The organism is Ruegeria sp. BHSB064, from assembly GCF_059613205.1.
The window spans coordinates 1-55,536 of record NZ_JBXWSB010000016.1; the positions used below are offsets into that span (position 1 = coordinate 1).

Here is a 55,536-nt window from a genome sequence, read left to right on the forward strand (position 1 = left end):
ACTGCCGCGCCAATGGTACTTGGGCTTAAGCCCCGGGAGAGTAGGTCACCGCCAAACCTAGAAAAAGCCCAACAATCTCTCTAATACGATATCACACTTTCCGACCCTGACGCGGGATGGAGCAGCCCGGTAGCTCGTCAGGCTCATAACCTGAAGGTCGTAGGTTCAAATCCTACTCCCGCAACCACTTGGGTCGAACAAAGTACCGAACAAGCCGCCTCAGGGCGGCTTTGTTCATTCTGGCCCAGCCCAATTATTGCTGCTAGGGAACCCTCCAGTTCGATCTGCACGCCATCCCGGTTATGTTGGACCGTGACACGTTCAATCAGACTCCGAATGATCTCCAATGCTCTGGTGCGGATCGACGGGTCCGATAGTGCCTGTGCCAGATCGGCGACCTTGGAGCGATAGTGTTCCGACAGGTTAGGGTGAAGGCGCACCGGAGGCGGTGCGGGTTCGGAGAGTTTTGCGTCCAGATCGGCGATCTGCGCTTCGAGATCTTCAAGCCTGGCCTGAAGACCTGGGGTGCGAATGCCTTCTGCAATCGCGTCATAAAACCCATTCAGTTTGCGCGCAGCTTTTTCCCGCTCGGATTGCAGACGAGTCCGGGCTACCTCCGCTGTGCCAGCTTCCGCGTTGGCGGCTTCGCTGAAGGACTTGATAAAAGCGGCCACTGCGTCGGGCTGCATCAGACGCTGACGAAGCAAATCCAGAACAGCGTCTTCCAGGACATTGCGGCGAATGGATTGCTTATGGGAACAAGTGCCGAGTTTGCGGGCGGCAGAGCAGGCGAGGTAGTCGCGTCCGACAGTAGCGAGTGGCCCTCCGCAGGTGCCGCAGAATGCAAGACCTGTCAGAAGGTGCTTCTTGCGACGCTTCTCCCAAAACTTGGTTTGCTTGATGGCTTTGACGCGGGGACCAGCCTCGATCTCGCCTTGCCGCTGTTTGACCGCCTCCCAAAGCTCATCCCCGACGATCCGAAGCTCGGGGACCTCCGTGATGATCCATTTGGCCGATTCCTTGAGACGGGGCACACGTTTGCCGGTCTTGGGTTCTTGATATAACGCAGCCGGTTCCAGACCAGGCGGCCGATGTAGAGCTCATTGTTGAGAAGGCCCGTCCCACGCACTCGGTGCCCTCGAATGGCCGTGTCACGCCATAGCTTGCCACGGGGACCGGGAATACCTTCGGCGTTCAGGCGGCGCGCGATGGCTTTGGGAGAATGCCCCTCGGAGAACTCTTGAAGCACCCGTCGGACAATCTCAGCTTCCGGTGCATTGATCATTCGTTCTCCCGTGACGGGTTGGCCGTCGGGCCCAAGACGCCGGACGACGTCGTAACCGTAGCTGTTGCCGCCGCCGGAACGGCCAAGCTCGACCCGCCCGCGCAGACCACGTCGAGTTTTGTCGGCCAGATCTTTGAGGAACAGTTGGTTCATGGTCCCCTTGAGACCCACATGCAACTCGCTGATCTCGCCTTCGGTCAGAGTCATGATGCCGACCCCTGCAAAGCTCAGGCGTTTGAAAATTGCAGCGATGTCTGCCTGGTCCCGGCTCAACCGGTCCAGCGCCTCTGCCAAGATCAGATCAACCCGTCCTTCCTGGGTTGCATTGAAGAGTGCTTGCAGCCCGGGACGCAACATGGACGCACCAGAGACCGCCCGATCAGAATAGGCGTCGACAACAGTCCAGCCTTCCCGCTCTGCACGTTCCCGGCACAAACGCATCTGGTCATCGATGGATGCGTCTCTTTGCATCTGGCTGGAGAAGCGGGCATAGATTGCAACTCGGGTCATCGTCTGGCCTTTCTCTTTAGGTCGATCAAAGCTGCGTAGTCGCGGCCCGCTTCAATGGTTTGGGCGTGGATGTAGTGGCGTTCAGCCGTTCCGAAGCTCGCATGAGCCAATATTGGTCGGATCAGCTTCGCGTGTTCAGGAGAGGAGCGCGCCAATGTTGTCGCGGCGGCATCCCGGAAGAAATGCGGTGGGATGCGGCGACCCGTCAGCTTCAGAGTCTGCTCTGCGATCCGGGGGCTCAGCGCGTCTTTCTTCAAAGGAGTACCAGACCGGCCAACCCACAGGACATTGTGATGCTGTTGGCCACGCTCCATTAAAAAGGGACGGGCTTCGTTGACATAACGGCGCAAGAGCGGCTCAACGCTCTGGGGAACATCAGCTTCCCAAGGCTGTCCCGATTTTGTCAGATCCCCTGGGAGCGCAACAGTCATGGCGTTCGGTGTGACATGCAAGGATACGCCAATCCGAAGGCTGGCGAAGGCGCGTCGCCGCATCGGCATCAAAGCCAGCATGGCAATCATGGTGCCATCCCGCAGATGCATCATTCTACGCAGCGGTGTTGGCGCCGCTTCTGCATGACCCGTCGCCAGAGTCAGCCCTGCACGGAATAGAACCTCGCTGGACAACACACGCCCAAGTTTGCGATCCCGATCACCTCGTCCCGCGGCGCGCTTCAATCCCGCTTTCAACTTCCGCTGAGCGGACCAGTCCTGCGTCGGGTCAGTTGCAGAGAGGATACGCAACACGCCATCAATGAACATCAACCGGGTCATCGGCCGGGTGTGTGAGAGGTCCCGAAGCCAAGCGGAAAGGCGCGGCAGGGTCCCGCGTCGAGCCGGAGGCAGTGTGATCGCCTCCGTGTCGCTGGTAATCAGCCATTGCAACCATCGGGCATAGCGCAACTCTAACGTCTTCAACGAGGTTGCGCGTAGATGAGCGAGGACACCGCAATCGTCGAGCGGTCCACCTTCCGCCTGAAGGCTGAGCCACATATCCCGGTCTTGCGCGGGCCATTCGTCGAGCGGCAGAACAAGGCTCATCAGCGACGCCCTTTCTTGGCGTCTATCAGGTCAGCAAAGGCGCGGGTTGCCGAACGTGCCTCAAGACCGGAATACATGTTGATGGTGTGGCTGACCTCCGAATGTCCGAGCAACCGACGCGCAACCTCGTAGCCGCCGGGATTGGCGTCGAGCCAGTTCATCACCGCGAAATGCCGAAACAGGTGGGCGTTCATCTCCAACCCCGTTTCTTTCCGGATCCGTTTGGAGATGCGCCCAGACAGAACGCCGGGATCAACAGAATGTTGACCATCCCTGCGGGGAAACAGCCAAGGCGTTCCAGCGGGGCAGAGTTCCGGGCAACGAGATTTGAGATGGCTGTCGATCATGCGCAATACATCACGCGGAATCTCGAACTCGACAGGTCGTTCATTTTTGGTCTCACCGTCTTCCAGAACCAGGTAGGCTCGGCCATCAACAGGGCGGTGCAGGTGGCGTTCAATGTGGATGCCAGCCAGATTCTTCACACGGACGGGGCAGACCAGCAGGATGGCGATTGCGAGCGCATTTTCGCGCGCCAGAGCCCATCCGTACGGCTTGGAGGCGCCGCGTGGTCGCGCGAAAATCCGTTCGGGCAGGAGTAGCAGGCGCTGCTGATGCCGGTCCTCTTGCAACATTCGAAGTCTGCTTCGGTTCTTTTGGGTCATGCCATTCTGGGGTTTGACCGCCAGACGCGCTGCAAGCCCAGCCAGTAATTCCCGGGTGTCTTCGGGTGCATTGAGTAACCGGGCCAGATTGCGGAGTAACGCGGCAATCTCGCTGATCATCTTTGTGGTCTGGTTGTTGGTGCGCGATAACATCTGGCGCAAACCCCGTTCAGCCATCGCCGGGTTAATCAGGACGTCCAATCCGCCAATCTCCGCGATCGGGATACCAGAGTGAATGAGTTCGGAGGCGAACCGAACCAACTGCCTTTGGTATTGGGACAGGGTCGCGGGTCGTAGTGCTCTGTACTGTCCGTCATCTGCCAGCTGGTCTGGATTGGACAGACGATGCATCAGCTTTGCAAGATCGGTTTGGAATGGCGCCGGAAAATCAGTCACCGGAAAAGTGATGACCTTCCGACGCGATTCCAGAGGCAAAGTGACGTTGGGCCATTGTGAAATACGTCGAGCCGCCAGGTTCCAGCCGTTGACAGCGGCACGATGTGCAACATCAGGAGATTTGCTGATCTCGTTGTGCTCAAGGGCTACGCGATAGGCTTGAGCATGCTCTTCACACACAGTGGCAGGTTTGACGCCCTGCCGGTTTAGAAAGTGTACGAAGCGGCAGAGCGCGGGTTGCAATGTCTTGTCCCCGGACGCAAGTACAGCTGTCCAGAGCGAGTGCCAATCGGGAGACAGATCATTGATCCGGTTGAAGCGGTGTTCCACCAGCCCGAAATGCGCGAGGGCGGCACGCGCATCACTTACCGCGTTTTGCCAACTCTTCGGTGTAAGACCGAGTGCTGCCGGTGTGACTTTGGACAGACGGGGCTGCAACCAGCGGCTGTCGCAGGGCACATCCTCTGGCGGCAGCCCAAGGGCTTTGGCCACGCGGCGCAGGCCGGAGATCATGTCGCGACGGCGTCCGTCCGACAGAGAGCTGTCGGAGTGCAGTTGGTCGATGAGCTCGGCGAACATCGGTGTGTCGGCTTTAACGAAGGCCAATGTCAATGGAACGGGGCTTTGGCTAGTCATCGGGTTTGCGGTCCTTTGGACATGTCAGGTCTCGGGCGGACGGGTGTGGACAGGAGGTCCGATTCGGGAAAAGCGTAGCACAGAAAGTCCGCAACTTACGGGCAGGCCCTCTTCCCGAAAATACCATAACCTATTGACATTAATGTACATTAATGGTCGCGATTACCTACCAGCACTGTGCCTGCCGGTAGGCGGCATGAGCTGCCGGATCAATGCGGATGAGGCGTCCGCCAGGGCCGACCCGAATAACCTCAAGCAGGCCAGCCGCAATCGCACGGCGCACCGTCTTCTCCGAGCAATTGTCCAGTTCAGCGACGTCTTTCACCGTCAGAAGCTTGCGGGGTGGGCTTTTCTTCGCATTGATCTGTGGCATACTGATGCGCCTCCTTTTGGTCAGAGGCGTCCCGGCCCAGTTCCCGTACTGCCTGGCCAGCCAGCAATCGGACCAACTGGTCAATCGCTGTCTCAACCTGCTTGTGCGCGTGGTCGTCAGAAGGGGATATGGCAGGAACGCGTGTCATGCCATGACCATGACAACGCGGGCTTGCTCATTCTAAGTGTATTGATTGCCCAATTCCGGCGGCGCCCAACGCTCTTGCTCTTCGCGCTCAAGCTTGTCGCGAAAACCGTCAATGTCCAAGCGGATCGTCTCACCGCTCAGGATTTGCCCCGGCTCGGTGATCATCTTCACGACAGCCTGGATAAAGTTGACGAGCGGACCTTGCCGTTGTCCTCCGGGGCGACCGTCTGAGTATGTCGTATAGGTTAGGGGGCGACCGGCATCTTTCCAGATGTAACAGCAGCTCTCGACAATGTACTGACGGCGTTTGTCGCGCGAGAACCGCTTATCCCGGGGCGACATCTCTGCAACTGCGCCGGGGGTCACAAGGATGTGCCGAATGTCATCTATGACATCTTGAGTAAGTGTCGTTGCGGTCTCAAGCTTGTCGAGGACTTGAGGAAGAAGGTCTGCATCTTCTGGCGTCGATACGAAATAAGTCGAAAGCGAGCCCAATGCTTTCCGGAGTTCTTGTGGGGCAATGGAACTCTGTTTGGCTTTCCGAAAAAGTTGATTGAGGTGCTTTCGACCTCGATCAATCGCTTGCGAGCGCCGAACCTCGGTCAGATTGATTGCAATGTCGTCATCGTTATTGAGGCAGTGACCCAGCATGGTGGACAAGTCGCGTACGAGTCGTGCTGGCAGGCCAAAGTGTTCACACAAGTTCCCGATCATGCCCTCGGTAAGAACGCCGCGTTCGCCATAACTGCCGAGCTTCCATGACATCGAGCACTTGATCCCATCCATATGCGGATAGACGGAATAGTCACCCTCATCATATTCAACGTCGCGATTATCCTTCAGACCACCGTCCAAGTTGGCGCTCATGTTATTCTCCGTTTGGCACACTCTAGGGTCTGGTCGCATGTCCAAAAGCTGATGCGCATCAAGGCAGTACTGATTGCTCAGAAAGCGCTGATTGAGACGCGGCGACCCCTTCCAAGGTTGCACATCAACAAAAGAACAGGAAGAGAACAATTTGGCTAGGTTCTGTGTCGAGCGGCATTCGATATTGGAGGGCTGTTGCGCGTCACACCAACTACGACTTGTACAACTTGCGGCCGCGCGAAACACAAAGATCCCCAAAAATAGAGATCAATACACTTAGTCAGCAAGAGCATAAAATCGGACGTTCCGGGCCGGGATGGGTCTCCCCGTCTCCGTTGCGTCCGGTTTATTCTTGCCGCTTTCCCTGGCAAACGATCAAAAAAAGCGGTGACCACGGTGTGTTCACGACCGGCCACCAATTGTGAACTATGGTTCGGGGACTACCCCATCCCGCACCGACGCGGCTCCTTCTGGCCCAGTGCAGAAACGCGACTACGGAACCCACCGGTCGACGGGCGTCTTCAAACACTCGTCGGACCGGGGACCGCCGAGACCGTGCGCGATCAAAGCGGGGCAGGTGAGAAGCCTGCGGGGAAGCGGCTGGCCTCCGACAAAAGGCATCGCGCGGATACGAACCTGAAAACGAAGGGCCTTCTCCCGCATGACGGAGGGAAGGAGCGGGGGCCGGATATTGTCTGGCAAGTAAGGGCGAAGATGTGTTTTTGGAAAAAACGGCCGTGGCAATCGCCTCAGTACTTCCTCTTGTATAGCATTACATCTCCATGGCAGCTTTAGGTTGCAACCAGCCGCCAATACACGGTCGCACTGGCTAAAAACCAAATAGCAACTGCGACACTAGCATGCTGACGCTGTCCGCCTTTCCTGTAGATTGATGCGAATGTGGCGCGGTATTAAGTGTGTTACTTCTGGCTGAGCAGAGTTGAGTACGAATTGGCCTCATGTCATTTCCTCAGGTGCTCATTGATCCTTGTCAAGATTTGAGCGGGCAAGAAGTGGTACAATCCATGGTAACTCAGGGGGGATTCATGGAAGAGTTAATTGAAATCGGTAGATCCTTCGTCGAGGCCATGCGTGAGCGTAGGGGCCTTGGAAGTGTTGATGAAATGTATGCGGAAAACGCACAGTCGATAGAGGCCGTTGTGCCTCCGGTTCGACAATTCCGCGTTTCAAAGGGTCGCGAAGCCATCAAAGGAAAAAGAGAGGATTGGTTGGCATCGCATGAAATCAAAGAACTAGAAGTGGACGGCCCCTACGTCCACCCACCCAACCGCTTTGGAGTGCGCTTCAGAGGTGAAGTGATTCAGAAGGCTACGGGTGAGCGTATGACCCTGCGTGAGATCGCAGTGTATTCGGTGGCGGAAGGCAAGATTGTGCTGGAAGAGTTCTTTATGTTGCCGAAGTAAGAAGAACGACCAACAATAATGTCTCTTCGTTGGTTTAAGCTGTGCGCACGGCTCTTGGGCGAATTGAAATTCCGGACGGAGGTCGGGAATGCAATACAGAACAGTGGCATATTATGTAGGAGTTGATGTTGAGGACGCTTCGATTTTGGAATGCGCTGAAACTGCCCGTATCCAGAACGACCACTTGAATTGCGTATTGATCGCGGCGTTACCTAGCCTGCCTTTCCTGAAGTATGGATCAAACAAGTTCGTTGAGGCGGGTCTGCCCTCAAACTGGTTGGACGTTCTTCACGCGAAAAATGCCGCCTTGAAGTCTCGCGCCACTAGAGTTGAAGCGCTTCTGGTTGGGCGGGGCGTATCGGCAAATGTAGTTGCCTTTATGGGGCTTGGAGCAGAGTTACAGCAAATTGTAGCAGAACAAGCAAAATTCTCCGATATCGCCTTTCTAGACGCTGGATTGCGAAGAGATCCCGATTTATTTCACGTGATCGCGTGCGGAGTATTGCTTCATTCGCCTGTCGCTCTGATGATCAATGGAGATCCGTTTGCCCAACGCGACTGCATTTTTTTGGCATGGAATGACAGCTTGCCTGCGTCTAGGGCGACGCATTTAGCCTTACCCATTCTTCTGGCGGCCAATGAAGTTGTGATTGGGTGTTTTGATTTACCGTCGCCTGAGGACTTAGAAGGTAGTGTGCCCGGAACTGACCTAGCTGAATGGCTCGGCCATCACGGTTGCGACGTGACCGTGTCGCAGTTCCAGTGCGGGGGAAATTCAATTGCAGACTGCATTCAAGAACGAGCAAGCGAAGCGGGGGCCGATCTCGTTGTTATGGGCGCTTATGGGCATTCCCATTTGCGAGAGTCAGTTTTTGGGGGCACGACGCAAGCAATGTTGGAGCAGACAAGTTTATCAGTGCTTTTCGGACACTGATGAAGTGAGCCGACGACTGTGACTTTCTGGGAGCCAAAGCAATTAAAATTCATCGGTAAATGCTTGAGAAACCGTTTTTTAAGAGTTTGCTTGAGGTTGAAGCGTGTTCGCCCGACCGTTTTCGCCAAGGAAATCTATCACAATTGACGTTAGCTCATCCCAGTCAGTAAATTCCCTTGCTCCTTCTCGTGGATCGATTTTTCGACCGAGCAAGACGACGTGCTTAAGGATCTCCCTCTCAAAATACCCGTAGTTTTCGGGTCTCACCGCGCCTGCGATCAAAGCCGTCGCATTTGGTTCAAAACCTGTTCGAAGAAGCATTTCGTCAAGATAGTCGCGTGCTTCTTCTCGACCTGACGCAAAAGCAGCTTTTAAACCGACGGAAAGCACGAGAGACTTTCGCTTCATTAAGGCATCTCTATTTGAAGCGATAAATGCCTCAAATGAATTGGGGTGCCTACGCTCGTGGACAGGGGCCAGAAGAACAACCTTAACCATATCGTCAAGCGAAACGTGGCTGGGCATTTCGTCGGTATTGATCAGGTTTGCGTTGAAACCAGCATTCTTCGCTACACTGCTGATGAAGCGCGCAATCTTTGCTGTCTGGCCTTCGACTGTAGCGAAGGCGATGAGTACGGTCATTCCGATCCTCCCATAAACCGGTCTGAATAGATTGCTGATTATGAATAAGTTGCCTGCGTTGCCCTTGATCTCTATCAAAGGCGTTACTTGGGAGCGTATCGGGAGAGTTGTGGTACGCTTTTGCTGTCCACGCAGAGCATGTTTTTAAGGAAGTTTCCGGCGACCTACATCTCGAATCAAATCGGCCTTTTTGGCGGATAATTTTTGATACTGGCTATGGCCCAATGGCTTGTTTTGCTACCTTAAAGAAAAGGCCAAGACAGCGACGAGGATTATAAAACTGATGCACCACACCGTGACCTTCACTTGTTGTCGTGCGGGCAGGTTTCTGAGCAATCTAATCATAGTCAAACCTTTCAGACAAAATCCGGTGTGACGCGGTGCCCCGAGCGATCAGATGATCTTCGACGGCGTCCATCATGGCAGGGGGGCCGCAGAGAACAAAAAGCCAGCTCTCAAATTGCTTGGAAGATAAATTGCGGTCCAACAGGGGACCGTCGATCAAACCTGTTTCGCCGCGCCAATCCTTTGGCGGTTCGGATAGAACAAATACTGTGTTTTCTTTGGACAACTCCTGGCGAAAAACAATCTGCTCCTCTACCCGGTTGCCATAGATAAGCTTGAGATCGTTTTGTGTTCCACTCAGTCGAACTTGACGCATAATGCTCAACATTGGCGCGATCCCGACACCACCTGCGATCAGAACAATGCCTGTCTCATTGCGGTGGCTGATCGACAGGTTTCCGTGTGGGGCATCCAGATAGACAGTGGTTTGCGGAGCGATCTGTCCCAGACCGCATGTGAAGTCCCCAAGCTCCTTTATCACGAATGAAACTTCGGAGCCTTCGGCGGGTGCAGAACTAATCGAGAACGGGTTCTCATGTAGCGAAAAAGCACTGTGGCCGACGTTTAGCCAGGCAAACTGCCCTGCTTCGAAGTTTAGTCCGTTGTGACCATCTGGCTTGAGACGCAACTCCCATTGCTTCGGTGTTAGTCGAGACACAGAAGCAACGCGCCACGGTCTTTTCCTCTGACGTAAAGGGCGAACGAGATAGACATACAGCAAGGTTCCAACTGCAATACTGGCCAGGGAAAGCCAGAGATACATCAATAGCGGATGCCCACCGTAGCGCCCAGCATAGACCGTGTGATGCAACAGCAGGCATGCGATCACCAAGGCTCCCAGCCCGTGTAAGTGGCGCCATGTTTCGTATTTGTAATCAAGGGATTTGCGGGCAATTGCCGAGGCGACCAGAATGAACAGCAAAAAAAATGCGCCGATGCCCGATACCAGCGTGGAAAAGTCGGTCGAAATCGTAAGTTGGTTTGTTCCGTCCCACGGGCGACGTCCGCCAGAAGGCGTACCCTGATACAGCAGCGGGTGTATGAGTGCAAAGCCAAGTGCTGTCCGCGCCATCAACTGATGCACCCGCATAGTCACATCCATACCTAAGCCGGAAGAGATGAACCTGAACCGGCCAGACAGCAGGAACTCGACTAAGATTATTGAAAACGCAAGCATTCCAAGCCCGGACGCGAGCTCTTGATGAAATGATCGCGGTGGCCATCCCAGAGACCAAGAAAAACCCAAGGGAGCCAAGATCAGCAAAACGTAAATCAGCGCCAGATAAGGCCATTTCATACGGTTTTGCTCCACTGCGCTAAAGGTAGGCAACTCAGGCTCATTTAGAATAAACGCTAAGCTGACCTGGGGTTCTGATCAAGACTACTGAGATTGGTGTTAACTCCAGCACGACCTGGCAAGTCTGTTGGACGACGGTTCTCGTTTCTGTTCGTTCAACCGGTGCGAGCGATCTGGCGACGGATGAGGTTGTATGCTTGCGCAAGATCAAGGTCCTTGACCGCGTTTTCTGCCATAATGTTGCGCGCGCGAAATCAGACCAAAGGAGGAGGCTCAAAAAATGCTAGAAGACAAAAAGTCCCCGCAACTTTTCACTGGAACGCATCCGCTCTCCGACAACTTTCGGCGTGAAATGGAAACGTTGATGTCGCGTTTTTTGGCGGGAGGATCACTCTTCCTACCGATGGAAACGGCTGCTCAACGCACGGGTTTTCCGTCTCTTGACATGAGAGGTGCGATTTCACCGGCAATCGATGTCCAAGAAACGGATTCTGCGATTGTTCTGACGGCTGAATTGCCAGGGCTGGAAGAGGATGATGTGGAAATTGAGATCAAGGACCGCAGGCTAATCCTGCGCGGTCAGAAGAAGATTACGCATGATGAAACGGGCGATCTACGCGTCAGCGAAAGAAGCTATGGCAGTTTTTCCAGAGCCATGTCGCTACCAGACACTGTGGGAATCGACAAGATTTCCGCAACATTCGACAAAGGCGTTCTGCATATCGAAATGCCGAAGACTGAGCCTCAGGATCCAAGCCGTAAGATCAAGGTTTCTTCGAAATAGACGGTCAGTTGGCTCGATGCGAGGCTTGAAAATGCCAAAGCAGAGGGTCGATCATTGATCGGCCTTCTTTGAGTTGCGGCCTGAATGATGTTTTTTGGTTGAATCCGGGCAGACATCGCAAGTGTTTATATAAATGCGTTTTTTGTACATTCGCACTAGGCCATGGGTTTGGTGTTGTAGCGTGGTAGAATGCCCTCACGCGTTTGGATAGGGGGCCATAATGCAAAAACCAGAAGCGAGTAGCATTACACCCTCTGGACATGCTGTTGAAGGTGAGGTTCGGGCCTTTCTGGAGAGCCTGACCGGACCATCGCGCGGAAACGTGAACTGGCTGGTCGATAAAGCCCTGACCGTTTCTGTTGACGATAGCAGGGTGTTAAGCCTTCGACCTAAAGACAACCTGCCTCCGCATGATAACGATATTGCGACCCTACAGTGGGTTGACGACGGTTACACAATAACCGCGTCAGCAGGGCGCAATATATGGGTAAACGGACAAAAAGCCTCATCGGCGTCTCTTAACCATGGCGACATGATCGAGTTCGGCGAAAAGGGCCCTATGTCTCGATACAGGCTGTGCGAACACTCATTTCCCGCACACCACACAGTCGAAGATATTCTCAGTGATGCTTATGCTTATACCCGAACAAGCCGTCGACCTTTCGCCAAAAAGATGTCTGGTGCCCTGCGCGATAGTGGGCGGCGGCTTGCGTCTCAGACCACGATACTGTTCAGGATCACAGTTCTTGCAACGCTTCTTGTGATTGCGGGGTTTGGGTACCTGCTTTTCCAAAACGACCGGCGTTTGGCGGATAGTATCGAACAGGAGTCCCGCAAGATCGAAGCCGTCGCGGTTATGCTTGCTCAGACGCGAGAAGATGCACTTACGCCTGATGACCTGGCTTCGTTGCGTGACGCTTTTGAAAACCAAGTTCTGTCGACCGAGCAGCGTCTTGGAACCTTGGAGCAGCGGGCGGGAGCACCAACGCGGGTGATCGCTGCCTCCACTCGATCGGTCGCTTTCCTTCAGGGGGCTTACGGACTGCGCCACGTGGAAAGCGGAAAGATTTTACGGCATGTGTTGGGACCTAACGGAGAAAACCTGAAGACCCCGTTTGGCCAGCCTTGGATCGAACCGGACGGGACTGGCGAACCTGCAGAATTTCAGTTCACCGGAACAGGGTTTTTGATTGCTGGGGTGCCATTGATGGCCACCAACCGCCATGTCGCTTTGCCCTGGACCTCGGGGAACCGAGAGAAAGCGCTGAGCGACGCTGGTCTTGAGCCAGAGATGTTGAGGCTGCTGGCCTATTTGCCTGATCAGATGGAACCAATAGAGGCGCGTTTGGTCCAGTTCAGTGAAGCCGCAGACTTGGCGATTTTGGCAGTTGAGCCAAGCCGCGTTCAGGACCTCGGAATTCCGTTGGCGGATGCCACGTCGCGCGTTGGTGAAGAGCTTTATCTGTTGGGATATCCAACGGGTTTGAAAGCTTTGATCGCGCAGGCTGGTCCGGGCTTTCTAGAGGAACTGGAGGCAGAAGGAACGTTGAACTTTTGGTCGATTGCGTCCCGGCTTTCCGCTCAAAGCAAGATTCACCCGCTAGCAAGCCGGGGGATCGTCGCGCGGACAAGTGGGAGCGCCATCGTTTATGACGCTGAGACTACGACCGGTGGGAGTGGAGGGCCAGCATTGAATCGGAGGGGCGAGGTCGTTGCCATCAATGCTGCGATCCTGCCCGAGTTTGGTGGTTCAAACATCGGCGTCCCGGTCTCACATCTCAGAACTCTACTAGGAAAGGTGGAAAGCCAGTGATCATTCGGTCGTTCGGAAGCGCGAGTTTTGAACGAAGAACACTGTAGCGAGTGGAACGATCACTGAGATCAGGGCCACGGAGATCAGCAAATACCCAAGTTGACTGTAGTCCGCAGTCGACGTGACCTCACCGGTTTCGGGCTTGGTGACAGCGCGCGTGACGACGTATGTCTGGTTGAGGTACTTGGTGCTGAGGCTGCTGGCCGACAATGCCATGTTGGTAAACGATGCCATCACGGCAAAGAAGGTCGCTTTCAAATGAGTTGGGGCATTGCGTGCAATCCAAGCCAACATCGGGACCATGGCGATCTGCCCAAGCGGCGACTCAACCGCTGTATCGAGAATGGCAATAAATCTTGCGTCTACAATTCCGCCAGTACGTTCAGCTGTCCATTCATGAATGCCGTAGTAGAGAGCAAGGTTAGGCAGGGCGAGTATGCCTGCGGCGATTGTCAGCAATATCACCACATGCGCAATTGAGCGGTTGGCCATGAATGGTCGCAGAACAATTAACCCCAGCAGCGCCAGCAGCGAAGTCAACAAAGCCAAGATTGCTAAGAATTGCTCATCGAACTCTAGTTCATCGATTTCGAACCAGGTCAGGCCTGGCCCCGGCAGAGGAACGGCACGGAAAACAAAAATGATTGTCGCTGTCCCAATTAAGGCCTTGGCTTGGGCCGGTTCCAGCTCTTTGAGCAGGCGCGACATGAGGTACAGAATTACCGTCAGGGAAACCGCGAAAACTGTTTCCTGCGCAAATTCGAAATCAGCGGTTCCCAGAACGATGCTGAGCACCACGAATGCGAGACCGCCGAGCAATATGGACCATTTGACTTCGGTGACTGCGTCCGGTGTGTGGGGCGGGTGTCCCCGCTGGACACGTTGACGCTGGATCAAGCTGTGAAGAACGACTCCGCTGACCGACAACACGGGTATGGCCAGTGCTACCAAGTACACTCGGCCATAGAGCGCGAGGCGCTCGGATTTTTGCAGATCTTCGGTTCCAGAGAAAATCCAGATGTTCACAGCCGCAACCGCCGCAAACCCGGAAATGATCGAGACTCTGCCCAAAGTCTGCATTGTCGTGTGCTGTGCACGGGTTTCTTCAGGTGTAAACGGGAGGCCGTGCTGGTTGACCTTGGGAACCGCCTCGACCGTCATGGCGTCGGCAACAACGTCCTGAATGGCATAGCCCGAAGGCGCCAACAGCAAGGCAACAACATACCAGTCTTCCAGTGGCATGAAACTGGACATCTGTGCAGGCGCGGTCACAAGCCCATACATTGTTAGCAATGACAACGTGATCAGGGATGCGCCAAACAGGATCAGCAGGGACTTCCAGCGCCAGAACAGGTCCACGACATGGCCAAGCGGCATTTTGAGTATCCACGGGATACCAGCCCAAAATGCAAGTCCAGCAACGAAAGAGGCGGATAAATCTAGATAGTCTTTGAGGAAAAAAGCTCCGACGACCGAGGTCAGGCCGGACACGCCGGCAGCGAAGTAGACCATCAATGGCGGTAAATACGACCATTGCAGCTGCTGAACCAGATCCACAAACGTTCTATGCCACCAGGCCGAAAGTTTTGATCCTATTGAAGTTTGGTCAGTCGTCATTTGCCGTGGTAGCTCGTGGAAGCCTTTGGGTCGTTGTGTTTAGTTAGAGAAATCCAGATCCGAAAAGCAATGAACTGGTGATCACCCCAAGGATCGGTACCACAAGAGGAACACGGAAGTGCTTGGCGGCCTCGTCCGGCTTCATCTTCAGCAAGATCAGCGAAATGTTGACGAGCACAAAGACGCCTAGAACGATCTGAGACGTGCGCTCTGCCAGAGTACCAATCGGTATAGTTTGGGTCAGCAAAACGATGATCGCCACGACCAGCAAAGTAGCGATAACTGGTGTCTGAGTTGCTTTTGGGACAATCGCCAGAACCTTCGGTAAATGGTTACGGTCAGCTAGGCCGTAGATCACCCGCGAGGCCATGATCATCTGGATCAGTACTCCATTGACTGTCGCCACAATCGCGACCGCGGAAAACCCCTGTTTGATCACCTCGGGGGCGTTTGAAAACACAAGCGCGAGGGGTGCTGCGGATGTCGAGAGAACGTCGATCGGAGCAACAAGTAGAACCGTCATTGAGGTTCCCAGATACAACATGGTCGCCAGAACGAGGGTTAGTAAAATCGCTTTTGGGATGGTGCGCACGGGGTCTTTGACCTCTTCCGCGACATTGGCCATGTCCTCGAAGCCAACAAATGCAAAGAAGGCGAGAAGTGATGCTGCGAAAATGCCTCTCCACGCGTCGAGTTCAAGTGGTGGAAGCATCGAACTGATCCCGTATCCCTGCGGATCCTGAACCGACATGCCCCAGCCAATCACAAAGAGAAGGCCTGCGATCTCGATGATCGTAATGACGGCCGCAACAAAGACCGATTCAGTGATCCCCCAAAGCGCGATTAGACCCATGATCAAAACGACGCTGATGGTCAAAACAGGAATCGCAAAACCGGTCAAAGCATGAAGATATGATGCTGCGCCAATTGCAACGGCAGAGGCAGAGATAACCCCCGAAGCCGCGACCGCGAGCCCTACGAAAACCGCCAACCATCTTTTCTGAAATCCCGCCTCAACATAGGCTGCTTCACCTGCACTGACAGGAAATCGTGTTGCGAGTTCTGCATACGAAAGCGCGGTGAGTGATACGACGAGCGCAGCTACAACGAACGACAACGCCGCAAACGGTCCGGCAATGTCTGCTGTTGCACCGACTAAAACGTAAATGCCCGCTCCGACCGTTACCCCAAGGCCATAAAGCGTGAGCAACGGGGTAGTAAGGGCCCGTCGGAGTTTCTGTTCGTTTGGATCAACAGAGCTCATAAGCGATTTCCACCAACTGCCCATTCAGAACGTCGTCAGTGGCGTCCTTCTCGTTACTTTCCGCGATTGGCGGAGCAGCTCAATCCTATGGTCAAAGCTGCACCGAATGCTTTGTGTCTCAACGTGTGGGCGCATTGGGAGCCAATCAACCAACTGGGGGCTCGCCACCACTTCTGCCGAGCCCCCGTGGGTGGAACTTCCACTCCTACAAAATTCCGTTCACCATAGTGTTCGCTTGGGGACAGGTCAGTGAACGTAGAACAAGTTGAAACATTCGCATTTCAGTATGTGATTTATGTTGGTGCTTTGATCTATGTCAATCAACTTGCAGTGTCGGGGTTGCGATGCTGGATGCAAACCAATTGTCGAACACCGTCGAACTTAAAGGCAAAGCTAAAATGTTCGGCAATGTCAGATCAAAGGTGAAAAGCTATTCGCGATGTTCTGGAACCTGTTACCAGCTTTGGGTGGCATCGGCCTTTTTCTTATCGGCATGCTGTTGATGACGGACGGTTTGAAGGCTTTGGCAGGGGCGCAATTACGAGATATTTTGGGCCGGTTCACGTCGACACCGTTTACCGGGGCGATAACAGGCGCGGTCACGACAGCTGCAATCCAGTCTTCTAGTGCAACGACTGTCGCGGCAGTAGGATTTGTCGCGTCTGGCCTTCTCACGTTTCCACAGGCGCTTGGGATCATCTTTGGGGCCAATATCGGAACGACTATGACAGGTTGGCTCGTCGCGCTCTTGGGGTTCAAGCTAGACCTGGGGCAAGTGATGTTGCCCGTTGTTTTTGTTGGGGCTTTGCTGGCGCTTTCGGGAAGAAAAGCGGTTTCCGGCCTTGGGCTGGCGTTGGCCGGGTTCAGCTTGATTTTCATTGGGATCGAGCAACTCAAGTCCGGGCTTGACGTATTTCGCGGCATAGTGACCCCTGCCGATTTCCCGCCAGATACACTGCTAGGCAGGCTGAAGCTTGTATTGATAGGCGTGCTTATCACGATGGTGACGCAGTCTTCGAGCGCTGGCGTTGCGACCGCATTGGCTGCGTTGAGCGCGGGTGCTGTGAACTTCCCTCAAGCAGCAGCTCTCGTCATTGGAATGGATGTGGGCACGACTTTTACGGCAGTTCTGGCGACTTTGGGCGGGGGCACGATGGCGCGTCGAACCGGGTTTGCTCATGTGATCTACAACGTGATGACAGGAGCAATGGCTTTTTTCTTGCTAGGTCCATTTACTTCGGTTTTTGCAAGCGGGGCGGGGGCCGGAAATTCTCTGACTGCGCTGGTCGCGTTCCATAGTTTCTTTAACGCCATAGGCGTGGCGCTGATCTTGCCGTTCGCGAAACCCTTCGCCAGATTTGTCGAGGCGCTTATACCTGACCGAGGTGCTGAGTTAACGAGATCTCTGGATCCGCTTGTCCTTGGGATGCCGGAATTAGCCGTGGATGCGGCAAAGGCTGCAGTCGAACGCATTGTAAGGGCCGAAGTGGCGCACCTTCGGTCGTGTCTGGGGGCATCTCAGACAAACGGAATCGATTTTGGTCGGGATAACATTCAGACCGCCGTGTCCGAAGCCCGCTCGTATCTGGACAAAATAGAACTGCCCAGCATGCCCGACGCAGAGATATCCAACATCAAGGATATGTACCATATCCTGGATCATCTTGACCGGTTGCTTTACCGGTGTGGCCAAGATGATCGGATAAGCGAGTTACCGAAAGACTGGCGGTTGAAGCGGCTTGCTTCGGTGATGATTGCAGCAACTGATGGCTTTTTGGAAATCGACGATCCAGTGGAGTGTGAAATTACGCTGAACCGCGTTCGCCGTTTTCTGCGACGACAGAGGAAACTTCGCAGAGACTTGCTCATCTCTGACGCTGCGACTGACAGTCTGCCGGACGACGTGGTCTGGGCTCGCTTGGATGCCCTCAGATGGTTGCATCGAGTGTCTTATCACCTCTGGCGAATTCGTCTGCATTTGAACGCATTGGAAGGAGTGCCGTCTGGGCGCAAGGGTGGTGGGGTCGATGACGAGGTGGCGTAGTTGGAGGCCGGGCTTGATTAGATTCGGCGCGCGCTCAAACGCTATTTGACTGAAACGCCAATGTTCGTACTGGTGCGAACAACATGAGCAAGGTCAAAGACGTTCCCTAGCTACACCGTTTAATAAGATCTTCATCCGGGGCAGCGAATTGGAGGAGCATATGCAGATTGTTCGCGGGATTTTACTGGCACTGTTGTTCACGGGGCCTGCACTAGCGCAGGAGGTCAGCGTCAGTGAGGGAAGTGATTTGTACCGGACGTATTGCTGGCAATGTCACGGTTTCGAAGCGACCGGAGACGGACCAATGGCCGAAATGCTGGCTATTCGAACACCCGACCTAACCAAATTGGCGGGCGAAAACGACGGTGTGTTTCCGATAGTTCGCATAGCTGAACAGATTGATGGTCGTTCACAATTGCTCGCCCATGGCGGCGAAATGCCAATCTTTGGCGCGGTGTTTGAGACAGACCAACAAATCGCAGTGGCTCTACCTAATGGGCAACCTATGATGGTAGGCCTGCCGTTGGCGAATTTGCTCGCCTTCCTTGAGTCGATCCAGTCTGAATAGTCACTGACCAATCTGCTAGTCCGTGTCAGCCGTGCGTTTGATTGACATGAGAGTCAGTGGCGGCCCCAACACCTCGAAGGCCACAGTACTGGCTAGAGTAAAGGCCATGATCGACGCGGCCCAATGCGGAAATTGTTCTCCCGCTACAAGGGCCATACCTACCGCGACACCAGCCTGTGGCAACAAAGCGGGACCGTACCAGCGGGTCTGACGGCGAGGCAGGCCGCCCAGTTTTGCTCCGCAGTAACCTCCGACAAGGCGGGCCACGGCACGCAAGAATAGGAAAAGAGCACCAGCCCAGCCCATCAAACCGAAGGCTTCAATTTCCAACGTGGCGCCAGCCAGTAGGAAGAACAAAATCATGAACGGCCACTGAATATGTTCGATCTCATGAAAAGCACGATCATGATGGCGGGCAAGATTCCCGATCACTGCGCCGACAACCATGCCTGCTACTAGAAATGAAACCTCCAGCCAAAGCGCGAGGCCCGCTGTAAGAAAGACTATTCCCACTGCTTCTGCCTGCATTGGCTCTCCCGGTTTCAAACGGCCGGTTAGGTAAGCGGACGGAACGCCCAAGGTGACACCCAAAACAATGGCGCCCCCGAAATCCCACATCGCTGCGGCGGTGATGCTGGCCCAACCATCCGAATGACCGGCCAGAACCAGGGCGATGCTGAAAACGATCAGACCCCAAGCGTCATCAATTGCGACGACGCCCTTTAATGTCTCGGTAAAGCTGTTAGACACCCCAGATTGTTTGATCACATCAGTCATGGCGGCCGGAGCCGTAGCTGTGGCAATTGCCGCCAGCACCAATGCCAATCCAAGCGGCATACCAATTGCGGTCAATCCAGCAGACACGATAACAAGGGTTGCAACCACGATTGAAATCGAAATCGTCAGAATGGCCCGGCCATGTCGAACCAGGTTCTCGCGGGTCAAAGATCCGCCAAGAAGGAACGCGACCATCGTCAAAGCCACAATGGAAATCTCGTCGAACCACATGGCAACGTCGAGTGGGATTAGCCCCATTCCGGCGTTCCCGGCGATCAGACCGAGGAACAGTAAGGTTGTAACACGAGGAAGATGCGTGGCCCGGCCTAGTTGGTCGGCCGCCAATCCGGCAAGAAAGAGAACACCAAGAGTAATCAGAAAGCCGGCAATGTGCATAGAAATCCAAACGTTAAGTTCTTGTCTAGACTACTCTAACTCCAACGCTGCCCTCTAGGAACCGATGTCGGAGAGAATGCGAGTGTCCCGTTGCGGCCTAGGCCGAGGGTAATAAAAATAAGGGATTTTGATCTGTATTAAGGCGAAAGCGCGCCGCAGGTGGCACAATAGCCTATTCAGGGAATGAGGAGGAACTTTCGATGCCGACAAAGAAATCTAACACAAATAGCCCGACCTCACTTTTGGATATTTTCAAGCAAATGCAGCCGCCCATTTCAGGCAATCCGGCCTTCGGTGCCCAGATCGAACAATTTTGGGACGCGCAAGAAAAATTGCTCGAAGAAACAGAGGCCTTTGCGCAGCATTGGTTCGAACGGCGTCATGAGGCGGTCCGGACGGCTCTAAAAGCTGCACGCAATGTGTCTTCCACGAACCCGTCCGATCCCTCTAAAGCCTTTCAGAGCATGGCGGAGTGGCAGCGCCATTCGGCGGAGCGGTTGGTTGCTGACGCTCAGGAATGGTTCGAAACCGTGTCCCGCTGTGCATCTTATGTCGCTGAAACCGAAGCTGAAGCTGTTGAGAAAACAGTTGATGAGGTTGTAGCCGCTACAAAGAGCACGGGGAAATCGTCAAAGTCTGAGCCTGTATAGATTTCCTGCTGCCGAGGAACCAAACTGGAATCATCGGAGCAGTAGATAGGAGGTCAAATGTACAAGAATATCCTGATCCCGGTTGCTCTGGACCAAGAACACGACACACAAGCGTCGTTTAAAGCCGCGCGCCAATTGGCTGATGCGGACGCTGTATTCACCGTGATACACGTCCAAGAACCAATTCCGGCGTATGTAGGGTCTCAGATTCCCAGCGAAGTACTTGCCAATACGCGGCATGAAATCTTGGAAAACCTGCATCAAACTGCTTCTGAAATTCCAGGCGCGAAGGCTCGGCTCATCTCTGGGCACGCGGGTAGGGCTATTGTCGATTTCGCAAATGAGAGCGACGCGGATTGCATCGTCTTGGCTTCGCACAAGCCTGGTTTTGAGGACATATTTTTAGGTTCCACTGCAAATAGAGTCGTGCATCACGCCAGGTGCTCGGTTCATGTAATTCGTTGAGCCAATGTTAGCGGTGTGGCTTCCTTTTTGAGTGGCTCGATACTTAGTGAGCCAAATCAGATCAAGAGAATTGACCGCTGAGCCAAAGAACCCTTGGACTGCAGCTTGCCTGCGGTTTCGAATAAATTAGAACGCTGGATTTCTTTATTGTGAAGAGCAGTTGCTGGTCGGTCGCTTGGACGCTTTCGACACTTGGGTTGCTTCGGAGCATCAGATTGTGTTTCGAGATGTAGTCTACTTTCCTTTTCTTCGAAGGACGGTTGTTCGATGAAGGCCAAATCCTGCTCCCGCAACCAGGTCGGAAAATCCACAGCAGCCCGTTCAGACTACAATTGATCCCCCGGATCAATTGCTTAACGTCTTCACCTCGTCAGGCTCATAACCTGAAAGTCCTAGGTTCAAATCCTCTCCCCGCAACCAACCCCCAAACAGACCCACTCGATCTACAAACACTCCACAAGACTGTTCGACGAACGATCAAACCTCGTCAGGTTCCAAAAATCGGTAGCGGTTAGGTCAGCTTTGCATCCATGATCGCCTTATGAACATCTTTTCAAGCTACTCTAAATTGGTTACGGCTGTCCGAAAGGTTGTAGGTCCACAGCTCTATTATCAGATTGTTCCTTCGGGGTTTTTTGAGCGCTTGACCATCGCCATCCCCTTTTACTTAGCCTCAGCGTCGGTCCGTTTCAGTTGTGAATCCTCGAATAGCTAATCTCATAAAGTGCTTGCTTGGCGCAGCTTTTCCTGCTCGCCTGGCGTGGGCGTGTGGTTGAAGCAATAGGCTGTCAGGCAAGCTTCCTCTCCGCCCAGTTCGGCTATGCGTGCTTTCTGGTCCGCAAAGCACAATGTGTTGACGGTTTCGGGGTCGCAAATCTTGCGTAAACGACGTTCGCCTTCCGCTAATGCAGCTACTGTCCGCGGGTCATCTGCTTGTAGGGCCACAAGATCCCGAAGTTCATTGGGATCGTTTTCTAGATCGAAAAGTTGCGGATCATGGCCGACATAGTAAACGTATTTCCAGCGTTGCCATCGTATCATGAATGTCCCGGTGGTCGACCCGCCATCATGATATTCGCTCAGGATCGTACGGTCGGGATTGTCTTCTTCAAGGGCCAGTTCGCGCAGAGAAATACCCGGCAAATCACGGCTAGTTTCGTCATGAGAAACACCAGTGACGTCTACTGCAGTCGCGGCCAGATCCACCAAAGAAGCCCCAGTGGCAACCTTGTGCCTTTCAGGAACGCCAGGTCCTGCCAGGATCATGGGCACACCAGCGGATTGTTCGTACATTACCTGTTTGGTCCAAAACCCTTGATCACCCATCATGTCCCCATGGTCCGAGACATAAATGACCACCGTGTCGTCTGCCTGACCGCTTTTCTCCAGAGCGCTCAGGATGCGACCGACACAATCATCCATGAAACTGGTCAGGCCATAGTAGGCGGCCTTCGCTTCACGCATTTTTTGCTCATCAAAATACTTCTCGTAATCGAAAAACTCGGCGACATTCCGTAACTCGGTGTGCTCAGGTCGGAAACGATCCTCGTAACCAACCGGCAGGTCGATCTGTGCGGGATCATACATGGCATAATACTCTTCGGGGCACGTGAGTGGGTAATGAGGGCTGACCAGTGACACGAACGCGGCCCAAGGTTGATTCGAGCCCGATTGTTTCTGCAGCCACACTTCAGCAGCCTTGGTGATGTCTCGGTCGTAGTCCGTATAAGTGCTGTTCCCAACGCCAACGTCGGCGGCCAATTCGGCTGCCGCGTCATAAGGTTGAGGGGTTTCGCGAAGGAGGCCGATGGGCCATCCGACGCCGCCCACGACGTGCATTGGCAGGATTTCTTCGGAAAAACCGTTGTCGTCCTCGGTCGACCGAAAGTGAAGCTTGCCGATAGATACAGTCTGAACCCCCTGATCGCGCAAGTGGCGCATCCAGCTTCGGATCCGTCCATCATAGGGCGAGGCGCTGTCCCAGTGTCGTGTCTTGTGAACGTGATCACCGGTTGCAATCGCGGCGCGGGTTGGCACACACATGGGCGATGGCGTGTAGGCATTTGTGAAAAGCGTACCTCGTTCAGCCAAAGCGTCCAGGTTTGGCGTCTTGACGATTGGGTGTCCCATGCATCCCATCGCGACCTTGCGATGTTCGTCAGAGATGATGATCAGAATGTTTGATCTTTCGCGACGCTGCGTTTTGTTTGCCTCGTTGGTCTGATTACTCATGGGAAGCCCCTTCCTGCAACGTGTCACACCGGACGGTCGTTCAAAACGTCAATTCGGTCAAGGTTAGCCCGCTGCTGCTGGCTGTTGCGTCGACGCGGGTGGCTCTAAGCATTCTCGACGAATGAACGGCGGAGTTTGCCAATGTTTCTGCGGTACTGGCCATTTCTCATATCTCGACGCAATTGCCACGCGGATGACCCAAGCCGACATAGTCGATATGGGCTTGGATTGTACGCTGGAACCCCGGAGTGGTTGAGGTCCGCTATTCCTTTTTCCCGACAAACTCGGCCAGTTGGCTGTTGAATGCTTCCGCCCGTTCGATATTGACCAAATGACCGGTTGCTGGAAAGCGGTGCCATCTGACATCGGGAAGGATGTCGTTCAGAAAAGCATTTGTTTCGCCGACCAGATAATAGTCGTCATCCCCGGTCACGAGCATGACGGGCTTGTCGAAAGCTTCCAGCCGGGCAACGTCGTCAAACAACGAACGCCGGTTCCAATGCAGCGTGGACAGTACATGCACCGCCCCATCAGGGGACTGATCGCGCAGGTTTGCAGCATATGTTGACCATCCTTCGGGGTCGTCTTTCTGAAAGCTTTGGTAGGCGGGGTCATCCTCCAGCACAGCAACGGCTCCATCGCCGCCACGGTCTTCGCGCAGCTGAATTTCGTGCCCGACCCAGGTTTTCCGATAGTTTTCCCGTTCGTCCGCGTCCCGGGGGCCCGAGCTGTTGCCCACCAGCGTTACGCTTAGTACGCGATCGGGATGGTTCAGCGAAAAGTCCAGACTGGTGAAGCTGCCCATTGACGTTCCCACAAGATGCGCGGCTTCCATGTCCAGATGATCGAGCAGGGCCAACAGGTCGCCGGTCGATTGCTCTTGCCCATATTGTGCGCGGTCCGAGGGGATCGCCGACGGAAGAAACCCGCGCGCCGAATATGTGATGCAGCAAAATGACCGCGACAGTTCTGATATCTGCCGATACCAGCTGCGATAGTCGCCCCCGAATTCGTGCACAAAAACAATCGGGTCACCTGTCCCGGTCACCTCGTAATAAAGCGTTGTGCCGTCTGGCGTTTGAAGCACGGGCATTCGAATGGTCCTGACTTGGTCGGAGGGTTCTAAGTTCAGCGCGTCAAAGCCGCGATGGCAGCATCGTCATACCCCAGTTCTGACAGAACCTCGCTCGTGTGTTGTCCGAGGCTGGGTGCCGGGCTTTCCTGAAGGCCGCGATCAGCAATGGGGTTGCGCGCAAAACGCATATCTTTCCCTTCAGAGCTTACGGTGGAAAAGGCGGCGTATTCTTCCGCGATAGGATTGTCTGCAATGGTTTGGATGTTCTCGACCACCGAGCACGGAATGCTGTTGTCGATCAAAATCTGTATCCAATGAGATGCCGTATGCTGTCTCAGGTGTGCACCCAGGACCTGATCCAAGGCGTCGCGATTGGCCAGCCGGGCCTCATCCCCCTGAAAACGAGGGTCGTCCAGCAGGTCAAGATACCCGATGGCCTCGCAGAACCGGGGCCAGTCCTTGTCGCTGCCCAGACCGATGACGATATCCCGGTCCGCTGTCGGATAGGGCTCAAAAGGGGTCATAGACGGGTGGCGTGAACCGATGGGTTTTGGAACGATTCCGGCATTGAGATAGCGGGCAAACGCGTTTTCCAGGCAAACCCACTGACAGGCCAGCATGGACACATCCAGATGGCTGGTGTCTTGAACCCCCTTTGCGTCGCGCTCGTACAGACGTTGCAGAATGCCGATGGTGGTGAACAATGCAGCCGAGATGTCCCCAATCGAAAAGCCGACGCGGGTGGGGTCACCGTCCAACTCTCCGTTTATGCTCATCATGCCGCTCATTGCCTGGACCACAATGTCATAGGCCGGGCGGTGCGAAAGGCTTCCGGTTTGCCCAAAGCCGCTGATCGAGGCCGAGATCAGGCGCGGGTTGATCCGTTTCAGATCGGCGTCGCAGCATCCCAACCGGTCGCGCACACCGGGCCGCATGTTCTCGACAAACACATCCGCCGTGGCCAGCAGCTTGTGCAGGGCTTCTTTGCCCTGTTCGGTTTTCAGGTCCAGAACGACCGAGCGCTTGTTCCGGTTCAGGGACGCAAAATAGAGGCTGATGTCATTTTCGAACGGCGGAGTTGTGCGGGCAAGGTCGCCAGCCGGGTTTTCCACCTTGATGACGTCGGCACCCAGACTGGCCATCAACCACGTGCAGAATGGCCCGGACAGGACGGAGGTCATGTCGACAATTCGGATACCTTTCATCAAGAACTCCTTCCGAGCATGGATTTCAGGGTTTTCAGATGCCCGTCGGCAGAGGCTATGGCCGGGGCACACAATGCTTGGCAGGTGTCTGCTAAAACCTCTTGCGTCACCATTCGGTCGACCAGACCCCACATGGCTGCATCTTCTGCGCTGACGGCGTCGCCCCCCAAAAGGATCGCTGCGCTCCGACCCGGGCCAATTAGGGCTTGTAGCCTGTTTACATCGTATTGACCGGGCAAAACATTGTTCTTGAGCACCGGGTAGGAAAATCGTGCTTCGGGCACACAAACCCGGATGTCGCAGGCAAGGGCCAGTGTCATACCCCCACCGATGCAAGGCCCGTTGATGGCGGCCAGGGTCAGCACCGGGATAGCTCTGAGCGTTTGGGCCATTTCGTCCCAGGGGTCTGGACCGTTCAACTCGGCGGAAAGTGTGTTGAGATCCGCGCCCGCACAGAAAACACGCCCGCCCGCGCCGGTAATGATCACAGCCCGCAGCCCTGTGTCGCTGGCGGCTTCAAGGAAAATGTCACGCAAAGAGACCAGCATTGGGGGCGTCAGTGAGTTGGCTTTAGCGGGCCTGTTGATCGTGACAGTCAGGCAGGCGCCGTCGTGTTGGGTTAGGATCAGGTCATTGTCACTCATGACCGGAACTCCGGCACGCTTCGATCCAGCATACGCATCAGTGCCGGCCACTGGACACCCCCATGTGGTCCGTTTTGCGGTGCGCCCCAGTCGTGCAAAGCAACCATCGCATCGTCGGTGATCGTGATGGGCTTGTCCGTTGAACTCAGAATATCGACCTGAATTTTGCAGGCCATCTCAAGGTAGTAGTGATAAATAAAGGCTTCCGCCGCCGTGCGCCCGACCACCAACAACCCGTGGTTCTGCAACAGCATGGCAAAGTTGTTGCCAAGGTCGCGCGCCAACAGGGCACCTTCGTCCTCAACCGCTGTAGAGTCCTGATAGGGATGGCTCGACAGCGTACCTAAAACAAATCCCGCGTGTTGGGACAAAGCCAACAACCCATTTGGCATGGCCGAAACGGCAACGCCGGCGCGTGTGTGGCTGTGGATCACGTAGTTCACATCAGGCCGGGCCGACAGAATGCCCGAGTGGATGATGTGCCCGGCCAGATTGACGATCTTACCGCTGTCCGGCCCGTCATCCACGGCCTGCCCGTCGAAAGACATGCGGGTCAGGTTCGACGCCGTGATTTCGTCGAACATCAAATCATGTGAGTTCAGCAGGTAATGGTCAGGGTCCTCTGGCAGACGCGCCGAGATATGGGTCGATGTCAGGTCGGTCCAGCCAAAATGATGAGCAAGGCGATAAAGCGCGGCCAAGTCCTGACGGATCACGTCACTCATCACGCCTCTCCCAACGCTTCGCGGTACAGGTTGTGGAAATGGCGCAGTCCGACCTCACTCATCGCGCCGCAGCCGTCACCGATAACATATGGTCCCGGCTCGAACGCGCGGCTTTGCATGCCTTTCTGGATTTTCGACACCACCACTTCGTCTTCGGCCCCGGTTGTTTCCTTGTGCTTGCGCATCAATGCAATCACATCCTCATCCGCGATGTCGCCGCTCGAGAACCATCGGTAGCGATATATCGTCTTGTTCCAGGCCACAGGCAAAAACTGACGGATCGTAAAGTACCCTCCGGGGTAACAGCACATCGATACATTGGGAAAGATCCAATAAGCACCATAATCATCTGCGCGTGGGCTGGCGTTCAGATCGTAGTCATACTGCTTTTCGTTCTTCGTCTGTGCCTTGCCATCATGCCAGATTGTCTTGCCGTGCGGGACCGTTGTGTACCCGTCCATCTCAAGCACGCCATGCGTCAGAGAGCTCGCGTGCACGGTCGGGCAATGGTAACATTCGTTGTAGTTTTCGACCGAAAGCTTCCAGTTGCTATCGTGCGCGATCTCGGTTTCGCAAACGAATTTCAGCTGGCTGGGGTCGGGGTGAAAGCTCAGCAGGTTTTGGCGATACTCCTCCAGATCGGGCCCCATCGGGATGGCGTTTTCATCAAGATTGACAAAAATAAATCCGCAGAACTCCTCGACCCGGATCTTGCGCAGATTGATTTGGTCGCAGCTTAGGCCGTCACTTTCGACCGAGCCGGGTGCGCGACGCAATCGACCGTTAATTTCATACGTCCACGCGTGATACGGGCAGACCAACACCCTCTTGCCCTTGCCTGACCCTTCGACCAATGGGTGACCACGGTGGCGACAGATATTGTAATACGCGTTGATGCCACCATCCTGCGCGCGAATGACAAAGATGTCCTCATCCACAATGGTGAACGTTTTGAAATCGCCCGGCTCAGCGATTTCGGACACATGACACACGCATTGCCAGCTTCGGAAGAAGATTTTTTTTTTATCAACTTCGAACCAGTCTGGCTGAGTGTAATATTTGGCCTGCAAAGGCAAATCTCGTGGCATCTGAGGTCTCTCCTGGCTGGCTTACCCAAGTGGCGCCGCATCGCGGGGATGTTGTTCAGCATTAGCCTGCATTGCACTGACCCCTTTGCACAGATATAGAATCTTTACATCTAGGATAACTTCAGATTGCCCTTATGACCCAAAACACCATTGACGTTCCACCGCTCGGGGCGGTCCGTGTCTTTTGGATTGCCGCGCGGTATGGAAACTTCAAACGCGCCGCAACTGAACTTGGTGTGACGCCTACAGCGGTGAGCGCGCAGATCAAATCGCTCGAGGCTCATCTGGGCTGCACCTTGTTCGAGCGTCATGCGCAGTCGGTTGTTTTGAATGAAGCAGGCCAGCAATTTTCCGAAGCCTGTGAGGCGGCGTTTGCACGGCTTGATCGGGCTGTTCAGGACGTGCGTAAGTCCGCCAACAGATCGTCCATAACAGTTGGTGTCGGCGCGCTGATCGGGTCGCAATGGTTATCCCGCCGCCTGTTCAGCTTTTGGCAACGTTTCCCCGAAACTGGCCTGCATCTTCAGTATTCCCCAGGCGGGGTGGAGTTTTCGGATGGTCAGACCGACATGATGTTGGCATGGGGGGACGGAGATTGGCCGGGACTGACATCGGAACCGCTGCTGCAATTTCCAACGTCGCCCGTCATCAGCCCATCTCTGATCGCAGAAAGCACCCGTCCTGCAAAACCAGCGGATTTGTTGCGCCTGCCGTTGTTGCACTGGAAGGACCAATTTGACTGGCTGGAATGGTTTGCTGCTCAAGGTGTGGAAACTGGCGGTCATCTTCCCGGCGTTATTATCGACGATTCCAGTGTCCTGCTCCGGGCGGTGTTATCCGGTCAGGGTGTATCCCTTGGCTTGCTGCCTTTGATCGAAGTTGAAATACAATCCGGGCAGTTGATCCGACCGTTCGACAACGATTTTGCACCTTCAAGATCCTACCATCTGGTCTACCCATCCGATGCAATTGAACGGCCGCAGCTAAAAGCTTTTCGGGATTGGATTGTGCAAGAAGCGGGTCAGAACGGCTGAGGATTGGCGCTGAGGTGATACCTTGTAGTCCTCAGGTCAGGTTGCTGGAAAGAATGAACGTGCTACACGCGTCCGCCAATGCTTTGAAGCGGGGCTTTTCCTTGACATACAGATAGACCTGTCGCCTGTCGGGAAGATCGGACAATGTGCGAAAGCCCATGCTTTTTGGGATAATACGCGCGACTGTTTGGGGAAGAATGGTGACCCACTTGCCGGTTGCCACCATAGTTATCAGTGACTGAGTGTTGTGAATCGTCACGCTGGTCCCTTCCAGCGCTTCAACAAATTCACGTGCCTCAATGAGATCACACAGGGCATTTCGAAGAAATGTGGATGTTACCACCGCATCTACGGTCGGCGGATCGGATCTTTTGTTCAGCGGATGGTCGGCTGAGCACACCAGACCGAATTGATCTTCGAAAAAGGGATACGCTTTGACGCCCTTCACTGGATGAAAGCCGGACGCAATTCCAATGTCGGCTTTCCCGTCTGCAAGCGCATCCAGAACCTGTCGCGTATCAGCATCCCGAAGTTCAACTTTCACGCCGGGAAAACACTGCGTCATGTGTTCAAGCACGGACGGGAAAATCAACGCGGCGACCGAGGGTACGGACGCTATTCGGATTAACCCATTGGCAGCATGTGCAGCCGCTTCGATGGATTGGACTGTCTCATCAAACTGGCGCACCTGTTTGAGGGATAACACAAACACCTGCTCACCCAAAGCGGACAGGTGGTTTTTACGTTCGCCGACAAACAGCTTTTTCCCCAAGTGATCTTCAAATTGTTTAAGGGTCATAGAAACAGCGGATTGGGTACGCCCCAGCCGGTCGGCAGCCTCTGACAGGTTGCCGGTTTGCGCGACAACGCAAAAGCAACGCAGCATTTCAATCTTGATTGTCAAATTTCAGATTTCCTGAAGTTTGTTAAATTTATTTGAATTTGACTGATATGCCTCCAAAAGTCCATTCTCGGGCAAACTTTCTGGAACTTGAGGCCCGTCGTGACCAACCTGAACCTCATCGCTGGCGAATGGCTTGCCGGTGAAAGTGAAATCGAAAACCGCAATCCTTCGGATCTAAGCGACCTGATCGGCCATTTCGCGCAAGCCAGTGCGGATCAGCTTGAGGCGACACTGGATCAGGCGCGCATCGCGCAAGCCGAATGGGCCGCTTACGGGCTCGAACGCAAGCAGGCCGTGTTGATGAACATCGGCAATGAGTTGATGGCCCGCGCCGAAGAGCTGGGCACTTTGCTCAGCCGCGAAGAAGGCAAACCCTTTGCAGAAGGCAAGGGCGAGGTCTATCGCGCCGGGCAGTTCTTTACCTATTACGCAGCTGAATGCCTGCGTCAGATCGGTGAGAACGCCGATTCCGTGCGTCCTGACATCGAGATCGACGTGCGCCGCGAGGCGGTTGGCGTTGTCGCCGTCATCAGCCCGTGGAATTTTCCGACTGCGACAGCCTCGTGGAAGATCGCTCCGGCGTTGTGTTATGGCAATGCAGTGGTCTGGAAACCCGCTAATATCACGCCTGCCTCTGCCGTGGTCCTGACCGAGATCATCAACCGCCAGGACATTCCCAAGGGTCTGTTCAGCCTTGTCATGGGCTCGGGTCGGTCCATTGGACAACGGCTTGTGGAAAGCCCCAAGGTGAATGCCATCTCGTTCACGGGATCGGTTCCGGTGGGCAAGGGTATCGCGGCGGCGGCCATCCAGAACCTGACCAAGGTTCAGATGGAGATGGGATCGAAAAATGCTCTGGCCGTGATGGATGACGCCGACCTCGACCTTGCGGTTTCGCTGGCGTTGGGCGGTGCGTTTGGGGGAACCGGTCAGAAGTGCACAGCCTCGTCGCGGCTGGTGGTTCATGCCGCTGTGCATGACGCGTTTGTCGAGAAACTTGTATCGGGTGCTCAGGCGATGAAAGTCGGTCACGCGCTGGAAGAGGGGACTCAGATGGGCCCTGTCGTCAGCGCGCAGCAACTGGCCGAGAACCTGGCCTATGTCGATCTGGGCAAATCCGAAGGGGCTGAACTGGCCTGCGGCGGGCAGCGTCTGGACATGCCGCATGATGGCTATTACATGAGCCCCGGCGTGTTCCTGAACACCACCAACGACATGCGCATCAACCGGGAAGAAATGTTCGCGCCGCTGACCTCGGTCATCAAGGTCGACAGCTATGCTGAGGCTTTGGCCACGGTCAACGATACCAATTTCGGACTGACGTCGGGCATCGTCACACAAAATCTGGCCCGCGCCACGCATTTCCGGCGCAACGCACGCACCGGGGTTGTGACGGTAAACCTGCCCACAGCGGGCACGGATTATCATGTACCCTTTGGCGGGCGTGGTGACAGCTCTTATGGCCCACGTGAACAGGGCAAGGCCGCGGCCGAGTTCTACACGACTGTCAAAACCGCATACATCAGCGCCGGAAAGCCGATCTGATGCGGATCGATGGGCTGCAATACGCCAACTGGTCCGAAAAGATCTTTCGGCAATTGCGCGAAGGGGGCGTGGACGCGATCCACGTCACCATCGCCTATCACGAGAATTTCCGCGAGACGGTTCTGAACTTTGAAAAGTGGAACCGATGGTTCGAACAATACCCGGACCTGATCATGAAAGGTCAATGGGCCAGCGACATTGACAAGGCGCGGGAAACCGGGCGCACGGCAGTGTTTTTCGGATTTCAGAACCCGTCGCCCATCGAAGATGACATCGGCCTGGTCGAAATCGTGCATACGCTGGGCGCGCGGTTTATGCAGCTGACCTACAACAACCAGTCGTTGCTGGCGACGGGGTGTTACGAGTCCGAAGACACCGGTATCACCCGCATGGGGCGTCAGGTGATCAAGGAAATGAACCGGGTCGGGCTTGTCGTGGACATGAGCCATTCAGCCGACCGGTCCACGATCGAGGCGGCCGAGCTGTCCGAGCGTCCGATTGCGATCACCCACGCTAATCCGTTTGATTGGGCCCCGGCCCTGCGCAACAAACGCGACGAAGTGATACGTGCGGTGACTGAAAACGGTGGGATGTTGGGGTTTTCGGTCTATCCTCATCACCTGAAGGACAAGTCGGACTGCACTCTTGAAAGCTTCTGCGAGATGATTGCGCGGACGGCTGAGAAATACGGAGCGGAACATCTCGGTATCGGGACGGATCTGTGTCAGGATCAGCCCGACAGCGTTGTCGAATGGATGCGGGTTGGCCGTTGGTCGAAGCAGATCGACTATGGCGAAGGGTCGGCCAGTAACCCCGGATTCCCCCCGATGCCGTCCTGGTTCCGGGACAATCGGGACTTTGGAAACATAGAAACCGGGTTGCGTGCGACCGGTCTGAACGATGAAGAAGTGGCCGGTATCATGGGTGAAAACTGGTACAGGTTCTTTGCCGAGAGTTTCGGGGCTCAGGGGTAGTTGAATGGACACTCAGGCGCAGACACGGATCGAAAGACGAGACCCGGCCACAGTTATGCGGCTGTCGCGCTTGGGGTCGTTGCATCAATGTCGCCTGAGTTTCATGCGACAGTTGACCCGTCGTATGGCGCGGGAACACTGGTCGTTCACACGCCCTGTCTTCGACATTGACGCCAATGGCGTTGGTCGGGCGGTCTACACCGCTCAGGGGCCGGATCGGGCGTATTCACTTGTGGCCTTTGCTCATGACTTGCCGCCGGAACAACGGTCGGATCGGGTGATTGCCGAAGCATGGGATGCCACCTTTGCTTTGTTCGACGGCATCCCGACCGAGGCTGACATTGACCGCCTTTCCCGAAACGTACCCCTGCAAGAGGCCGGACGGGTGAGCGAGAGTGAGCTGTCCTTGTCTCGCGCCAACCGCTCGGTTCGCCTTTGGGACCATGTCGTAAAGTCCCTGGCCGCAGGGCAGCAGCCGGATGTGGAGCAGATCTATCAGGTCGGATACCTGATGCGGACAACCGCTGTGTATGGCTCGGGCAAATTTGGTGCGGCGGATCGGGAAAAAGTTGCGGACCGGTCCGAGACGCAGGCCCCGTTTCAGGTCGAGATGCTATCGGTCTTCCTGACCCGGACGTTTGTGCGGGATCTGGTGCAGCATATGGCGAATATCAAAGGTGGCGATCAGGCCGCGACTTTGGACCCAGAGATTGCCCGCTGGCTGGGGATTGGCAATTCGACCGGGCTTGGCATGGCACCGTTTATCGTCAACCACCCTGTTCTGTTCAACAATTGGATCATGGTACGGGAAGAGGCCATAGCGCGGGTTCGGTCTGTGGACGTGGCCAGCGAGGCCGAGATCGCGCGGTTCCGCGATGTTTTCGAACGCAGCCGACTTTCGGTTTCGTGGTGGCGGTCTGAACATCCGATACAGGTCAAAAAGCTCGAGGCATTGAAGGCTGATCTGCTGTTGATCTCCGAATATCTGCGCCACGATGATTTGACCGCAGACCGACCGTGGGATCGATTGGTGACCTGGTCCGAAACCGCGCTGAGCGAAGAAGGTCAGGAGCTTTTGACGTCTTTGATCCTTGAGCCATATGGCGATTTGGTAGACGGGCTTACCTCCTGCATGTCAGACAGCCGCACGCAGGCGTTTGTGATCGATGGAAGGATGCCGATCGGGACAGTCCGCGACCTGATCCGGGAAACATATGCTTGGGCTCTGGATCTGGATTGGGAAGCCCGCGAGAACTGCGCCCGGGCCTGGTATGTTTCAGAAGAAAAGCTGGAACCCCGCATGGGCGAACGGTTTGACGAGCCGATCGCAGACTACGAGCAACCTCTTGCCCCGGCGCGGGATGCAGCGGCAGCCCATACCGCGCTGATTGGGTGGGACGACACCAAACCTGTTGCCGAATTCCTGCTGCGCCACCCTGAACACCGACACACGATCCGACGCGTTCAAATGACCCCATCGGCGCCTTACGGTGAAATCCGAGACAACACGATTGGGTCAAAGGTTCTGCCCATCGACATGTTGCGGGCAAAGCTTTCATTCTTTGGGGCAACCCATTTTGACCCCCGTTCGGATCGATGGGTGCGAATCTGCATGTATTCCGGTGCGCCGTACCCGGAAGAGCTGACTTCTGAAAACGCGGATCTTTGGGTCTACCCGCAGGAACCAACATGAATTTTTCTCTCAACGAGATGGAAGCAACCGCAAAACGGGCCACCCGTGGCGCGGGCTATTCCTGGGGCCAGGCCGAGGAGGCGTCGAAGGCGGCCCGCTGGCTGTGTGCGCAGGGGCTGGACGGGGCAGGGGCTTTGGCCCGGCTGTTGGAGCAAGGGATGGCCTCAGACCTGGCAGCGCATCGTCCTGAGCAGATTGATCGCCACTGGCAAGGTGAAGGTGCGTTGTGCCCACTATCTGTAGGGCCTTTGTTGTCTGATGCCGCCCACCTGCTGAAGACAGGTCCAATCGAAATGCGGAATGTCGCAGCGCCCGTTCTGATGCTGCCATTTGCTTGCCACGCTGCGCGCACTTTGAATGAGGCGCTGACGATTGAGATCGACGCTGTTCAGAGTGTTGTGGGCGAGGATTGGCTCATGGCCCCGGACAGTTTGCCAAAAACGGCACACACGGCCGTGGTTTTCCGAGGCGGTGCACCGACCGCAACACGTGAACAAGAGACGCGCGCCTATCCTGACCCACAGGATTGGGACGTTCTGAACCGTTTTGCCCACCGCACCTATGCCCCCGCAACCGAAGAATCCCGCCTGCTGGGTGCAGGGTCCGGGCTTTCCGACAATGATTGAAGAGATGCCAAAGTGACCGATACACAAACCCTGACCCTTGCCGAGATCGAAGACCTGTCCTTCCGTGCGCTTGTCACGGCTGGGACATCCGACGAAAACGCCCGCCCGCTGGCGCAGGCCACAGCGGCAACAGAAGCCGATGGCGTTGCAAGTCACGGCCTGGCCTATATACCGATCTATTGCGAGCATGTGCAGTGCGGCAAGGTCGATGGTAAGGCGGTTCCTGTTCTGTCACGCCCCAAACCTGGCGTGGTGGCCGTTGATGCCGCAACCGGCTTTGCGCATTCGGCCATCGACATTGGGTTTGAAGCCCTGATCCCGGCGGCCCGAGAACAGGGTGTTGCAGTGCTGGCCATCAAAAACAGCTACAACTGTGGTGTTTTGGGCTATCACACTTATCGACTGGCTCAGGCCGGGCTGGTGGGGCTGGGGTTCACCAATGCCCCCGCTTCGATTGCGCCTTCCGGTGGGTCGAAGCCCGTGGTTGGCACCAATCCGTTTTCCATCGCGGCACCCGGTCCGGATGGCGAACCCGCTCTGCTGATCGACCAGAGCGCCAGCACCATCGCCAAAAGCGAGGTCATGAAACATGCGCGCGAAGGCAGGCCAATCCCGGTGGGATGGGCCTTGGACGCAGACGGCAATCCAACGACCGATCCTGACGTCGGATTGAAGGGATCCATGGCGCCGTCGGGTGGATACAAGGGTGTTGGTGTGGCTCTGATGGTAGAGCTTATGGCGGCGGCCCTGACAGGTGCCACTTTGGGCATCAACGCATCACCGTTTTCAGGAACGGTGGGCGGCCCCCCGAAGACGGGTCAGTTCTTCATTGCGATTGATCCCAGCGCGACGGCGTCGGGTGGGTTTGAGACTGGGGTTGCCGAATTGGTTGGCGCGATCCGTGCTCAAGAGGCTGCGCACTTGCCCGGTGACGGTCGCAATGCGAAGCGCCAGATCGCTCGTAAATCGGGTGTCGCGGTCAGCAAAGCCACGCTCGACAAGATATCAAAATTTCTGTGATGTGCGGTCGAGCGGTCCTTGGGGCGCGGCTTTCTTAAATCGAGTGCTTCGCGTTTCAACTGCGTTTGATATAGCGCTGCAAATACCACGATCTTTAAGTTGGGCCCAAAATTTCACTAACCCTACCGCAGGTCCCTAATGGGAAAATGTTGCCGTATCGCCTTGTCTATGTCTTTGGGGATATGCGTAGGGCTTGGGTTGGCAAGCAGTTCTTGCGTGCGCAGTCGGGCACGTTCCAGGACATCTTTATCAGGTGCCTCAGACCACTCCTGCGGCGTTCTGCGGTCCGCCATCGCCGGGTAGAAATAGTCGCTTTCCATTCGGTTTATGGTTTGCGCGTGACCCAAAAAGTGCCCAGGTCCTCCGACGCAAACATCGCGGATAGTTTCAAGTGACAACGTGTCTTCCGATACCTCGAACCCACGGGTCGCGCGCATCACCGAACCAATCAGGTCATTGTCCAACACGAAACTTTCTAGCGATGCGCCAAGTAGCGAACCATACATTCCTGCCGCTTCGTAGACCAGATTTGCACCAGCAAGTGAGGCCAGAAGCTCGGTGTATCCCTTTTCGTACCCAGCTTGAAAATCGGGCAGTTTGCTGTCGGTCATGCCGGCGCTGACAGCGCATGGGATATCATAGTGGCGCGCCATTTGTGCGCAGGCGGCCATCAGCAAACCTTGTTCGGCGGACCCTCCGGACATGGCCCCGGTCCGCAGATCACTGACAAATGGAAGCGCTCCGAACGTGGCCGGGTGACCGGGGTTCAGCAGGTTGACATAGACAATCCCGGCCAGGACCTCGGCGGTTTGTTGCGCCACGGCCCCGGCCAATGGCGCTGGGCTGGTCGCTCCAGCCTGACCGGCCGAGACAAGCTTGAGCGGAATACCGTGCCGTGCCGCACATTCGATCACACCAAGTGCTTCTTCGGCGAATGTCAGCGGTGGGACGATAAAGCAAGTCGACACGCAAACCGGCGGTCGCGCCCGCAAGGCATCGGGCCCGCCCATGATCATGGCAAGCATTCGGACAGCTTCTTCCATGACGTCTGGCGATCCAAAAGACGTTCCTGTGGGTTTGCTTGTTCCTTTTAAGCAGGCGTAAAGCGTATTGAGGTCCATTTCACGCGGGTCTGTAATATCACGCGCGACAACAGTGCGTTGGAACATATGGATGTTTGGCAGTTGTTCGGCCAAGCGCGCCATGTCGTACAGGTCGCGAAGCGTTGTGTCGCGTATTTCGCCTGTTTGACTGTCGATGATGTGGACGGCAGCACCCGATGTGCCGAAATGCGTGCGCGACGATGAGGGGTCGATGTCATTTGCGGGATCCAGGCCGCAGAGTTTGAAGCCGCGGCCTGCGATCTGAAGGGTCTTTCGCACCATTGTCTCGGGAAACAACAAACGCCCGTCATCCGTCAGGGACCCACCGGCTGAACATAGTGTTGCGATGCATCGCGGCGTCGCACCTTTCACGCCAATTTCCTCGAGAATACGCATGGCCGTGTGATCGACCATTTCAATCTCGGCCTGGGTGAGGGGCGCATATTGACCGCCCTCAATTCCGGGCCAGATCGCGCGTGTCGGCCCAGACCCGGCCCCATCGTTTCTCTCTTGGTGTCGCGCCGCACGGCCACCTGATCGTCTACGCTGGTTCATTTGAATATCCCTTGAATAACGCGGCACTGTCCTGTGCATCAGGCCATGCAAGAAGGTCGTCGAATACGCGTTCCGGCTGTCCTGTGAGCGTGGTGAATTTTGCGGCCAGTTGCGCGTGGGTCATCGGGTTCTGGGATGCGCCGAGCGGGAAAGCGCAGGCTTCGGAAACCAAGCTTCCGTCATTAAATTCAATGCGCAGCAGATCGGGCTGATCGGGGTCATAATTCAAGCTCGGGTTTCGTGCGGGTTCGGCTATCACGCGCGTCAATTGGATCAATCTTGAAACCGCAGGTGTTTTCCAGAACGCGTCTTCGCTGTCTGATAGCGTAAGATTGCCCGAGGCCAGAATTTGACCAACGCAGGCTGGGATTGAAAACAAGGCTTCCGCGCGCGACGAGGGGTGATTGAACGGCAAAATCTCGGCGTGGAAATCGGGCAAGCGGGTATCAATCGCAGTAATGTCCCCAAGCCTTTCGTTAGCCATGGGGCGCAGGTTTGCCGCAGCGGTCATCAGCCGATGTGTATACCCGCAAGAGGGCCAGGGTTTAAGGACCAGGCCATATTCACCCAAAGCCCAAGGCGAACCTAACTTAGCCATCGCGGTGCTTAATGCAGATGGATCGTAGTTTCCTTGCAGCCCGGCGAAGCCTCGCGCGTGATCCAGAACGTGCGGTTGACCCGTGACGCCTTGTGCTGCCAACACGGCTGCTTCCAGACCATTCCGTGCAGCCCATCCGGCTTGCAACGGTTTTGCGTTTGACCCGAATTGCAGCGTGTAGCCCGACGCGTTCGAAGTCGCCAACGAAAGGGCGTGCGCAGCCTGATCTGCCGGTAAGGCCAACAGGCGCGACACCGCTCCAGCAACGCCGATCGTGCCCAATGTAGCCGTGGAATGGAACCCGCGCGCATAGTGATCCAAGGTCACGGCTTCACCAAGGCGCATGATGATTTCGGTGCCGACTGCATAAGCCGCCAACAGCTCTGCCCCGGTGGTGCGGCGTGACGTGCTGGCGGCGAGAAGGGCGGGCAGCAACACCACGGTAGGATGCGTGTTCCCCGGCTCTTCCCAATCATCCAGATCCCAGGCATGGCCTGCGATTGCATTGACTTGGGCCGCAAAGAGTGCGCTCAGGGTCTGGTCCGTGCCAAACAGCGGGCAGGGGCCTGCGCCAAACCTGGCCAGGGCCCGGGTTGCGCGCATGGCGACTTTACTGGTCGATCCGGCAAGGATGCATCCAAAGCAGTCGGCGATTGCCGGGGCAATCACGTCGCGCAGATCAGGCGGGGGAGCTACCTGGACCGCGAACTGCGCCAGCCTGGAAATTGCAGTCATGAGGTCGTACCCAGAGTTGCCTGCAACCTGTCATTTTCCTCTTTCCAGCCCCCTGTGCTGACAACGGATCCAAAACTTCGGTCTGTGCAAGTATTGCGTCGTTCGGTTCGCCAGGCTGTTCTGCCGTCAAGCAACAGCTTTTGCTCGGCGACTTCAGCATCTACCATGTGCCGCACCCCGGAGGTCAGGATTTCCGGGCCAATGCCGTCTCCACCAAGCGCCAGAATACGTTTCTGCAAGACCTGTTCCCCTCGCGTTGTTCCCAGCATCATTTCGCGGTTGAAAATTTGAGGAAAGACGGAAACGATGAATGGAATACATTCACCTGAGGAATGATTGTGACGCGGCCGATCCCTCTTCACCAGATCAATGCATTTGATGCATCAGCGCGACATCTAAGTTTTTCGAGGGCCGCACAGGAGCTGAACGTGCAGCAGCCAGCGATCAGCCGACAGATTGCCGCCCTTGAAGCAGAACTGGGTACGCAGCTATTTCTTCGAAGTAAGCCGAAACTGACTTTAACCGAAGACGGATCCCTTCTGGCCAAAGCCGTAGGGGCAGGATTCGAAGCAATCCGAGACGGGTTTGAAGCGTTACAGAGCCGTCACGCGGTTGACACCTTGAAGGTCAGTGCAAGTATCGGTTTTACCAGTCACTATCTGCTGCCGAGGTTGGCCGAGTTTCAGGCCACCTTTCCGGATGTCAAACTTCAGGTCGTGACGCGAGATCAGAACAACGATTTCGATCCAAACGCCTGCGATGTTGTTATTCTGTTCGGAGAAGGGGGGCTGGCGCAAACCGTCAGCGGTTTGATTTTCAAGGAAAGCATGATCGCCGTGTGCCACCCTGATCTGTTGGACAACCGCGCGCCTTTCGATTTGCAATCGCTTTCCGAACAGAAATTGCTGCACCTCAACAGCGCGGATCATCGCGGTGACTGGAATCGTTTCTTTGCCGGAACTGGCCGCGTTATTTCGCAACCGCCACCTCATGACACGTATGTCAGTTACATGGTTTACCTGCGCGCGGTTTTGAACGGGCTCGGCGTTGGAATAGGCTGGTATCCCTTGATGCGTGAATACCTTACAAATGGATCGCTGGTCCGCGCCTGCGATCACGAGCGCGAGACGTCACGAGGGTATTTTTGTTCAGTTACGCAGTCGGGCTCCGGCAAGACCGGGGCCGCGCAGTTTTTGGACTGGATTGTGCATTCGGATCGCAACACGCGCTGACTTTTGCGCGGCTTTTGTTGCTGCAAAGGCCAACAGCGATTGATGGCGCGCCTTTTTTGAACGAGGTGTAGACGTGGTTGTTTGAGCGCCCGGGGCAACACTGTCACCCAACTGAAATACTCGCAATATGCGTTACCCCGGGCTGCAAGCAGCCCGACCTTGGCCGGGCTGAAACGACAGGTTCAGAGGCACTCGGCCAGGGCCTTTGCAAGACTACGAATGACGTTTGGATAAAGATCGACACCCGGTTCCAGATTGGATCCCAGCGGATCAATCACGCTGGTTTTTGCCTCGACGCCACCCATGACGCTTTCAACGATGCCCGGGTCGAACTGAGGTTCTGCTAAGACGCAGTCAATACCTTCGTCGCGGATACGTCCTTGAACTTCCGCAATGCGCGCTGGGCTGGGATCGGACGCATCGCTGAGTGAGATTGCGCCAGAGGCGGGGAAGTCAAAGGCGTCCTCAAAATACTGGTAGGCATCGTGGAACACGATGAAGCTGCCGCCCCGTACAGGGTCCAGCGTTTCGGCCACTTCAGCAGACAGCGCAGCCATTTCCTCGCGCGCAGCTGCGGCGTTGGCAAAATAGGTACCAGCATTTTCAGGGTCCGCCGCAGACAGCTGCGCCGCGATCACATTCAGCCAGGTTTCTGCGTTTGCCGGTGAAAGCCAGGCATGGGGGTCATGGTCGCCATGGGCATGCCCTTCGTGGCCATGGTCGTCGTGATCATCATGGCCATCCTTGGCGTGATCGTCGTGGCCATGGTCGTCGTGATCGTGATCATCACCGTGGTCGTGATCGTCGTGATCCTTGTCTTCTGCGTGATCGCCGTGGTCATGTTCGTCTTCGTCGCCGTGATCATGCGCTTCGAACAGAGCGTTTTCGCGGAAATCCAGAAGAACAGTGCCATCGGCCTCCAGCATGGATGTGACGGTTGCGCCGTCAGCCAGCGTATCGATCGCATTCTCCATCCATGGCGTCAGATCTTCACCCATCCAGAACACCAGGTCGGCCTCTTGCAGCGCAGCGGCTTCAGACGGGCGAAGGTTGTATTCATGCGGCGATGCGCCCGGCGCAACGATCAGGTCCGGGGTTCCGACGCCGTCCATAACGCGGGCGACCAGCGAATGGACCGGTGCAATATCAACCGCAACATTTGGCGCGTCCGCAAGGGCCGTTCCACCCATCAATGCAGCCGTGATCGACAATGGAAGAAGCTTTCTGGACATCAGACCCTCTGTGTGATTTTATAACGTTGCGAGTGGCAATACATGATATGAAATAACATGACAAGTGATGCACGCCCTGTGCCGGCCGAAGATACGGCTCCGGTGGGGTTTCAGGAACATGACCATCAGACATGCGTCGAGACGGCTTTGGCCTCGGCTGAAGCCCGGTGTGCCGATGAAGGGCTGCGCCTGACGCCAGTGCGCCGCAAGGTTCTTGAAATGCTGCTGCAAGAGCATCGCGCGATTGGCGCTTACGCAATTCTGGACCGGCTTCGCGCCGAGGGTTTTGGCTCACAACCCCCTGTTGCCTATCGCGCGTTGGATTTTCTCGTGCAAAACGGATTTGTCCACAAGATTGAGCGGTTGAATGCGTTTGTGGCGTGCTCACATCCGGGGCAGTCGCATTCTCCGGCGTTCATGATCTGTAGAAAATGTGATGCCGTGGCCGAAGCGCAATCGGCCCCCGCCAAAGGTGTTCTGGGCGCCGCCGCACGCGCCGCGGGTTTCGAGATTGAGCGTACGGTTGTGGAAGCCGAGGGTCTCTGCCCCGACTGCACCGAAAAGGCGTAAAGATGGCCTTGATTACCGTTGAAAACCTCAGCGTGCGCTATGGGGCGCATACCGTGCTGAGCCACGTTGATATGGCCGTCGAACCGGGTGAGATCGTCACCATCGTCGGTCCCAACGGATCGGGAAAGACCAGCCTTCTGCGGGCCATTATCGGAGCAACCCGGCCATTCGCGGGACAAGTGTCCCTGAAGCCAGGCCTGAAGATCGGGTATGTACCTCAGAAACTGCATGTCGACCCGACTTTACCCATTTCCGTCGAACGGTTCATGCGCCTGACTGACCATGTGTCGCGCAAGCAGTGTGTTGCAGCGCTGGAAACTGCGGGTGTGCCGGACTTGTTGCACCGCCAGATGTCGCAGTTGTCCGGTGGACAGTTCCAAAGGGTGCTGCTGGCGCGAGCGTTGATCAACCGGCCTGACGTTTTGTTGCTGGATGAGGCAACCCAAGGGCTGGATCAACGCGGGTCGGCCAGTTTCTATCAACAGATTGAGGCGGTGCGCCGTGAAACCGGATGTGCCATCCTGATGATCAGCCACGAATTGCACGTGGTCATGAGCGCCTCGGACAGGGTGATTTGTCTGAATGGGCATGTCTGTTGCGAAGGCTCTCCGGCGGTTGTGGCGTCGGCACCGGAATACCGGGCGTTGTTTGGCACAGGCACCGGTGGGGCGCTGGCGCTGTATCGCCATGAGCATGACCACCACCACGACCATGATCATGACCACCCACCCAAGGAAGCGGCGGAATAATGCTTGATGATTTTATGACACGCGCGACGCTTGCCGGTGTCGGCGTGGCCTTTGCGGCAGCCCCCCTGGGGTGTTTCGTCGTGTGGCGGCGCATGGCGTATTTCGGGGATGCGACGGCACATGCCGCGATTCTGGGCGTGGCGTTGTCGCTGACCTTTCAGATGTCGATCTTCACCGGCGCACTGGCTGTTGCGCTGATCATGGCGCTGACCGTGACCCTGTTGGCCGGTCGTGGTTATGCGATGGATACCCTGTTGGGCGTTCTGGCGCATTCTGCCCTGGCGTTTGGATTGGTGGCTGTGTCGTTCCTGTCCGGCGTGCGCATTGATTTGATGGCCTATCTGTTCGGCGATATTCTGGCAGTATCGCGCTCGGACCTCATCGTGATCTGGGGCGGTGCGGCGCTGGTTGTCGCGCTGATCACGTGGCGTTGGTCGCAGCTGTTGACAGCAACGCTGAACGAAGAACTGGCCTATGCCAGCGGCTTTGACCCCAAGCGAGAGCAGTTGATCCTGACCTTGTCCTTGGCCGTCACCGTGGCGGTGGCGATCAAAGTTGTGGGCGTGTTGCTGATTGCGGCCATGCTGATCATTCCGGCCGCAGCGGCCCGCAACTTGGCGCGTTCACCCGAGTCCATGGCCCTGATTGCCGCCGGGATTGGCGCATTTTCAGCCGTTGCGGGGCTAAGGGCGGCATATGTATTAGACACCCCCGCCGGGCCATCGATTGTCTGTGTGGCGGCAGTTCTGTTTGCCTGCCTCAGTATCCTTGGTTGGAAATCCCAAGGCAGGGCATAAAGACGCGCGGTCTTAGGCGTTTGCGAACATGTCCCTGTACTGATCGCGCAAGATGTTTTTCTGAACTTTGCCCATGGTGTTCCGGGGCAACTCATCCATCACGATCAATTTGCGCGGATGTTTGAACCGCGCAAGGCTTTCGCACACTGAAGCTTGTATCTGGTCCAGATCAGGGCTCGTGCCGGGCTCGGCCACGATCACACCCAGGACGGTTTCGCCAAAGTCTGGGTGCGGCACACCGATCACTGCGCTCTCCAGAACGCCGGGCTGGTCATCCAGAACCAGTTCGATTTCTTTGGGGTAGATGTTGTACCCACCCGAGATGATCAGGTCCTTGTTGCGCCCGACGATATGAACATACCCATCCTCATCGATGCGCCCCAGATCACCGGTGATGAAGAACCCATCCGCGCGCAGTTCCGCAGCGGTCTTCTCGGGCATCTGCCAATAGCCTTTGAAGACATTGGGGCCGCGCACCTCTAGGACACCGATTTCTCCTTGCGGGAGGGTGTTGCCGTCAGCGTCGCAAACCTTCAGCTCGACATCGGGCAACGGGAAGCCGACTGTCCCGGCGCGGCGTTCTCCGTCATAGGGGTTCGAGGTGTTCATATTTGTTTCGGTCATGCCGTAGCGTTCCAGGATACGGTGGCCGGTGCGTTCTTCGAACTGCACATGGGTGTCTGCCAGCAAAGGGGCCGAGCCGGACACGAACAACCGCATATGGGCCGACAGGTCCTTGGTGAAACGCGTGTCGCCCAGCAGGCGGGTGTAGAAGGTTGGAACGCCCATCATGGAAGTGGCGCGCGGCATCCAGTCGATGATCTGGTCCAGATCGAATTTGGGCAGCCAGATCATGCTGCCGCCTACCGCCAACATCACGTTAGTCGCCACAAACAGCCCATGGGTGTGAAAGATCGGCAAGGCGTGCAGCAACACATCATCTGAGGTGAAGCGCCATTCCTCGACCAATGTCTGCGCATTGGACAACAAGTTGTTCTGCGATAGCATCGCACCCTTCGACCGTCCCGTGGTTCCGGATGTGTAGAGGAACGCGGCCAAGTCCTCTCCGTCGCGGTCAACAGTCTGGAAATGCACGGGCATATCTTTTGCGTGATCCATCAAAGAGCCCGAGCCATCGGCGTTCAAGGTTTCAACCTGTGCGTCAAGCCGGGCTGCTACGGGTCTTAGCTTTTCGAGAGCGGAGTGATCACAAACGACAAGAGACGCGCCGCTGTTCTCGATGAAATACGTGAGCTCATCGACGGTATAGGCGGTGTTGAGCGGCAGGAACACAAGGCCAGCCTGTGCACAGGCGGCAAAAAGTGCCAACGCCTCGGGCGACTTTTCAATCTGCGCGGCCACGCGATCTCCGGGTTTCAGACCCAGCTTTGTCGATACATGCGCGATCTGAGCCGCGGTGTTCAAAAACGCCTGATAACTGAGCGTTTCACCATCAGGCAAATACAAAAAAGTTGTGTCTTTTCCTGCGTGAACGCCGAACAAACCATCATAGAGTGGGTTGGCCATCAGAGGTACCTTTCTTGCATGCCGCATAGCGTGTCAGATGCAATGCGGAATAGCTTAAGAACCACGGCTTGTCATCATCACTCAATGCGGCCAAAGAACAGGGTAAAGCGAGGCAATAAGCAGCGCAGCCATCGTCCAGTTGAAGGCCACCAGCCTGCGCGGATTTGTCAGCACGCGTGCCATCTGCTGCCCAAGGACCGTCCAAGTGCTGACCGAGGGTAGATTGACCGCCCCAAAAACAAGGGCCACCAGCAGGATCGCGTGCAGCGTCTGATTGGGGGCATAGGCCGTCGTTGCTGTCAGGGCCATGGCCCACGCTTTCGGATTCACCCATTGAAAGGCGGCTGCTTGCAGGAATGTCATGGGGATGCCCGTCGCCTCGGACCCTTGGGCCGGTGCGGCATGTGCAATTTTCCACGCCAGATACAGCAGATAAACGACGGAAACGATTTTCAATGCGGTGTGGCTGATCGGGTACCTGTCGAACACCTGCACCAACCCTGCGCCCACCAGCAGCACCATGACCGTGAACCCCAGGCCAATGCCCAGCATATGCGGGATCGAGCGTCGAAAGCCGAAATTCGCGCCCGACGCCATCAGCATCAGGTTATTTGGCCCCGGCGTGATCGAGGTCACGAAGGCAAAGACAATCAGGGCCATCAGAATGTCATACGTCATGGCGCGCAGTGTTGCCCGGGCCTGAAAAAATGAAATTGCTTTTTCGTGCGTCTTTTCGATAAGTTCGCAATTTATGATGAAGAATGATCAGATAAACCACCAGATATTGCGCGAATTAACACGTGATGGGCGGATCAGTAACCTGGAATTGGCTGAACGGGTCGGTCTGTCGCCCTCGGCCAGTCTGCGTCGCGTGCAAGAACTTGAAAAGGCGGGGGTTATCACCGGATATCGCGCCGTTCTGGACCCAGCTGCCATGGGCGTAGGCTTTGTTGCCTATATCGGTGTTGGCTTGGGTGAGCATACAAAAGCCGCGCAGGAGGGGTTTGAACGCGCCCTGCAACAAGCCCCCGAGGTGGTCGAATGCCACAACATCACGGGCACTATCGAATACCTGCTTCGGGTGGAATGCGCGGACCTGCCGTCCTACAAGACTTTTCATACCGATGTGTTGGGAACTCTGCCCCATGTTACGTCGATCACATCTTATGTGGTTATGGGATCGCCTAAGGACTTGCGCGCGTAACGTCTGAAATTGTGAAGCTTCACTCTCTTGCAGGGTAAAAATTCACGGCCTAGTGTCACTGTAATGACGTTGCCAGGGGATAAGCCTAACCAAAACGGCACGCAAACAGGGAGATAACGATGAAACTTGTTCAAACATTGGCAGCCGCAATTGCCGTGTCGGTGGTTGCCGGGGCTGCTTGGTCTGCACCGCTGAAACTGCAACCCGCCAGTCCGCAACCCAGCCCGAAGGCAGGGTTGAACGTAAAGTACTTTGGTACAGGCAACCAACACAAGAAGATCCGAGATCTGAGTCAGGCGAAAAGCCTATTGTCTAAAGCGAAGCCCGGACAACCGCTGCGGGGGTTGGATTACAGGGATACAAGCAAGGGCGAAGACGTTATGACGTTCGACCAGGCTTACAATGTTGCCGCCGAAGTGACGGGCTATATGCGGTTCAACTCGCCGGGAGTTTACGAGTTGGAAACGTGGTCCAATGACGGGATCGAGGCTTGGGTAGGAGGCCAACAGATTGGCCGTGTATCCGGCATTCAAGGCTGCGAAGCCAATCAGCGTACCGAGGTGGAAGTGCCCAAGGCGGGTTGGTATCCGTTGAAGATCGTTTACTTCCAGAAGCTGGGAACCTCTTGCCTGATGATGAAGTCAGGAAAGAAGGGTGAACGCTTTACGTGGACACCCAATGAAGTATTCGGTCGTTGAAAAAAAAGGCGCTCGATTGAGCGCCCTTTTTTGACTTAGCTGCCTGCCGCAATCAGTTCGGCCTGTGCCACAATGACTTCGGCCTGCTTGATTGAGGCGATGTCGACCAAACGCCCCTTATAGACGGTGGCGCCTTCGCCATTTGCCTTGGCCTGTTCCATGGCCGCAAGAATTTCGCGCGCCTCGGACACGGCTTCATCCGATGGGGTAAAGACCTGATTGGCCAGTGCAATCTGCTTGGGATGGATCGCCCATTTGCCGACCATGCCCAAGGTTGCTGAACGTTTGGCCTGCGCGATATAGCCTTCGTCGTCGCTGAAATCACCGAACGGCCCATCCACAGGCAACACACCGTGGGTGCGGCAGGCGGCAACGATGGCGGCTTGTGCCCAGTGCCACGGGTCAGACCAGTGTTTTTCACCATCGCGCAGCATATAGTAGTTTTCCTGCGTGCCGCCGATGCCGGTGGTCTGCATTCCCATCGAGGCGGCGAAATCTGCTGCCCCAAGGCTCATGGCCTGCAGGCGGGGGGATGAGGCTGCGATTTCTTCAACATGCGCGATGCCTGCAGAAGATTCGATGATGACCTCGAAGCTGATCGGTTTTGTGCGGCCCTTGGCGCGTTCGATGGCCGTGACCAGAGCATCGACTGCGTATACGTCTGCTGCACAGCCGACCTTGGGGATCATGATCTGGTCCAGACGGTCGCCTGCCTGCTCAAGAACGTCAACAACATCGCGATACCAATAGGGCGTGTCCAACCCGTTGATCCGGACGGACATATATTTTTTGCCCCAATCAACGGTATTCAGCGCTTCAATGACATTGGCGCGCGCAACATCTTTGTCCGAAGGTGCAACCGAATCCTCGAGGTCAAGATTGATCACATCTGCTGCGGAAGCGGCCATTTTAGGGAACAGCTTGGTGTTCGACCCGGGGCCAAAAAGCTGACAACGGTTGGGGCGCGCCGGTGCGGCAGGTTGGATGCGAAAGCTCATCTGGACCTCGTGTGAGTAATGAAATTGCGATTTTCCTGCTCAATGAGGTATTAAATTGCGCAAGGCGGCGCAAGAGCGATTGTGCATCTGCGGCAATGCGGTTGCAGAATGCATCAATGAAGCAAATGGAAAAAGGTGATTAAAGTTTAGTCACTTTGGAAACTTCGAAGATTTTTGCGCCGATTAAGAGCCCAGCGCAAGAAAATCGCGCACTAGCCGTTGAAAGCGGATAAAAACGCGAAACGCTCGTTTTACCGCTTCTCTAGCTTAGGCCGGAATCAAAGGAGTGACCGCAATGATCGAGACACCGTACCTGCTGTTTTTGGGCGATGCGCCCGACCAATTGGCGGCCAAAGTGGCTGTGGGCATCAAAGATTGGCGCCCCGAAAACGCCGTCGGCCAATACCGCATGGAGGGGTGCAAGGCTGACCTGGGTCTGACGGATATGACCCTGACCGAGGCAAAAGAGGCCGGTGCCAAGACACTGGTTATCGGCGTGGCCAATCGTGGCGGTGTCATCAGCCAGGATTGGAAAAAGGTTCTGGTCATGGCGCTGGAGGAAGGATTCGACCTGGCCTCGGGCCTGCACAACCTTCTGCGCGACGAACCCGATCTGGTGGCCGTCGCCGAAGCAACCGGTCAAAAGCTGCACGACGTGCGTGTGCCTGAGGTGGATTACCCGATTGCCAACGGAATCAAGCGCAAAGGCAAGCGCTGCCTGGCTGTTGGCACCGATTGTTCGGTCGGCAAGATGTACACTGCGATGGCGATGGATGCCGAAATGCGCAAGCGTGGTATGAAGTCGACCTTTCGGGCGACCGGCCAGACCGGCATCCTGATCACTGGCGATGGCGTTCCGCTTGACGCGGTGATTGCGGACTTCATGGCGGGTTCAATCGAATGGCTGACGCCCGACAATGATGAGGACCACTGGGACCTGATCGAAGGGCAGGGTTCGCTGTTTCACGTGTCGTATTCCGGCGTGACGATGGCACTGATCCATGGTGGTCAGCCGGACGCCCTGATCCTGAGCCACGAACCGACCCGCGAACACATGCGCGGTCTGCCGACCTATCAGCAACCATCTCTGGAAACCCTGCGCGACACCGCGCTGGCGCTGGCCAAAGTGGCAAACCCGGATTGTCAGGTTGTTGGTGTTTCGGTGAACACGCAGCATATGTCAGAAGAGGATGCGACGGCTTATCTGGCCAAGATCGAAGCCGATATGGGCCTGCCTGCAACCGACCCGTTCCGCTTTGGATCCGGCAAGCTGGTGGACGCGCTGGCTGCGATATGATCTGAGGCACGTGCCGGTGGCGGGTTCTTCCGCCTCCGGCGGGAGTATTTGGAAAAAGATGAAGGAGCGGTTGCGTGCAGGTAGAGGTCTCTCGCGATGTGTTTCGGCTGGCGCAGGTTTTTACCATCTCGCGCGGGTCGCGAACCGAAGCAAAAGTGCTGACGGTTCGGGTCTCGGACGGGACGCATCAGGGCTGGGGCGAATGCGTTCCTTATGCGCGCTATGACGAAACGCTCGAGTCGGTTGAGGCTGAGATTGCCGGTCTGCCTATGGACTTCACGCGGCAGTCGCTGATGGATCTGCTGCCTGCGGGGGCTGCCCGGAACGCTGTGGATTGCGCGTTGTGGGATCTGGAATGCAAACGCGCTGGCAAACGTGCTTGGGATCTGGCTGGCCTGCCGGTGCCCGGCCCCGAGATCACCGCCTACACATTGTCGCTGGACACGCCTGAAGCGATGCAGGCACAGGCCGCCGAGAACGCGCATCGCCCGCTGCTGAAGATTAAACTGGGCACACCTGACGACATGCCCCGGCTTGAGGCCGTGCGTGCCGGTGCGCCTGAATCCAAGATTATCGTGGATGCGAACGAAGGTTGGTCGGCTGATGTTTACGCCGACCTCGCCCCGCATCTGGTGCGGTTGGGTGTGGCGCTGGTTGAACAGCCCCTGCCAGCCGGAGACGACGATGCGCTGATTGGTATGGACCGTCCTGTGCCGGTTTGTGCGGACGAATCCTGCCATGACCGCACCAGCCTGCCCAAGCTGAGGGGCAAATATGATGTCATCAACATCAAGCTCGACAAAACGGGCGGTCTGACCGAGGCATTGGAGCTGCGCAAGGCCGCAATCTCCGAAGGCTATGACATCATGGTGGGTTGCATGGTCGGCAGCTCACTTGCCATGGCCCCTGCGACATTGCTGGCGCAGGGTGCGATGGTGACAGACCTTGACGGGCCGCTTCTGTTGGCCGAAGACCGCGACACCCCGCTGATTTTTGACGACGCCGGAGTGCACCCGCCGGTGTCCGCGCTCTGGGGCTGAGGAGACAAACATGACCCGAACCGTTTACGTAAATGGCGAATACCTGCCCGAGACCGAAGCCAAGGTGTCGATCTTTGACCGTGGCTTTCTGTTTGCAGACGCGGTTTACGAAGTCACCAGCGTTTTGGATGGCAAGCTGATCGATTTCGAAGGCCACGCGGTTCGCCTGAAGCGCTCGCTTGACGAGTTGCAGATGGCCGAGCCTTGCACCAAGGATGAATTGCTTGAGATACACCGCAAGCTGGTTGAGCTGAATGACATCGAAGAAGGTCTGATTTACCTTCAGGTTTCGCGCGGAAGCGATGGCGACCGGGATTTTGTATTCCCTCCCGAAGACACCAAACCAACGCTTGTTCTATTCACGCAGAACAAACCGGGCCTGGCTGACAGCGCTGCGTCTCGTAAAGGTGCGAAGGTCATCTCGATCGATGATATTCGCTGGGGCCGCCGCGACATCAAAACCGTGCAGTTGCTTTACCCTTCCATGGGCAAGATGATGGCCAAAGCTGCTGGGTGTGACGATGCCTGGATGGTCGAAGAAGGGTATGTGACTGAAGGCACCAGCAACAACGCCTATTTCGTCAAAAACGGCAAGATTGTCACACGCCCTCTGTCCAACGACATTTTGCATGGGATCACGCGCAAGGCCGTGTTGCGCATGGCCGCCGAGGCGCAGATGGAAATCGAAGAACGCCTGTTCACAATTGATGAGGCCAAAGAGGCGGATGAAGCCTTCACTACCTCGGCCAGCGCTTTTGTCATGCCGGTGATCGAGATCGACGGGGTTGTGCTGGGCGACGGTACGCCGGGGCCAATCGCCAAACGCCTTCGTGAAATCTATCTGGACGAAAGCCGCAAGGCAGCGATCTGAAGAAAAGGCCCGCCGATTTGGCGGGCTTTTTATTTGGGCTCAGCCCTTTTTCGTTACATTTTCTTCGAAAGCGACTTTGAAAGCCGCCTGTTTTTCGGGGCTCGCATCGGTTTGATAGTTGGCTTTCCATTCATCCATGGTCATGCCGTAGAAAAGCTCGCGGGCTTCGTCCTTGCCCATCTCGATGCCTTTGTCGTTGGCAGCTTCCTGATACCAGCGCGACAGGCAGTTGCGACAGAAACCGGCCAGATTCATCATGTCGATGTTCTGAACGTCGGTTCGGTCTTCCATCAGGTGCTTTTGCAGCCGACGGAACGCCGCGGCCTGAAGTTCGATTTCGGTTTGCTTGTCCATAAGGCTGCTCCGGGTGGCATTGTGTTCTGTGCTTGACCTAACAACCCGGAAGCCTCGTTACAATAAGTGGGCTGGCCCGCCTACATCAGTTTCAATGCCAGCCAGGGCACAATGCAAAAGGCCAGAGTCAGGATTTTATAATTGGCAAGATACCTGAAATACGCACGTTTCACGTCAGGCTGCTCCATTTGGAACAGCTTGCCATGAATGCCCGCAATCCAATCCTGCAGCACCAGGACCATGACAGTGGTGAACAGAAGAACCGCGATATTGAGGGAGGCCATCCAGCCGAAAAACGTTGTCAGAAACTCATGTGTCACGACGATCCCCTTTCCTTCATTATATGGGGATCAGAGGAAACGCTCACAACGGCACGAGGCGGGGAAAGCCGGTTTAAAGCTTGAGAAGCTTAAAGGTCGCTTGCTTCCAGTGCATCCTGCAAGATCACGGCCAATCGCTCAGCCCATTCTCTTTGACCCTGATGGTCGCCGATCAGGTCGTTGCGCAGCTCGATTAAAGCATTGGGTCGGCCAAACGCCGAACAGTGCTTGTCAATCGCATCTCCGGGCAGCACGCCGGTATAGGGTTCATTGACGCCAACGCACAGGTCATCTTCAGCTTGAAGCCGCTCGATCAGTGGGCGCGAGAACCGTTCATCCGGCGTGTGCAATACACCGATGTGCCAGGGGCGTGGCTCGCGCCCGCGCAGTTGGCGGGTGAAGGAGTGCATCGAGACAATCACCGCGTGGGGCAGGGCGGCCAACTGCGCCAGCGCATCGTGATAAGGGCGATAGCACATGTTCAGGCGTCGTTCGCGCTCGGCGGCGTCTGCGTGGCGATTGCCGGGGATGATCGAACCGTCATAGAGCTTCATCAACAGGGTCGGGTCGTCCTCGCCACGGTTTGGATCGATCACGAGGCGCGAGAAATTGGCGGCAATCACCGGCGCGTCCAAAATCTCACCCAGATGTTTGGAGACTTCGTATGCCCCGACATCATAGGCTATGTGACGTTCCATATCTTCACGCGGCAAACCAAGATCGCCTCCGTTCACTTCTGGTGGGACGGTATTGGTCGCGTGGTCACATGTGATCAGCCAGCGGGACGGTCGATCCGCGCCATGGACGAAAAATGGGGTGTATGTCATGAGCCTGTCATCTAGTTTGTCGCAGGTGTAGGGCAGTTGCTTTGAAAAGGGAATTGCGCAATAAGCACTCAGCTAATGTTTGCGGTAACATTTTGCTGCACCCTGATCTGCAAGTAAGACGACGTAAGGAGACCAAAACCAATGCGACGCCTGAGAAATGTAAAAATCGTGGCGACGCTGGGGCCAGCGTCAAGTGACTATGACACCATTCGTGCTTTGCACGAGGCCGGGGCGGATGTGTTCCGTCTGAACATGAGCCATGGAAGCCATGATGAGATCCGCGAGCGTCACAAGATCATTCGTCAGGTTGAAAAGGATCTGGACAGCCCGATTGCGATCCTGGCCGACCTTCAGGGGCCAAAGCTGCGCGTGGGCGTCTTTGCCAATGAAGCGGAAGAGTTGGAAGAAGGCGCGGCCTTCCGCCTTGATCTTGATCCCGCTGCCGGGGACATAAACAGGGTATGCCTGCCGCATCCCGAGATCTTTGCAGCCCTTGAGCCTGGCGCGCGCCTGTTGGTGAACGATGGAAAGATTCGACTGATCGTTCAGGACTGCGGTCAGGATTTTGCCAATTGCACGGTCGAAGTTGGCGGTATCATCTCGAACCGCAAGGGCGTGAATGTCCCGGATGTCGTGCTGCCGCTGGCGGCGTTGTCGGCCAAAGACCGCGACGATCTGGAGTTTGTCTGCCAGTTGGGCGTCGATTGGCTGGCACTGAGTTTTGTGCAGCGTGCTAAGGACGTGTTCGAGGCCCGGTCTTTGGCTGACGGTCGTGCTGCAATCCTGTCGAAGATTGAAAAGCCCGCTGCAGTTGAGGCGTTTGACGATATTCTCGAAGCGTCGGACGGGATCATGGTGGCGCGGGGTGATTTGGGCGTGGAACTGCCGGTCTCTGCTGTGCCGCCGATCCAGAAACGTTTGGTCCGTAGGTGCCGTGGCGCGGCCAAACCAGTCATTGTGGCGACCCAGATGCTGGAAAGCATGATCGAAAGCCCGATGCCAACCCGCGCGGAGGTGTCGGATGTGGCGACCGCGATTTATGAAGGCACGGACGCCATCATGCTCAGCGCGGAATCGGCGGCTGGTGCGTATCCGGTTGAAGCCGTGCAGACCATGAACAAGGTCGCCATCGAGGTTGAGGCCGACCCGACTTATACCCAGATCATCTCCGCCTCGCGTACTGCCAAGGGTACCACTGTTGCCGACGGCATCGTAGCGGCCGCACGTGAGATTGCAGAAAAGACGGACATCAAGGCCATCTGCTGTTTCACCCAAAGCGGAACAACGGCCTCTTTGACGGCGCGAGAGCGTCCCGGCGTCCCGATCATTGCCATGACCTCGCAACGCGGCACGGCGCGCCGGTTGTGCCTGAGCTGGGGCTGTAATTGCGTGATGACGCCCGAACTGCAACGCTTCAAAGGCGCTGTGGTCAACGCGGCCCGCGCCGCGCGCGCCGGTGGATTTGCGTCCGAGGCGGATCAGATTGTGGTCACGGCGGGTGTACCTTTCAACGTTCCGGGTACCACCAATATCCTTCGCGTGGCCCCCTGCGATGAACGCCTGATCTACAGCACAGATCCTGAATAGGCTTTCCCCCGGGGCGTCACGGAAGGCAACTTACGGCCGCTGGCGAAGCGGCCGTATCTTTTTTTCGTGCGCGAAAAACTTGATTTATAAGCGAAATTTGACCCGTGCAGGCGAATTTGGCACAATGGGCTTCATTCGTGGGTAGAATTTCCAGATAAATGACCTAAGGGCAGTCTTGGCCAAAGTTCCAAGTTCCGGCTGTCCTGCCGGGGGCACGGGCCCCGGACTGAACAACAATAACGGAGGAACAAGATGACAACAAAGATTGTCATAGGACTCGACGGGACAGAGACCGGTGAGCGCGCGATTGCCTTTGCCAAAGATCTGGCAAAGCTGATCGGAACATGCGAACTGCTGGTCGCCTATGTGATAGAATGGTCCCCTTACACTTTCCAAACACCGGAAGAAAACGCCCTGCGCCACAAACGGCGCGAGGAAGAGGTCGCTTTGGCATCGTCACGTATCGTGACACCTGCCGTTGATGCCCTCAAAGCAGCTGGTTTCGAGGCGCAGGGTGTCGTGCGACATGGCGATGTGGCGGAAACTCTGAATGCCATCACGGTCGAAAATGGCGGCTCCCAGATCGTAGTGGGCCGGTCTTCGGCGGATGGTATCAAGAAACGCATCTTCGGCAGTTCGACGCAGAACCTTGTGATGCATGCCGACGTCCCGGTCACAGTAGTAAATTGAGGTGGGCAGGAAAATGAAAACGCTACAACACCTGTATCTTGCGGCGATTGCCGCTTTCATGGCCACCGCAGCTTCGGCACAAGAGGCGCCGGGCTTGGATGACAAGATCAATCAGGCCTTTGCGGACGCAACCGGACCCTTTGTCAGCTTTATCTTCGCTCCGTTTCCGGGAACCGGATTTCCGTGGATCGTGGGTTGGCTGGTTGTCGCGGCCACGGTTTTCACGCTGTATTTCGCATTCGTCCAGTTCCGCTTCTTCGGGCACTCGATCAGCCTTGTCAAAGGCGACTATTCCGACCCGAATGATGCCGGCGAGGTCAGTCACTTTCAGGCTTTAGCCACAGCGCTGTCTGGTACTGTTGGTCTTGGTAACATTGCCGGTGTGGCGGTTGCCATCGGGATCGGTGGGCCGGGAGCCACGTTCTGGATGATCGTCGCGGGCCTGTTGGGCATGGCGTCAAAATTCACCGAATGTACGCTGGGCGTGAAATACCGCAACGAATACGAGGACGGCACCGTCTCTGGCGGCCCAATGTACTATATGTCCAAAGGCTTTGCCGAACTGGGTTTGCCCGGCGGTAAGATCCTCGCGGTTCTGTTCTCGATCTTCTGTATCCTTGGCGCGCTGGGCGGGGGCAACATGTTCCAGGCCAATCAGGCGCATCAGCAGATCGCAGGAATCGTCGGGGATTACCCCGGTTGGATCACGGGTCTGGTCTTTGCAGCCATTGTCTTTGCGGTGATCGTAGGTGGTCTGAAGTCGATCGCGCGTGTGACCGAGAAGGTCGTGCCGTTCATGGGCGTGATGTATGTGCTGGCGGCGCTGGTGATCATCATCATGCACGCTG

Annotated in this window: 54 protein-coding genes and 1 tRNA gene (1 of these 55 only partly in view); 27 read left to right on the top strand and 28 right to left on the bottom strand. The window is 56.0% G+C overall.

Features of this window, described 5'->3' with window-relative positions; genetic code table 11:
- The first annotated feature begins 110 nt into the window (after nucleotides 1–110).
- Nucleotides 111–187 (top strand) — tRNA-Met (locus tag AC2FNU_RS05900).
- Here AC2FNU_RS05900 and AC2FNU_RS05905 read toward each other — a convergent pair.
- The 6 genes from AC2FNU_RS05905 to AC2FNU_RS05930 all read right to left on the bottom strand — a co-directional run bounded on the left by AC2FNU_RS05905 (nucleotide 144) and on the right by AC2FNU_RS05930 (nucleotide 5,919).
- Complete coding sequence (locus AC2FNU_RS05905) at nucleotides 144–929, bottom strand: recombinase zinc ribbon domain-containing protein (protein ID WP_496786119.1); 786 nt, start codon at nucleotides 927–929, stop codon at nucleotides 144–146. The genes AC2FNU_RS05900 and AC2FNU_RS05905 overlap by 44 nt on opposite strands.
- On the bottom strand, nucleotides 854–1,795 hold the full coding sequence (locus AC2FNU_RS05910; RefSeq protein ID WP_496785979.1) for a recombinase family protein: 942 nt from the start codon (nucleotides 1,793–1,795) through the stop codon (nucleotides 854–856). The genes AC2FNU_RS05905 and AC2FNU_RS05910 overlap by 76 nt, the downstream gene beginning before the upstream one ends.
- Nucleotides 1,792–2,835 (bottom strand): tyrosine-type recombinase/integrase, encoded by a 1,044-nt coding sequence (locus tag AC2FNU_RS05915; protein ID WP_496785981.1) that lies wholly within the window; start codon nucleotides 2,833–2,835, stop codon nucleotides 1,792–1,794. Before AC2FNU_RS05915 ends, AC2FNU_RS05910 begins: the two co-directional genes overlap by 4 nt.
- On the bottom strand, nucleotides 2,835–4,532 hold the full coding sequence (locus tag AC2FNU_RS05920; RefSeq protein WP_496785982.1) for a hypothetical protein: 1,698 nt from the start codon (nucleotides 4,530–4,532) through the stop codon (nucleotides 2,835–2,837). Before AC2FNU_RS05920 ends, AC2FNU_RS05915 begins: the two co-directional genes overlap by 1 nt.
- 166 nt (nucleotides 4,533–4,698) lie before the next feature.
- Nucleotides 4,699–4,905, bottom strand: a complete 207-nt coding sequence (locus tag AC2FNU_RS05925; protein WP_170355518.1) for a helix-turn-helix domain-containing protein — start codon at nucleotides 4,903–4,905, stop codon at nucleotides 4,699–4,701.
- Nucleotides 4,906–5,085: 180 nt separating this feature from the next.
- Complete coding sequence (locus tag AC2FNU_RS05930; RefSeq protein ID WP_496785985.1) at nucleotides 5,086–5,919, bottom strand: hypothetical protein; 834 nt, start codon at nucleotides 5,917–5,919, stop codon at nucleotides 5,086–5,088.
- 1,046 nt (nucleotides 5,920–6,965) lie between these two features.
- Between AC2FNU_RS05930 and AC2FNU_RS05935 the strand changes: the two genes are divergently transcribed.
- Together AC2FNU_RS05935 and AC2FNU_RS05940 are read left to right on the top strand one after the other, a co-directional pair.
- Nucleotides 6,966–7,343, top strand: coding sequence for a SnoaL-like domain-containing protein (locus AC2FNU_RS05935; protein ID WP_496785986.1), 378 nt, complete (start codon nucleotides 6,966–6,968; stop codon nucleotides 7,341–7,343).
- An 88-nt stretch (nucleotides 7,344–7,431) separates the two neighbouring features.
- Nucleotides 7,432–8,277: a universal stress protein gene (locus tag AC2FNU_RS05940; protein WP_496785991.1), complete on the top strand. Its 846-nt coding sequence runs from the start codon at nucleotides 7,432–7,434 to the stop codon at nucleotides 8,275–8,277.
- 78 nt (nucleotides 8,278–8,355) lie between these two features.
- On the opposite strand, the gene AC2FNU_RS05945 is transcribed toward AC2FNU_RS05940, so the two are convergent.
- Complete coding sequence (locus AC2FNU_RS05945; protein WP_496785993.1) at nucleotides 8,356–8,919, bottom strand: flavodoxin domain-containing protein; 564 nt, start codon at nucleotides 8,917–8,919, stop codon at nucleotides 8,356–8,358.
- Between the two features lie 337 nt (nucleotides 8,920–9,256).
- Nucleotides 9,257–10,528, bottom strand: a complete 1,272-nt coding sequence (locus tag AC2FNU_RS05950; protein WP_496785997.1) for a ferredoxin reductase family protein — start codon at nucleotides 10,526–10,528, stop codon at nucleotides 9,257–9,259.
- Nucleotides 10,529–10,925: 397 nt separating this feature from the next.
- On the opposite strand from AC2FNU_RS05950, the gene AC2FNU_RS05955 reads away from it, so the two are divergent.
- Together AC2FNU_RS05955 and AC2FNU_RS05960 are read left to right on the top strand one after the other, a co-directional pair.
- Entirely contained in the window at nucleotides 10,926–11,345 is a 420-nt protein-coding gene (locus tag AC2FNU_RS05955) for an Hsp20/alpha crystallin family protein (protein ID WP_496786003.1), read from the top strand.
- A 220-nt stretch (nucleotides 11,346–11,565) separates the two neighbouring features.
- Nucleotides 11,566–13,158, top strand: a complete 1,593-nt coding sequence (locus AC2FNU_RS05960; protein ID WP_496786006.1) for a trypsin-like peptidase domain-containing protein — start codon at nucleotides 11,566–11,568, stop codon at nucleotides 13,156–13,158.
- Here the strand turns inward: AC2FNU_RS05960 and AC2FNU_RS05965 are convergent, their stop codons facing one another.
- Together AC2FNU_RS05965 and AC2FNU_RS05970 are read right to left on the bottom strand one after the other, a co-directional pair.
- Nucleotides 13,159–14,775: an MFS transporter gene (locus AC2FNU_RS05965; protein WP_496786010.1), complete on the bottom strand. Its 1,617-nt coding sequence runs from the start codon at nucleotides 14,773–14,775 to the stop codon at nucleotides 13,159–13,161.
- Nucleotides 14,776–14,818: 43 nt separating this feature from the next.
- The gene (locus AC2FNU_RS05970; protein WP_496786012.1) at nucleotides 14,819–16,039 is read right to left on the bottom strand and encodes an APC family permease; all 1,221 of its coding nucleotides are present in this window, start codon (nucleotides 16,037–16,039) and stop codon (nucleotides 14,819–14,821) included.
- A gap of 439 nt (nucleotides 16,040–16,478) precedes the next feature.
- Between AC2FNU_RS05970 and AC2FNU_RS05975 the strand changes: the two genes are divergently transcribed.
- Together AC2FNU_RS05975 and AC2FNU_RS05980 are read left to right on the top strand one after the other, a co-directional pair.
- A complete protein-coding gene (locus AC2FNU_RS05975; RefSeq protein WP_496786015.1) occupies nucleotides 16,479–18,083 on the top strand; it encodes a Na/Pi cotransporter family protein in 1,605 nt (534 codons plus the stop codon).
- Nucleotides 18,084–18,243: 160 nt separating this feature from the next.
- Nucleotides 18,244–18,651: a c-type cytochrome gene (locus tag AC2FNU_RS05980; protein ID WP_480432992.1), complete on the top strand. Its 408-nt coding sequence runs from the start codon at nucleotides 18,244–18,246 to the stop codon at nucleotides 18,649–18,651.
- Between the two features lie 15 nt (nucleotides 18,652–18,666).
- Here AC2FNU_RS05980 and AC2FNU_RS05985 read toward each other — a convergent pair whose 3' ends face one another.
- The gene (locus AC2FNU_RS05985) at nucleotides 18,667–19,824 is read right to left on the bottom strand and encodes a cation:proton antiporter (RefSeq protein WP_496786020.1); all 1,158 of its coding nucleotides are present in this window, start codon (nucleotides 19,822–19,824) and stop codon (nucleotides 18,667–18,669) included.
- 200 nt (nucleotides 19,825–20,024) lie between these two features.
- On the opposite strand from AC2FNU_RS05985, the gene AC2FNU_RS05990 reads away from it, so the two are divergent.
- On the top strand, nucleotides 20,025–20,474 hold the full coding sequence (locus AC2FNU_RS05990) for a phasin family protein (protein ID WP_496786022.1): 450 nt from the start codon (nucleotides 20,025–20,027) through the stop codon (nucleotides 20,472–20,474).
- 57 nt (nucleotides 20,475–20,531) lie between these two features.
- Nucleotides 20,532–20,939 carry a universal stress protein gene (locus tag AC2FNU_RS05995; RefSeq protein WP_496786024.1) on the top strand — a complete coding sequence of 136 codons (408 nt, stop codon included), beginning with the start codon at nucleotides 20,532–20,534 and terminating at the stop codon, nucleotides 20,937–20,939.
- Nucleotides 20,940–21,656: 717 nt separating this feature from the next.
- Here AC2FNU_RS05995 and AC2FNU_RS06000 read toward each other — a convergent pair.
- The 6 genes from AC2FNU_RS06000 to AC2FNU_RS06025 form a co-directional block, all read right to left on the bottom strand.
- On the bottom strand, nucleotides 21,657–23,171 hold the full coding sequence (locus AC2FNU_RS06000) for a sulfatase family protein (RefSeq protein WP_496786026.1): 1,515 nt from the start codon (nucleotides 23,169–23,171) through the stop codon (nucleotides 21,657–21,659).
- 262 nt (nucleotides 23,172–23,433) lie between these two features.
- A complete protein-coding gene (locus AC2FNU_RS06005; RefSeq protein ID WP_496786029.1) occupies nucleotides 23,434–24,264 on the bottom strand; it encodes an alpha/beta fold hydrolase in 831 nt (276 codons plus the stop codon).
- A 35-nt stretch (nucleotides 24,265–24,299) separates the two neighbouring features.
- The gene (locus AC2FNU_RS06010) at nucleotides 24,300–25,451 is read right to left on the bottom strand and encodes a CaiB/BaiF CoA transferase family protein (protein WP_496786031.1); all 1,152 of its coding nucleotides are present in this window, start codon (nucleotides 25,449–25,451) and stop codon (nucleotides 24,300–24,302) included.
- Entirely contained in the window at nucleotides 25,451–26,095 is a 645-nt protein-coding gene (locus AC2FNU_RS06015) for an enoyl-CoA hydratase/isomerase family protein (RefSeq protein ID WP_496786033.1), read from the bottom strand. The genes AC2FNU_RS06010 and AC2FNU_RS06015 overlap by 1 nt, the downstream gene beginning before the upstream one ends.
- Nucleotides 26,092–26,820 carry a class II aldolase/adducin family protein gene (locus AC2FNU_RS06020; protein WP_496786035.1) on the bottom strand — a complete coding sequence of 243 codons (729 nt, stop codon included), beginning with the start codon at nucleotides 26,818–26,820 and terminating at the stop codon, nucleotides 26,092–26,094. The genes AC2FNU_RS06015 and AC2FNU_RS06020 overlap by 4 nt, the downstream gene beginning before the upstream one ends.
- Nucleotides 26,820–27,908 (bottom strand): aromatic ring-hydroxylating oxygenase subunit alpha, encoded by a 1,089-nt coding sequence (locus AC2FNU_RS06025; protein ID WP_496786037.1) that lies wholly within the window; start codon nucleotides 27,906–27,908, stop codon nucleotides 26,820–26,822. Before AC2FNU_RS06025 ends, AC2FNU_RS06020 begins: the two co-directional genes overlap by 1 nt.
- A gap of 134 nt (nucleotides 27,909–28,042) precedes the next feature.
- Between AC2FNU_RS06025 and AC2FNU_RS06030 the strand changes: the two genes are divergently transcribed.
- On the top strand, nucleotides 28,043–28,942 hold the full coding sequence (locus AC2FNU_RS06030; RefSeq protein ID WP_496786039.1) for a LysR substrate-binding domain-containing protein: 900 nt from the start codon (nucleotides 28,043–28,045) through the stop codon (nucleotides 28,940–28,942).
- A 31-nt stretch (nucleotides 28,943–28,973) separates the two neighbouring features.
- Here the strand turns inward: AC2FNU_RS06030 and AC2FNU_RS06035 are convergent, their stop codons facing one another.
- A complete protein-coding gene (locus AC2FNU_RS06035; RefSeq protein WP_496786041.1) occupies nucleotides 28,974–29,846 on the bottom strand; it encodes a LysR family transcriptional regulator in 873 nt (290 codons plus the stop codon).
- A 99-nt stretch (nucleotides 29,847–29,945) separates the two neighbouring features.
- Here AC2FNU_RS06035 and AC2FNU_RS06040 point away from each other — a divergent pair, with 99 nt between their 5' ends.
- From AC2FNU_RS06040 to AC2FNU_RS06060, 5 genes are read left to right on the top strand one after another with little or no spacing between them, the layout of a single operon-like run.
- The gene (locus AC2FNU_RS06040; protein ID WP_496786046.1) at nucleotides 29,946–31,391 is read left to right on the top strand and encodes an aldehyde dehydrogenase family protein; all 1,446 of its coding nucleotides are present in this window, start codon (nucleotides 29,946–29,948) and stop codon (nucleotides 31,389–31,391) included.
- Complete coding sequence (locus tag AC2FNU_RS06045) at nucleotides 31,391–32,365, top strand: membrane dipeptidase (protein WP_496786049.1); 975 nt, start codon at nucleotides 31,391–31,393, stop codon at nucleotides 32,363–32,365. The genes AC2FNU_RS06040 and AC2FNU_RS06045 overlap by 1 nt, the downstream gene beginning before the upstream one ends.
- Nucleotides 32,366–32,369: 4 nt before the next feature.
- On the top strand, nucleotides 32,370–34,058 hold the full coding sequence (locus AC2FNU_RS06050) for a hypothetical protein (protein ID WP_496786054.1): 1,689 nt from the start codon (nucleotides 32,370–32,372) through the stop codon (nucleotides 34,056–34,058).
- Nucleotides 34,055–34,684, top strand: coding sequence for a DUF3726 domain-containing protein (locus AC2FNU_RS06055; RefSeq protein ID WP_496786058.1), 630 nt, complete (start codon nucleotides 34,055–34,057; stop codon nucleotides 34,682–34,684). Before AC2FNU_RS06050 ends, AC2FNU_RS06055 begins: the two co-directional genes overlap by 4 nt.
- A 12-nt stretch (nucleotides 34,685–34,696) precedes the next feature.
- Nucleotides 34,697–35,704, top strand: a complete 1,008-nt coding sequence (locus AC2FNU_RS06060) for an Ldh family oxidoreductase (RefSeq protein ID WP_496786061.1) — start codon at nucleotides 34,697–34,699, stop codon at nucleotides 35,702–35,704.
- A 122-nt stretch (nucleotides 35,705–35,826) separates the two neighbouring features.
- On the opposite strand, the gene AC2FNU_RS06065 is transcribed toward AC2FNU_RS06060, so the two are convergent.
- The 3 genes from AC2FNU_RS06065 to AC2FNU_RS06075 are packed head-to-tail and all read right to left on the bottom strand — an operon-like array spanning nucleotide 35,827 to nucleotide 38,964.
- Entirely contained in the window at nucleotides 35,827–37,362 is a 1,536-nt protein-coding gene (locus AC2FNU_RS06065) for a trimethylamine methyltransferase family protein (RefSeq protein WP_496786063.1), read from the bottom strand.
- Entirely contained in the window at nucleotides 37,349–38,695 is a 1,347-nt protein-coding gene (locus AC2FNU_RS06070; RefSeq protein ID WP_496786065.1) for an MmgE/PrpD family protein, read from the bottom strand. Before AC2FNU_RS06070 ends, AC2FNU_RS06065 begins: the two co-directional genes overlap by 14 nt.
- A complete protein-coding gene (locus AC2FNU_RS06075) occupies nucleotides 38,692–38,964 on the bottom strand; it encodes a hypothetical protein (protein ID WP_496786067.1) in 273 nt (90 codons plus the stop codon). Before AC2FNU_RS06075 ends, AC2FNU_RS06070 begins: the two co-directional genes overlap by 4 nt.
- A 63-nt stretch (nucleotides 38,965–39,027) precedes the next feature.
- Here AC2FNU_RS06075 and AC2FNU_RS06080 point away from each other — a divergent pair, with 63 nt between their 5' ends.
- The gene (locus AC2FNU_RS06080; RefSeq protein WP_496786069.1) at nucleotides 39,028–39,927 is read left to right on the top strand and encodes a LysR substrate-binding domain-containing protein; all 900 of its coding nucleotides are present in this window, start codon (nucleotides 39,028–39,030) and stop codon (nucleotides 39,925–39,927) included.
- Nucleotides 39,928–40,109: 182 nt separating this feature from the next.
- Here the strand turns inward: AC2FNU_RS06080 and AC2FNU_RS06085 are convergent, their stop codons facing one another.
- On the bottom strand, nucleotides 40,110–41,159 hold the full coding sequence (locus AC2FNU_RS06085) for a zinc ABC transporter substrate-binding protein (RefSeq protein WP_496786071.1): 1,050 nt from the start codon (nucleotides 41,157–41,159) through the stop codon (nucleotides 40,110–40,112).
- A 57-nt stretch (nucleotides 41,160–41,216) separates the two neighbouring features.
- On the opposite strand from AC2FNU_RS06085, the gene AC2FNU_RS06090 reads away from it, so the two are divergent.
- From AC2FNU_RS06090 to AC2FNU_RS06100, 3 genes are read left to right on the top strand one after another with little or no spacing between them, the layout of a single operon-like run.
- Nucleotides 41,217–41,729 carry a transcriptional repressor gene (locus AC2FNU_RS06090; RefSeq protein ID WP_496786073.1) on the top strand — a complete coding sequence of 171 codons (513 nt, stop codon included), beginning with the start codon at nucleotides 41,217–41,219 and terminating at the stop codon, nucleotides 41,727–41,729.
- A gap of 2 nt (nucleotides 41,730–41,731) precedes the next feature.
- Complete coding sequence (locus AC2FNU_RS06095) at nucleotides 41,732–42,478, top strand: metal ABC transporter ATP-binding protein (protein ID WP_496786075.1); 747 nt, start codon at nucleotides 41,732–41,734, stop codon at nucleotides 42,476–42,478.
- Nucleotides 42,478–43,275: an iron chelate uptake ABC transporter family permease subunit gene (locus tag AC2FNU_RS06100; protein WP_496786079.1), complete on the top strand. Its 798-nt coding sequence runs from the start codon at nucleotides 42,478–42,480 to the stop codon at nucleotides 43,273–43,275. Before AC2FNU_RS06095 ends, AC2FNU_RS06100 begins: the two co-directional genes overlap by 1 nt.
- Before the next feature lie 12 nt (nucleotides 43,276–43,287).
- Here the strand turns inward: AC2FNU_RS06100 and AC2FNU_RS06105 are convergent, their stop codons facing one another.
- Nucleotides 43,288–44,802 carry a malonate--CoA ligase gene (locus AC2FNU_RS06105; RefSeq protein ID WP_496786083.1) on the bottom strand — a complete coding sequence of 505 codons (1,515 nt, stop codon included), beginning with the start codon at nucleotides 44,800–44,802 and terminating at the stop codon, nucleotides 43,288–43,290.
- Nucleotides 44,803–44,883: 81 nt separating this feature from the next.
- Nucleotides 44,884–45,480 (bottom strand): LysE family translocator, encoded by a 597-nt coding sequence (locus AC2FNU_RS06110; protein ID WP_496786085.1) that lies wholly within the window; start codon nucleotides 45,478–45,480, stop codon nucleotides 44,884–44,886.
- A gap of 73 nt (nucleotides 45,481–45,553) precedes the next feature.
- Between AC2FNU_RS06110 and AC2FNU_RS06115 the strand changes: the two genes are divergently transcribed.
- Nucleotides 45,554–46,006 (top strand): Lrp/AsnC family transcriptional regulator, encoded by a 453-nt coding sequence (locus AC2FNU_RS06115; protein ID WP_496786087.1) that lies wholly within the window; start codon nucleotides 45,554–45,556, stop codon nucleotides 46,004–46,006.
- A gap of 119 nt (nucleotides 46,007–46,125) precedes the next feature.
- Nucleotides 46,126–46,704 carry a PA14 domain-containing protein gene (locus tag AC2FNU_RS06120; protein WP_171188809.1) on the top strand — a complete coding sequence of 193 codons (579 nt, stop codon included), beginning with the start codon at nucleotides 46,126–46,128 and terminating at the stop codon, nucleotides 46,702–46,704.
- A 35-nt stretch (nucleotides 46,705–46,739) separates the two neighbouring features.
- On the opposite strand, the gene AC2FNU_RS06125 is transcribed toward AC2FNU_RS06120, so the two are convergent.
- A complete protein-coding gene (locus tag AC2FNU_RS06125) occupies nucleotides 46,740–47,702 on the bottom strand; it encodes an L-malyl-CoA/beta-methylmalyl-CoA lyase (protein WP_496786089.1) in 963 nt (320 codons plus the stop codon).
- Nucleotides 47,703–47,997: 295 nt separating this feature from the next.
- On the opposite strand from AC2FNU_RS06125, the gene dgcN reads away from it, so the two are divergent.
- From dgcN to AC2FNU_RS06140, 3 genes are all read left to right on the top strand, one after another.
- Nucleotides 47,998–48,999: an N-acetyltransferase DgcN gene (dgcN, locus tag AC2FNU_RS06130; protein WP_496786091.1), complete on the top strand. Its 1,002-nt coding sequence runs from the start codon at nucleotides 47,998–48,000 to the stop codon at nucleotides 48,997–48,999.
- A 74-nt stretch (nucleotides 49,000–49,073) separates the two neighbouring features.
- Complete coding sequence (gene dgcA, locus AC2FNU_RS06135) at nucleotides 49,074–50,039, top strand: N-acetyl-D-Glu racemase DgcA (RefSeq protein ID WP_496786094.1); 966 nt, start codon at nucleotides 49,074–49,076, stop codon at nucleotides 50,037–50,039.
- Nucleotides 50,040–50,049: 10 nt separating this feature from the next.
- Nucleotides 50,050–50,910: a D-amino-acid transaminase gene (locus AC2FNU_RS06140; RefSeq protein WP_496786096.1), complete on the top strand. Its 861-nt coding sequence runs from the start codon at nucleotides 50,050–50,052 to the stop codon at nucleotides 50,908–50,910.
- 39 nt (nucleotides 50,911–50,949) lie between these two features.
- Here AC2FNU_RS06140 and AC2FNU_RS06145 read toward each other — a convergent pair whose 3' ends face one another.
- From AC2FNU_RS06145 to AC2FNU_RS06155, 3 genes are all read right to left on the bottom strand, one after another.
- Entirely contained in the window at nucleotides 50,950–51,264 is a 315-nt protein-coding gene (locus tag AC2FNU_RS06145) for a DUF1244 domain-containing protein (protein ID WP_496786098.1), read from the bottom strand.
- A gap of 80 nt (nucleotides 51,265–51,344) precedes the next feature.
- The gene (locus AC2FNU_RS06150) at nucleotides 51,345–51,584 is read right to left on the bottom strand and encodes a DUF6868 family protein (protein ID WP_496786100.1); all 240 of its coding nucleotides are present in this window, start codon (nucleotides 51,582–51,584) and stop codon (nucleotides 51,345–51,347) included.
- Nucleotides 51,585–51,673: 89 nt separating this feature from the next.
- A complete protein-coding gene (locus tag AC2FNU_RS06155; protein WP_496786102.1) occupies nucleotides 51,674–52,411 on the bottom strand; it encodes an N-formylglutamate amidohydrolase in 738 nt (245 codons plus the stop codon).
- Nucleotides 52,412–52,552: 141 nt separating this feature from the next.
- Here AC2FNU_RS06155 and pyk point away from each other — a divergent pair, with 141 nt between their 5' ends.
- From pyk to AC2FNU_RS06170, 3 genes are all read left to right on the top strand, one after another.
- Entirely contained in the window at nucleotides 52,553–53,998 is a 1,446-nt protein-coding gene (pyk, locus tag AC2FNU_RS06160; protein WP_496786104.1) for a pyruvate kinase, read from the top strand.
- A 252-nt stretch (nucleotides 53,999–54,250) separates the two neighbouring features.
- A complete protein-coding gene (locus tag AC2FNU_RS06165; RefSeq protein WP_496786107.1) occupies nucleotides 54,251–54,688 on the top strand; it encodes a universal stress protein in 438 nt (145 codons plus the stop codon).
- Nucleotides 54,689–54,701: 13 nt separating this feature from the next.
- Nucleotides 54,702–55,536: the 5' portion of an alanine/glycine:cation symporter family protein gene (locus AC2FNU_RS06170; protein ID WP_496786112.1), read on the top strand. Its footprint extends 716 nt past the window's final position; only the first 835 of its 1,551 coding nucleotides appear in the window; its start codon is at nucleotides 54,702–54,704; the stop codon falls past the right edge of the window.

Excerpts from the sequence above, each read along its gene's own strand:
- AC2FNU_RS05910 (WP_496785979.1), bottom strand. The coding sequence starts at position 1,795 with ATGACCCGAGTTGCAATCTATGCCCGCTTCTCCAGCCAGATGCAAAGA.
- AC2FNU_RS05915 (WP_496785981.1), bottom strand. The coding sequence starts at position 2,835 with ATGAGCCTTGTTCTGCCGCTCGACGAATGGCCCGCGCAAGACCGGGAT.
- AC2FNU_RS05920 (WP_496785982.1), bottom strand. The coding sequence starts at position 4,532 with ATGACTAGCCAAAGCCCCGTTCCATTGACATTGGCCTTCGTTAAAGCC.
- AC2FNU_RS05925 (WP_170355518.1), bottom strand. The coding sequence starts at position 4,905 with ATGCCACAGATCAATGCGAAGAAAAGCCCACCCCGCAAGCTTCTGACG.
- AC2FNU_RS05930 (WP_496785985.1), bottom strand. The coding sequence starts at position 5,919 with ATGAGCGCCAACTTGGACGGTGGTCTGAAGGATAATCGCGACGTTGAA.
- AC2FNU_RS05935 (WP_496785986.1), top strand. The coding sequence starts at position 6,966 with ATGGAAGAGTTAATTGAAATCGGTAGATCCTTCGTCGAGGCCATGCGT.
- AC2FNU_RS05940 (WP_496785991.1), top strand. The coding sequence starts at position 7,432 with ATGCAATACAGAACAGTGGCATATTATGTAGGAGTTGATGTTGAGGAC.
- AC2FNU_RS05945 (WP_496785993.1), bottom strand. The coding sequence starts at position 8,919 with ATGACCGTACTCATCGCCTTCGCTACAGTCGAAGGCCAGACAGCAAAG.
- AC2FNU_RS05955 (WP_496786003.1), top strand. The coding sequence starts at position 10,926 with ATGTCGCGTTTTTTGGCGGGAGGATCACTCTTCCTACCGATGGAAACG.
- AC2FNU_RS05960 (WP_496786006.1), top strand. The coding sequence starts at position 11,566 with ATGCAAAAACCAGAAGCGAGTAGCATTACACCCTCTGGACATGCTGTT.
- AC2FNU_RS05965 (WP_496786010.1), bottom strand. The coding sequence starts at position 14,775 with ATGACGACTGACCAAACTTCAATAGGATCAAAACTTTCGGCCTGGTGG.
- AC2FNU_RS05970 (WP_496786012.1), bottom strand. The coding sequence starts at position 16,039 with ATGAGCTCTGTTGATCCAAACGAACAGAAACTCCGACGGGCCCTTACT.
- AC2FNU_RS05975 (WP_496786015.1), top strand. The coding sequence starts at position 16,479 with ATGTTCTGGAACCTGTTACCAGCTTTGGGTGGCATCGGCCTTTTTCTT.
- AC2FNU_RS05980 (WP_480432992.1), top strand. The coding sequence starts at position 18,244 with ATGCAGATTGTTCGCGGGATTTTACTGGCACTGTTGTTCACGGGGCCT.
- AC2FNU_RS05985 (WP_496786020.1), bottom strand. The coding sequence starts at position 19,824 with ATGCACATTGCCGGCTTTCTGATTACTCTTGGTGTTCTCTTTCTTGCC.
- AC2FNU_RS05990 (WP_496786022.1), top strand. The coding sequence starts at position 20,025 with ATGCCGACAAAGAAATCTAACACAAATAGCCCGACCTCACTTTTGGAT.
- AC2FNU_RS05995 (WP_496786024.1), top strand. The coding sequence starts at position 20,532 with ATGTACAAGAATATCCTGATCCCGGTTGCTCTGGACCAAGAACACGAC.
- AC2FNU_RS06000 (WP_496786026.1), bottom strand. The coding sequence starts at position 23,171 with ATGAGTAATCAGACCAACGAGGCAAACAAAACGCAGCGTCGCGAAAGA.
- AC2FNU_RS06005 (WP_496786029.1), bottom strand. The coding sequence starts at position 24,264 with ATGCCCGTGCTTCAAACGCCAGACGGCACAACGCTTTATTACGAGGTG.
- AC2FNU_RS06010 (WP_496786031.1), bottom strand. The coding sequence starts at position 25,451 with ATGAAAGGTATCCGAATTGTCGACATGACCTCCGTCCTGTCCGGGCCA.
- AC2FNU_RS06015 (WP_496786033.1), bottom strand. The coding sequence starts at position 26,095 with ATGAGTGACAATGACCTGATCCTAACCCAACACGACGGCGCCTGCCTG.
- AC2FNU_RS06020 (WP_496786035.1), bottom strand. The coding sequence starts at position 26,820 with ATGAGTGACGTGATCCGTCAGGACTTGGCCGCGCTTTATCGCCTTGCT.
- AC2FNU_RS06025 (WP_496786037.1), bottom strand. The coding sequence starts at position 27,908 with ATGCCACGAGATTTGCCTTTGCAGGCCAAATATTACACTCAGCCAGAC.
- AC2FNU_RS06030 (WP_496786039.1), top strand. The coding sequence starts at position 28,043 with ATGACCCAAAACACCATTGACGTTCCACCGCTCGGGGCGGTCCGTGTC.
- AC2FNU_RS06045 (WP_496786049.1), top strand. The coding sequence starts at position 31,391 with ATGCGGATCGATGGGCTGCAATACGCCAACTGGTCCGAAAAGATCTTT.
- AC2FNU_RS06050 (WP_496786054.1), top strand. The coding sequence starts at position 32,370 with ATGGACACTCAGGCGCAGACACGGATCGAAAGACGAGACCCGGCCACA.
- AC2FNU_RS06055 (WP_496786058.1), top strand. The coding sequence starts at position 34,055 with ATGAATTTTTCTCTCAACGAGATGGAAGCAACCGCAAAACGGGCCACC.
- AC2FNU_RS06065 (WP_496786063.1), bottom strand. The coding sequence starts at position 37,362 with ATGAACCAGCGTAGACGATCAGGTGGCCGTGCGGCGCGACACCAAGAG.
- AC2FNU_RS06070 (WP_496786065.1), bottom strand. The coding sequence starts at position 38,695 with ATGACTGCAATTTCCAGGCTGGCGCAGTTCGCGGTCCAGGTAGCTCCC.
- AC2FNU_RS06075 (WP_496786067.1), bottom strand. The coding sequence starts at position 38,964 with ATGCTGGGAACAACGCGAGGGGAACAGGTCTTGCAGAAACGTATTCTG.
- AC2FNU_RS06080 (WP_496786069.1), top strand. The coding sequence starts at position 39,028 with ATGATTGTGACGCGGCCGATCCCTCTTCACCAGATCAATGCATTTGAT.
- AC2FNU_RS06085 (WP_496786071.1), bottom strand. The coding sequence starts at position 41,159 with ATGTCCAGAAAGCTTCTTCCATTGTCGATCACGGCTGCATTGATGGGT.
- AC2FNU_RS06090 (WP_496786073.1), top strand. The coding sequence starts at position 41,217 with ATGACAAGTGATGCACGCCCTGTGCCGGCCGAAGATACGGCTCCGGTG.
- AC2FNU_RS06095 (WP_496786075.1), top strand. The coding sequence starts at position 41,732 with ATGGCCTTGATTACCGTTGAAAACCTCAGCGTGCGCTATGGGGCGCAT.
- AC2FNU_RS06100 (WP_496786079.1), top strand. The coding sequence starts at position 42,478 with ATGCTTGATGATTTTATGACACGCGCGACGCTTGCCGGTGTCGGCGTG.
- AC2FNU_RS06105 (WP_496786083.1), bottom strand. The coding sequence starts at position 44,802 with ATGGCCAACCCACTCTATGATGGTTTGTTCGGCGTTCACGCAGGAAAA.
- AC2FNU_RS06110 (WP_496786085.1), bottom strand. The coding sequence starts at position 45,480 with ATGACGTATGACATTCTGATGGCCCTGATTGTCTTTGCCTTCGTGACC.
- AC2FNU_RS06115 (WP_496786087.1), top strand. The coding sequence starts at position 45,554 with ATGATGAAGAATGATCAGATAAACCACCAGATATTGCGCGAATTAACA.
- AC2FNU_RS06120 (WP_171188809.1), top strand. The coding sequence starts at position 46,126 with ATGAAACTTGTTCAAACATTGGCAGCCGCAATTGCCGTGTCGGTGGTT.
- AC2FNU_RS06125 (WP_496786089.1), bottom strand. The coding sequence starts at position 47,702 with ATGAGCTTTCGCATCCAACCTGCCGCACCGGCGCGCCCCAACCGTTGT.
- dgcN (WP_496786091.1), top strand. The coding sequence starts at position 47,998 with ATGATCGAGACACCGTACCTGCTGTTTTTGGGCGATGCGCCCGACCAA.
- AC2FNU_RS06140 (WP_496786096.1), top strand. The coding sequence starts at position 50,050 with ATGACCCGAACCGTTTACGTAAATGGCGAATACCTGCCCGAGACCGAA.
- AC2FNU_RS06145 (WP_496786098.1), bottom strand. The coding sequence starts at position 51,264 with ATGGACAAGCAAACCGAAATCGAACTTCAGGCCGCGGCGTTCCGTCGG.
- AC2FNU_RS06155 (WP_496786102.1), bottom strand. The coding sequence starts at position 52,411 with ATGACATACACCCCATTTTTCGTCCATGGCGCGGATCGACCGTCCCGC.
- pyk (WP_496786104.1), top strand. The coding sequence starts at position 52,553 with ATGCGACGCCTGAGAAATGTAAAAATCGTGGCGACGCTGGGGCCAGCG.
- AC2FNU_RS06165 (WP_496786107.1), top strand. The coding sequence starts at position 54,251 with ATGACAACAAAGATTGTCATAGGACTCGACGGGACAGAGACCGGTGAG.